The organism is Paenarthrobacter nitroguajacolicus, assembly GCF_051027655.1.
Classification (GTDB): Bacteria; Actinomycetota; Actinomycetes; order Actinomycetales; family Micrococcaceae; genus Arthrobacter; species Arthrobacter nitroguajacolicus.
This window is the reverse complement of sequence record NZ_CP073234.1, coordinates 2908721-2965076: the sequence shown is the minus strand read 5'-3', so window position 1 is coordinate 2965076 and position 56356 is coordinate 2908721. Positions and strand designations below refer to the sequence as shown.

The 56356-nt window shown below is 61.9% G+C and carries 58 protein-coding genes and 1 pseudogene (2 of these 59 cut by a window edge); 43 read left to right on the top strand and 16 right to left on the bottom strand.

The genetic code is table 11. The annotated features are described in order from the left end of the window. The 13 genes from KCX59_RS14085 to KCX59_RS14025 all read left to right on the top strand — a co-directional run. Positions 1-270: the 3' portion of a hypothetical protein gene (locus tag KCX59_RS14085; RefSeq protein WP_178996816.1), read on the top strand. Its footprint begins 222 nt before the window's first position; only the last 270 of its 492 coding nucleotides appear in the window; its start codon lies beyond the left edge, outside the window; the stop codon is at positions 268-270. Next, complete coding sequence (locus tag KCX59_RS14080; RefSeq protein ID WP_178996815.1) at positions 257-595, top strand: hypothetical protein; 339 nt, start codon at positions 257-259, stop codon at positions 593-595. The genes KCX59_RS14085 and KCX59_RS14080 overlap by 14 nt, the downstream gene beginning before the upstream one ends. 81 nt (positions 596-676) lie before the next feature. Further along, positions 677-1477 (top strand): F0F1 ATP synthase subunit A, encoded by an 801-nt coding sequence (gene atpB / locus KCX59_RS14075; RefSeq protein ID WP_017199729.1) that lies wholly within the window; start codon positions 677-679, stop codon positions 1475-1477. Positions 1478-1554: 77 nt separating this feature from the next. Further along, positions 1555-1758: an ATP synthase F0 subunit C gene (gene atpE / locus KCX59_RS14070; RefSeq protein ID WP_009356484.1), complete on the top strand. Its 204-nt coding sequence runs from the start codon at positions 1555-1557 to the stop codon at positions 1756-1758. A 55-nt stretch (positions 1759-1813) separates the two neighbouring features. Then, complete coding sequence (locus tag KCX59_RS14065; protein WP_017199730.1) at positions 1814-2371, top strand: F0F1 ATP synthase subunit B; 558 nt, start codon at positions 1814-1816, stop codon at positions 2369-2371. Continuing rightward, positions 2371-3198, top strand: a complete 828-nt coding sequence (locus tag KCX59_RS14060) for a F0F1 ATP synthase subunit delta (protein WP_091468397.1) — start codon at positions 2371-2373, stop codon at positions 3196-3198. Before KCX59_RS14065 ends, KCX59_RS14060 begins: the two co-directional genes overlap by 1 nt. An 85-nt stretch (positions 3199-3283) precedes the next feature. Next, positions 3284-4921: a F0F1 ATP synthase subunit alpha gene (gene atpA / locus KCX59_RS14055; protein WP_011775259.1), complete on the top strand. Its 1638-nt coding sequence runs from the start codon at positions 3284-3286 to the stop codon at positions 4919-4921. A gap of 76 nt (positions 4922-4997) precedes the next feature. Then, entirely contained in the window at positions 4998-5888 is an 891-nt protein-coding gene (locus KCX59_RS14050) for a F0F1 ATP synthase subunit gamma (RefSeq protein ID WP_011775258.1), read from the top strand. 84 nt (positions 5889-5972) lie between these two features. After that, entirely contained in the window at positions 5973-7424 is a 1452-nt protein-coding gene (gene atpD, locus KCX59_RS14045; protein ID WP_091468394.1) for a F0F1 ATP synthase subunit beta, read from the top strand. A 1-nt stretch (position 7425) separates the two neighbouring features. Next, entirely contained in the window at positions 7426-7710 is a 285-nt protein-coding gene (locus KCX59_RS14040) for a F0F1 ATP synthase subunit epsilon (protein WP_014922172.1), read from the top strand. Between the two features lie 10 nt (positions 7711-7720). Next, complete coding sequence (locus KCX59_RS14035) at positions 7721-8152, top strand: DUF2550 domain-containing protein (RefSeq protein WP_091468392.1); 432 nt, start codon at positions 7721-7723, stop codon at positions 8150-8152. A gap of 5 nt (positions 8153-8157) precedes the next feature. Continuing rightward, entirely contained in the window at positions 8158-9456 is a 1299-nt protein-coding gene (locus tag KCX59_RS14030) for an alpha/beta hydrolase (RefSeq protein WP_179017179.1), read from the top strand. Continuing rightward, positions 9438-11954 carry a bifunctional lysylphosphatidylglycerol flippase/synthetase MprF gene (locus tag KCX59_RS14025; protein WP_179017180.1) on the top strand — a complete coding sequence of 839 codons (2517 nt, stop codon included), beginning with the start codon at positions 9438-9440 and terminating at the stop codon, positions 11952-11954. Before KCX59_RS14030 ends, KCX59_RS14025 begins: the two co-directional genes overlap by 19 nt. Positions 11955-12132: 178 nt before the next feature. Here the strand turns inward: KCX59_RS14025 and KCX59_RS14020 are convergent, their stop codons facing one another. From KCX59_RS14020 to nucS, 3 genes are all read right to left on the bottom strand, one after another. Then, entirely contained in the window at positions 12133-12336 is a 204-nt protein-coding gene (locus KCX59_RS14020) for a cold-shock protein (RefSeq protein ID WP_017199737.1), read from the bottom strand. 297 nt (positions 12337-12633) lie between these two features. Continuing rightward, positions 12634-13881, bottom strand: a complete 1248-nt coding sequence (locus KCX59_RS14015; protein ID WP_091468385.1) for an N-acetylglucosamine-6-phosphate deacetylase — start codon at positions 13879-13881, stop codon at positions 12634-12636. Between the two features lie 47 nt (positions 13882-13928). Next, the gene (nucS, locus tag KCX59_RS14010) at positions 13929-14624 is read right to left on the bottom strand and encodes an endonuclease NucS (protein ID WP_178996812.1); all 696 of its coding nucleotides are present in this window, start codon (positions 14622-14624) and stop codon (positions 13929-13931) included. Positions 14625-14681: 57 nt separating this feature from the next. On the opposite strand from nucS, the gene KCX59_RS14005 reads away from it, so the two are divergent. After that, positions 14682-15029, top strand: a complete 348-nt coding sequence (locus tag KCX59_RS14005; RefSeq protein WP_091468381.1) for an ATP/GTP-binding protein — start codon at positions 14682-14684, stop codon at positions 15027-15029. Positions 15030-15048: 19 nt separating this feature from the next. Next, positions 15049-15843, top strand: coding sequence for an alpha/beta hydrolase (locus KCX59_RS14000; RefSeq protein ID WP_178996810.1), 795 nt, complete (start codon positions 15049-15051; stop codon positions 15841-15843). A gap of 120 nt (positions 15844-15963) precedes the next feature. Here KCX59_RS14000 and KCX59_RS13995 read toward each other — a convergent pair whose 3' ends face one another. Continuing rightward, complete coding sequence (locus KCX59_RS13995) at positions 15964-17271, bottom strand: AI-2E family transporter (RefSeq protein WP_178996809.1); 1308 nt, start codon at positions 17269-17271, stop codon at positions 15964-15966. A 202-nt stretch (positions 17272-17473) separates the two neighbouring features. Here KCX59_RS13995 and KCX59_RS13990 point away from each other — a divergent pair, with 202 nt between their 5' ends. The 8 genes and pseudogenes from KCX59_RS13990 to KCX59_RS13955 all read left to right on the top strand — a co-directional run bounded on the left by KCX59_RS13990 (position 17474) and on the right by KCX59_RS13955 (position 27010). Then, a complete protein-coding gene (locus tag KCX59_RS13990) occupies positions 17474-19282 on the top strand; it encodes a hypothetical protein (RefSeq protein ID WP_178996808.1) in 1809 nt (602 codons plus the stop codon). A gap of 38 nt (positions 19283-19320) precedes the next feature. Then, the gene (locus KCX59_RS13985) at positions 19321-20319 is read left to right on the top strand and encodes a tetratricopeptide repeat protein (RefSeq protein ID WP_178996807.1); all 999 of its coding nucleotides are present in this window, start codon (positions 19321-19323) and stop codon (positions 20317-20319) included. Further along, positions 20319-21418, top strand: a pseudogene (locus KCX59_RS13980) (NADH:flavin oxidoreductase/NADH oxidase). Before KCX59_RS13985 ends, KCX59_RS13980 begins: the two are co-directional and overlap by 1 nt. Before the next feature lie 40 nt (positions 21419-21458). Then, complete coding sequence (locus KCX59_RS13975; protein WP_179017181.1) at positions 21459-22358, top strand: ABC transporter ATP-binding protein; 900 nt, start codon at positions 21459-21461, stop codon at positions 22356-22358. Further along, positions 22340-23911, top strand: coding sequence for a transporter (locus KCX59_RS13970; RefSeq protein ID WP_179017182.1), 1572 nt, complete (start codon positions 22340-22342; stop codon positions 23909-23911). Before KCX59_RS13975 ends, KCX59_RS13970 begins: the two co-directional genes overlap by 19 nt. Before the next feature lie 81 nt (positions 23912-23992). Next, entirely contained in the window at positions 23993-24775 is a 783-nt protein-coding gene (gene nagB / locus KCX59_RS13965) for a glucosamine-6-phosphate deaminase (RefSeq protein WP_091468363.1), read from the top strand. 8 nt (positions 24776-24783) lie between these two features. Further along, positions 24784-25122, top strand: a complete 339-nt coding sequence (locus tag KCX59_RS13960) for a DUF3039 domain-containing protein (protein ID WP_089595519.1) — start codon at positions 24784-24786, stop codon at positions 25120-25122. A gap of 112 nt (positions 25123-25234) precedes the next feature. Beyond that, entirely contained in the window at positions 25235-27010 is a 1776-nt protein-coding gene (locus KCX59_RS13955; RefSeq protein WP_091468360.1) for a DEAD/DEAH box helicase, read from the top strand. 88 nt (positions 27011-27098) lie between these two features. On the opposite strand, the gene KCX59_RS13950 is transcribed toward KCX59_RS13955, so the two are convergent. Both KCX59_RS13950 and KCX59_RS13945 read right to left on the bottom strand, forming a co-directional pair. Next, on the bottom strand, positions 27099-27725 hold the full coding sequence (locus KCX59_RS13950) for an isochorismatase family protein (RefSeq protein ID WP_091468358.1): 627 nt from the start codon (positions 27723-27725) through the stop codon (positions 27099-27101). After that, complete coding sequence (locus KCX59_RS13945) at positions 27725-29014, bottom strand: nicotinate phosphoribosyltransferase (RefSeq protein WP_218649039.1); 1290 nt, start codon at positions 29012-29014, stop codon at positions 27725-27727. The genes KCX59_RS13950 and KCX59_RS13945 overlap by 1 nt, the downstream gene beginning before the upstream one ends. Before the next feature lie 76 nt (positions 29015-29090). Between KCX59_RS13945 and clpS the strand changes: the two genes are divergently transcribed. The 6 genes from clpS (at position 29091) to rdgB (ending at position 33462) form a co-directional block, all read left to right on the top strand. Further along, a complete protein-coding gene (gene clpS, locus KCX59_RS13940) occupies positions 29091-29453 on the top strand; it encodes an ATP-dependent Clp protease adapter ClpS (RefSeq protein WP_011775237.1) in 363 nt (120 codons plus the stop codon). Beyond that, on the top strand, positions 29446-30012 hold the full coding sequence (locus tag KCX59_RS13935) for a DUF2017 domain-containing protein (protein WP_178996802.1): 567 nt from the start codon (positions 29446-29448) through the stop codon (positions 30010-30012). Before clpS ends, KCX59_RS13935 begins: the two co-directional genes overlap by 8 nt. Positions 30013-30096: 84 nt before the next feature. Beyond that, positions 30097-31167: a glutamate racemase gene (murI, locus tag KCX59_RS13930; RefSeq protein WP_179017183.1), complete on the top strand. Its 1071-nt coding sequence runs from the start codon at positions 30097-30099 to the stop codon at positions 31165-31167. Then, on the top strand, positions 31164-31961 hold the full coding sequence (locus KCX59_RS13925) for an MBL fold metallo-hydrolase (protein WP_091468347.1): 798 nt from the start codon (positions 31164-31166) through the stop codon (positions 31959-31961). Before murI ends, KCX59_RS13925 begins: the two co-directional genes overlap by 4 nt. Positions 31962-32044: 83 nt before the next feature. Beyond that, complete coding sequence (gene rph, locus KCX59_RS13920) at positions 32045-32803, top strand: ribonuclease PH (protein ID WP_011775233.1); 759 nt, start codon at positions 32045-32047, stop codon at positions 32801-32803. After that, positions 32800-33462, top strand: a complete 663-nt coding sequence (gene rdgB, locus KCX59_RS13915) for an RdgB/HAM1 family non-canonical purine NTP pyrophosphatase (RefSeq protein ID WP_091468346.1) — start codon at positions 32800-32802, stop codon at positions 33460-33462. Before rph ends, rdgB begins: the two co-directional genes overlap by 4 nt. Before the next feature lie 73 nt (positions 33463-33535). Here rdgB and KCX59_RS13910 read toward each other — a convergent pair whose 3' ends face one another. After that, entirely contained in the window at positions 33536-34297 is a 762-nt protein-coding gene (locus KCX59_RS13910; protein WP_178997619.1) for a DedA family protein, read from the bottom strand. A 130-nt stretch (positions 34298-34427) separates the two neighbouring features. On the opposite strand from KCX59_RS13910, the gene KCX59_RS13905 reads away from it, so the two are divergent. The 5 genes from KCX59_RS13905 (at position 34428) to KCX59_RS13885 (ending at position 38198) form a co-directional block, all read left to right on the top strand. Further along, the gene (locus KCX59_RS13905) at positions 34428-34829 is read left to right on the top strand and encodes a GntR family transcriptional regulator (RefSeq protein ID WP_208295805.1); all 402 of its coding nucleotides are present in this window, start codon (positions 34428-34430) and stop codon (positions 34827-34829) included. After that, the gene (locus tag KCX59_RS13900) at positions 34826-35761 is read left to right on the top strand and encodes an ABC transporter ATP-binding protein (protein ID WP_179017185.1); all 936 of its coding nucleotides are present in this window, start codon (positions 34826-34828) and stop codon (positions 35759-35761) included. Before KCX59_RS13905 ends, KCX59_RS13900 begins: the two co-directional genes overlap by 4 nt. Next, positions 35758-36444: a hypothetical protein gene (locus tag KCX59_RS13895; protein WP_091468336.1), complete on the top strand. Its 687-nt coding sequence runs from the start codon at positions 35758-35760 to the stop codon at positions 36442-36444. Before KCX59_RS13900 ends, KCX59_RS13895 begins: the two co-directional genes overlap by 4 nt. A gap of 94 nt (positions 36445-36538) precedes the next feature. Further along, positions 36539-37549, top strand: coding sequence for an exonuclease domain-containing protein (locus KCX59_RS13890; RefSeq protein WP_179017186.1), 1011 nt, complete (start codon positions 36539-36541; stop codon positions 37547-37549). Between the two features lie 79 nt (positions 37550-37628). Further along, positions 37629-38198, top strand: a complete 570-nt coding sequence (locus KCX59_RS13885; protein ID WP_179017187.1) for a DUF4395 domain-containing protein — start codon at positions 37629-37631, stop codon at positions 38196-38198. A gap of 7 nt (positions 38199-38205) precedes the next feature. Here the strand turns inward: KCX59_RS13885 and KCX59_RS13880 are convergent, their stop codons facing one another. Further along, positions 38206-39276 carry an ADP-ribosylglycohydrolase family protein gene (locus tag KCX59_RS13880; RefSeq protein WP_179017188.1) on the bottom strand — a complete coding sequence of 357 codons (1071 nt, stop codon included), beginning with the start codon at positions 39274-39276 and terminating at the stop codon, positions 38206-38208. A gap of 81 nt (positions 39277-39357) precedes the next feature. Between KCX59_RS13880 and KCX59_RS13875 the strand changes: the two genes are divergently transcribed. The 6 genes from KCX59_RS13875 to KCX59_RS13850 all read left to right on the top strand — a co-directional run bounded on the left by KCX59_RS13875 (position 39358) and on the right by KCX59_RS13850 (position 46862). After that, on the top strand, positions 39358-39714 hold the full coding sequence (locus tag KCX59_RS13875; RefSeq protein ID WP_175538584.1) for a YidH family protein: 357 nt from the start codon (positions 39358-39360) through the stop codon (positions 39712-39714). 2 nt (positions 39715-39716) lie between these two features. Then, the gene (locus KCX59_RS13870; protein WP_091468324.1) at positions 39717-40061 is read left to right on the top strand and encodes a DUF202 domain-containing protein; all 345 of its coding nucleotides are present in this window, start codon (positions 39717-39719) and stop codon (positions 40059-40061) included. 138 nt (positions 40062-40199) lie between these two features. Then, positions 40200-41132, top strand: coding sequence for an MIP/aquaporin family protein (locus KCX59_RS13865; RefSeq protein WP_179017189.1), 933 nt, complete (start codon positions 40200-40202; stop codon positions 41130-41132). A gap of 68 nt (positions 41133-41200) precedes the next feature. Continuing rightward, the gene (locus KCX59_RS13860; protein WP_179017190.1) at positions 41201-42406 is read left to right on the top strand and encodes an exonuclease SbcCD subunit D; all 1206 of its coding nucleotides are present in this window, start codon (positions 41201-41203) and stop codon (positions 42404-42406) included. Further along, positions 42403-45414 carry an AAA family ATPase gene (locus tag KCX59_RS13855; RefSeq protein ID WP_179017191.1) on the top strand — a complete coding sequence of 1004 codons (3012 nt, stop codon included), beginning with the start codon at positions 42403-42405 and terminating at the stop codon, positions 45412-45414. The genes KCX59_RS13860 and KCX59_RS13855 overlap by 4 nt, the downstream gene beginning before the upstream one ends. Positions 45415-45500: 86 nt before the next feature. Next, positions 45501-46862, top strand: a complete 1362-nt coding sequence (locus KCX59_RS13850) for an MFS transporter (RefSeq protein WP_179017192.1) — start codon at positions 45501-45503, stop codon at positions 46860-46862. Positions 46863-46865: 3 nt separating this feature from the next. On the opposite strand, the gene KCX59_RS13845 is transcribed toward KCX59_RS13850, so the two are convergent. Beyond that, the gene (locus tag KCX59_RS13845; RefSeq protein ID WP_179017193.1) at positions 46866-47840 is read right to left on the bottom strand and encodes a helix-turn-helix domain-containing protein; all 975 of its coding nucleotides are present in this window, start codon (positions 47838-47840) and stop codon (positions 46866-46868) included. Between the two features lie 235 nt (positions 47841-48075). Here KCX59_RS13845 and KCX59_RS13840 point away from each other — a divergent pair, with 235 nt between their 5' ends. Then, the gene (locus KCX59_RS13840) at positions 48076-49551 is read left to right on the top strand and encodes an APC family permease (protein ID WP_179017194.1); all 1476 of its coding nucleotides are present in this window, start codon (positions 48076-48078) and stop codon (positions 49549-49551) included. 76 nt (positions 49552-49627) lie between these two features. Here the strand turns inward: KCX59_RS13840 and KCX59_RS13835 are convergent, their stop codons facing one another. Together KCX59_RS13835 and KCX59_RS13830 are read right to left on the bottom strand one after the other, a co-directional pair. Further along, positions 49628-50440, bottom strand: a complete 813-nt coding sequence (locus KCX59_RS13835; protein ID WP_179017195.1) for a MoaF C-terminal domain-containing protein — start codon at positions 50438-50440, stop codon at positions 49628-49630. A 136-nt stretch (positions 50441-50576) separates the two neighbouring features. Beyond that, entirely contained in the window at positions 50577-51323 is a 747-nt protein-coding gene (locus tag KCX59_RS13830; protein ID WP_370628992.1) for an IclR family transcriptional regulator, read from the bottom strand. A 129-nt stretch (positions 51324-51452) separates the two neighbouring features. Here KCX59_RS13830 and KCX59_RS13825 point away from each other — a divergent pair, with 129 nt between their 5' ends. Further along, positions 51453-52787, top strand: coding sequence for an MFS transporter (locus KCX59_RS13825; protein ID WP_179017196.1), 1335 nt, complete (start codon positions 51453-51455; stop codon positions 52785-52787). Positions 52788-52882: 95 nt separating this feature from the next. Here KCX59_RS13825 and KCX59_RS13820 read toward each other — a convergent pair whose 3' ends face one another. Further along, positions 52883-53551 carry a phosphoribosyltransferase gene (locus KCX59_RS13820; RefSeq protein ID WP_218649052.1) on the bottom strand — a complete coding sequence of 223 codons (669 nt, stop codon included), beginning with the start codon at positions 53549-53551 and terminating at the stop codon, positions 52883-52885. Positions 53552-53637: 86 nt separating this feature from the next. Between KCX59_RS13820 and KCX59_RS13815 the strand changes: the two genes are divergently transcribed. After that, positions 53638-54051, top strand: coding sequence for a MarR family transcriptional regulator (locus tag KCX59_RS13815; RefSeq protein WP_179017198.1), 414 nt, complete (start codon positions 53638-53640; stop codon positions 54049-54051). A 3-nt stretch (positions 54052-54054) separates the two neighbouring features. On the opposite strand, the gene KCX59_RS13810 is transcribed toward KCX59_RS13815, so the two are convergent. The 4 genes in view from KCX59_RS13810 to KCX59_RS13795 are tightly spaced (at most 1 nt apart) and all read right to left on the bottom strand, a layout consistent with a single transcriptional unit that may run on beyond the window. Further along, positions 54055-54885 (bottom strand): alpha/beta fold hydrolase, encoded by an 831-nt coding sequence (locus tag KCX59_RS13810; RefSeq protein WP_178996779.1) that lies wholly within the window; start codon positions 54883-54885, stop codon positions 54055-54057. 1 nt (position 54886) lies between these two features. Next, complete coding sequence (locus KCX59_RS13805; protein ID WP_017200407.1) at positions 54887-55216, bottom strand: biotin/lipoyl-containing protein; 330 nt, start codon at positions 55214-55216, stop codon at positions 54887-54889. Beyond that, positions 55209-56294 carry an alpha-ketoacid dehydrogenase subunit beta gene (locus tag KCX59_RS13800; protein WP_178996778.1) on the bottom strand — a complete coding sequence of 362 codons (1086 nt, stop codon included), beginning with the start codon at positions 56292-56294 and terminating at the stop codon, positions 55209-55211. Before KCX59_RS13800 ends, KCX59_RS13805 begins: the two co-directional genes overlap by 8 nt. Continuing rightward, positions 56287-56356, bottom strand: partial view of a thiamine pyrophosphate-dependent enzyme gene (locus KCX59_RS13795; RefSeq protein WP_178996777.1) — the 3' end only. Its footprint extends 983 nt past the window's final position; only the last 70 of its 1053 coding nucleotides appear in the window; its start codon lies off the right edge, out of view; it ends in the stop codon at positions 56287-56289. Before KCX59_RS13795 ends, KCX59_RS13800 begins: the two co-directional genes overlap by 8 nt.

Sequence of the window (56356 nt, the reverse complement as noted above, 5' to 3'; positions counted from 1 at the left end):
CTCCTGATTGGCCACTTCGTTGGCCGGAACAATCCTTCCGGCGCAATCGGACTCTTTGTTGCGACTTACTTCATCAAAGTCATCGGATTCGCCGTAGTGCTTTTTGTGCTTGGTAAGCCGGACTGGCTCCAGGGCCGGTGGTTCCTCATTGGGGCGGTTGTTTCAGTCGTCTTCTGGCAGGCCGCAGAGATCTACGCTTTCAGCAAGGCCCGTCTCCAGATCTACAACGATCCCGCAGAACCGAAGGGTGGCCCGGATGTCTCCGCGTAAGCGTTATTCACGCCCGGCTGCCACTGCTCAGCAACCTGCCAACCACAATGAATCCGCCGAAGCAGGAAACGACGGCGGATACAACGCCGGCATCGCTGTCTTCAGCTACATCATTGGCGGGATCATTGTCTGGAGTTTGATAGGCTGGGGTCTGGATAATCTGTGGGGGACCCGCTGGATTGTGCTCCTTGGCGCTCTGCTGGGAGCCGCAGGAGGGTTCTATCTTTCCCATATGCACGGCCTCACCAGGCAAAGCTCCAATCCTTCTGGCGAGAGCAACGCAGACAGCGGTCCGTCCACGGACGGGGACAGTAATGCCAAATAATTTCACATGGATTGTGAATGCGTCCAACGCGTTCGGATTCCAACCAATGCCCAATGATGGACACAGCAGAGAGGAAACGCGTTGATCGCGCTTGCGCTCCCCGCCCAGGATTCGGGGTCATTCACCCCACCCGGAATCGACGAAATGCACCTGCCGGCAATCCTGCCTTGGGGTGCACACGACGGATTCTCCAAGCAGATGCTGCTGGTGATCCTTTCGGTCGTCATTATCGCTACATTCTTCATCCTCGCTGCACGTAAGCAGCAGCTGGTTCCCGGCAAGCTGCAGTTCGCAGGCGAGATGGCCTACGGCTTCGTCCGCAACAGCATCGCCAAGGACATCATCGGCGGCAAGGACTTCATCAAGTACGTCCCGCTGTTGTTCAGCCTGTTCTTCTTTATCTTGGTGAACAACATTTACGGCGCCATCCCGGTGATCCAGCTCCCGAGCTTCTCGCACGTTGGCGGCGCCTACGTGCTGGCCGGCATCGTGTACTTCACGTGGATCATCATCGGTATCAAGAAGAACGGCCTGAAGTACTTCAAGCTCGCCACCGTTCCGTCCGGTGTTCCTTGGTACATCCTCCCGATCGTCGTACCGATCGAGATCATCTCCAACTTCCTGGTCCGCCCTGTCACGCACAGCCTCCGTCTGTTCGCAACAATGCTGGCCGGTCACCTGATCGTCATGCTTGCCGGTTCCGGTATCGAGTATCTCGTCATGCAGGAGAACGTCCTCTTGAAGGGCACCTCGGTCCTGGTCCTGGTTGGGGCAATCGCCATGTACATGCTCGAAGCATTGATCATGGCCCTGCAGGCTTACGTGTTCACTCTGTTGACCGCGATTTACATCGAAGGCGCACTGCACGCCGACAGCCACTAGGCTCCCAAACTTCCCCTTGTGGGGATTGAAGTAAACCAAACAACCTGCCACATGGGTGGCATCTTGAAAGGAAAAAAATGGAAGGCAATCTCAACCTCGTAGGTTACGGTCTGTCCGCAATCGGCGGTGGTATCGGTGTGGGTCTCGTGTTCGCGGCTTACATCAACGGTGTTGCTCGTCAGCCGGAAGCTCAGCGTGTGCTGCAGCCGATCGCGTTCCTTGGTCTGGCACTGACCGAAGCTCTCGCCATCCTCGGTCTCGTCTTCGCGTTCGTTCTCTAGTCTTCGGATTCAGAACAAGCGAATTCCGCAACCGAGTAGATAGGACGGGTGAAATATGAATCAGCTGATCATCTCAGCCGCCACTGAAGGCGAAGAGGCCGCTAACCCTCTCGTTCCCAATGTTTGGGAAATGGGCGTCGTCCTCGTCGGCTTTGCGGTCCTCCTGTACATCGTGATCAAGTTCATTGTTCCGATGTTCGAGAAGACCTTCGCAGAGCGCGCCGAAGCAATTGAAGGTGGCATTGCAAAGGCCGAAGCGGCACAGGCAGAAGCTTCTGCTGCTCTCGAAGAGTACAAGCAGCAGCTCACTGATGCCCGTGCCGAAGCCAACCGAATCCGTGAAGAAGCACGCGCCGAAGGCGCCCAGATCCTCGCGGACCTGAAGGCAAAGGCTGCAGCAGAGTCTGCACGCATCACCGAGCAGGCACACGCTGCCATCGAGTCGGAGCGCCAGGCAGCTGTTGTCTCGCTTCGTTCCGAGGTTGGCACTTTGGCCACCACACTGGCCGGCCGCATCGTTGGGGAAGCACTCACCGACGACCAGCGCGCCGCACGTGTTGTGGACCGCTTCCTTGCAGATCTGGAGACCCAGAGCGCAGGTGCAGCTAAGTAATGGCAGGTATATCGAGCGAATCGCTGACCACAGCGCTGGCGCAGCTGGAAGCCAAGCTTCCCTTCGCCTCGCTGCAGTTGGCTAAGGACCTCTTCGGAATCCTGGGAACGGTGGACAGCTCGGCTGGCTTGCGCCGCGCCCTGACTGACCCGTCCCGTTCCGGTGACGAGAAGTCGGCGCTGGTCAAGCAGCTGGTTGGCGGAAAAGTCTCCGCTGATGCTGCTGAAATTGCAGGCGGATTGGCCAGCTCGCGCTGGGCATCGGCCCGCGATATCGGCGATGCACTCGAGACGCTTGCCGCCACGGTTGTCATTGCCGTAGCTGAAAACAAGTCGGCCGTTTCTGCCTCCGGTATCACGGGGCTGGAAGAGCTGGAAAACGATCTGTTTGCCTTCAACCAGGCCGTCGCCTCCAGCCACGAAGTACAACGTGCTCTGTCTGAACCGCAGGCATCTCCTGCGGCGAAGATTGCACTGGCCGAGAAACTTGTTCCTGGCAGCAGCGAGGAATCAAAGGTTCTCATCCGCCAGGCAGTTACGCAGCCACGCGGTGTCAAGCCGAGCAAGCTCGTCGAGTCATTCGCCAAGCTTGCAGCCAAGCGCCAGCAGCGCTGGATTGCAACTGTCAGCGTTACCCGTCCGTTGACGGAAACGCAGGCCAGCCGTCTGCAGGCCGGGCTTGATGCCCTGTACGGCCGCGAACTGAAGGTCAACGTCAATGTTGACCCCGCACTGATCGGTGGAATTCGCGTTCAGGTGGGTGACGAAGTGCTCGACGCTTCGGTCATCGCCCGCCTGTCCGAACTCCGCCGCCAGCTCGTTGGCTAGCGAAGACAAAGCACAACTTAACTGATATAAAACCCGGTCATCGTGAGCAACGATGATCACGAAAACAGGAGAGCAGGGACTGCAGATGGCCGAATTGACCATCAACGCCGACGACGTCCGTAATGCGTTGAACGAGTTCGCGGCGTCCTACGAACCCGGTAACGCAGAGCGCGTAGAGGTTGGTCGTGTGACCACCGCAAGTGACGGCATCGCCCGTGTTGAGGGTCTTCCCTCGGTCATGGCGAACGAGCTGCTTCGCTTCGAAGATGGCACGCTGGGCCTTGCCCAGAACCTTGACGTCCGCGAGATCGGTGTCATTATCCTCGGTGACTTCACCGGTATTGAAGAAGGCCAGGAAGTTCACCGTACCGGTGAGATCCTGTCCGTTCCGGTTGGCGACGCCTTCCTGGGTCGCGTAGTCGACCCCCTGGGCCAGCCCATCGATGACCTCGGCGAGATCAAAGCCGAAGCCACCCGTGCACTGGAACTTCAGGCTCCGGGCGTTACCGAACGCAAGTCGGTTCACGAACCGATGCAGACCGGTCTCAAGGCTATCGACGCCATGATCCCGATCGGCCGCGGCCAGCGCCAGCTGATCATTGGTGACCGCCAGACCGGCAAGACCGCCATCGCTGTGGACACCATCATCAACCAGAAGGCCAACTGGGCTTCGGGAGATGTCACCAAGCAGGTTCGCTGCGTCTACGTTGGTGTCGGCCAGAAGGCTTCCACCATTGCAGCCGTTCGCCAGACCCTTGAGGACCACGGCGCGCTGGAGTACACCACCATCGTGGCGTCCCCGGCGTCTGACCCTGCCGGCTTCAAGTACTTGGCACCGTATGCAGGTTCGGCCATCGGCCAGCACTGGATGTACGGCGGCAAGCACGTTCTGGTGATCTTCGATGACCTGTCCAAGCAGGCCGAAGCCTACCGCGCCGTATCCCTGCTGCTTCGCCGTCCGCCGGGACGCGAAGCATACCCGGGTGACGTTTTCTACTTGCACTCCCGCCTGCTGGAGCGTTGTGCCAAGCTCTCCGACGAGCTCGGTGCCGGCTCGATGACCGGTCTTCCGATCGTCGAGACCAAGGCAAACGACGTCTCCGCTTACATCCCGACCAACGTGATCTCCATTACCGATGGTCAGATCTTCCTCCAGTCGGATCTCTTCAACGCCAACCAGCGTCCCGCTGTTGACGTTGGTGTGTCCGTCTCCCGCGTTGGTGGCGCTGCACAGGTCAAGTCCATGAAGAAGGTCTCCGGTACCTTGAAGCTGGACCTGGCCCAGTACCGCGACATGCAGGCATTCGCCATGTTCGCCTCTGACCTGGATGCTGCATCACGTCAGCAGCTGACCCGTGGTGCACGCCTGATGGAACTGCTGAAGCAGGGCCAGTACTCACCGTTCCCCGTTGAGAACCAGGTTGTTTCCATCTGGGCCGGCACCAACGGTTACCTGGACGACGTTCCGGTTGAGGACATCAGCCGCTTCGAGTCCGAGTTCCTGGAGCACCTCACGCACAAGTCCTCCATCCTGACCACGCTGGCTCAGACCAACGTCCTGGATGACGACACCGCTGCAGCTCTGAAGGAAGCCATTGTTTCCTTCAAGAAGGGCTTCTTCGGCGAGGGCGACAACCACTTGGTTGGCGCTGGCCACGAGGAGCACGCAGCGATCTCCGGCGGCGACGTCGACCAGGAAAAGATCGTCAAGCAGAAGCGCTAGTTCCGATCACCTGCCCTGCCGGGGTCCGCAAGGGCCCCGGCAGGGCAGCACATCGGAAACTTAGGAAAGGATAAGTATGGGAGCCCAGATTCGGGTCTACCGTCAGAAGATCAGCTCGACGACGTCGATGCGCAAGATCTTCAAGGCGATGGAACTGATCGCTACCTCGCGCATCGGTAAGGCCCGCGCCCGCGTAGCAGCTTCACTGCCTTACGCGAACGCGATTACCCGCGCCGTTTCTGCTGTCGCAACTCAGAGCGAAATCGACCACCCGCTGACCACCGAGCCGGAGCAGATCCGCCGCGCCGCAGTCCTGATCATTACATCGGACCGTGGCCTTGCAGGATCGTACTCCGCGAGCGTGCTCAAGCAGGCTGAAGGTCTCACCGAGCTTCTTCACGCAGAAGGCAAGGAAGTCAAGGCATACCTGGTTGGCCGTAAGGCGCAGGCGTACTTCGATTTCCGCAACCGGTCCTACGCCCGCGTATGGACTGGTGGCACCGACGCACCGGAATTCGAAACCGCGCAGGAAGTCGGAGCTGCACTTCTTGAAGACTTCTCCACTGACTTTGAAGAGGGCGGCGTGGACGAGATCCACGTTGTATACACCCGCTTCAAGTCCATGGTGACGCAGGAGCCGACGGTCATCCGTTTGCTCCCGTTGGAGGTCGTCGAAGAGGAAGCAGCCTCGGAATCCGAGCTGTTGCCGTTGTACGAGTTTGAGCCGGAAACAGAGCAGGTGCTTGACGCACTGCTGCCGCGTTACATCGAGTCCCGCATCTTCGCAGCCATGCTGCAGGCCGCAGCTTCCGAGCTCGCAGCCCGCCAGCGTGCTATGAAGTCGGCCGGTGACAACGCTACCGACTTGATCAAGAAGTACACGCGCCTTCGCAACACGGCCCGCCAGGCCGAGATTACGCAGGAGCTTTCCGAAATCGTGGCCGGCGCAGACGCCCTCGCGTCTTAGCCTCCAACGAATTCGGCTCGAAGCCGCACCTGCACCAAACAGATAAACTTAAACCCACGCCATCTACTGAGTGAAGTGAGAGAGATGACTGCCACTGCTACCGAACACGTAGCTACGGCCGGTGCTACCGGCCGCATTGCCCGTGTTATTGGTCCGGTTGTCGACGTCGAATTCCCGGCTGACGCAATCCCCTCGATTTACAACGCTCTGACCACTGAGATCACTCTCAACGGCCAGACGAAAACCATCACGTTCGAGACTTCCCAGCACCTGGGTGACAACCTCGTTCGCGCCATCTCCCTGCAGGCAACCGACGGCCTCGTCCGCGGCACCACTGTGCGGGACTCCGGTTCTCCCATCTCCGTGCCCGTCGGCGACGGCGTCAAGGGCCACATCTTCAACGTTCTCGGCAAGCCGCTGGACGTCGAAGAGTCCGAGATCAAGGCAGACGCCTACTGGCCGATCCACCGCAAGGCTCCGTCCTTCGCTTCCCTCGAGGGCTCCACGGAGATGCTCGAGACCGGCATCAAGGTCATCGACCTTCTCACCCCGTACATCAAGGGTGGAAAGATCGGCCTGTTCGGCGGCGCCGGCGTTGGCAAGACCGTTCTGATCCAGGAAATGATCACCCGTGTTGCCCGCAACTTCGGTGGTACTTCCGTATTCGCCGGTGTTGGCGAGCGTACCCGTGAAGGTAACGACCTCTGGGTTGAAATGGAAGAGGCAGGCGTTCTTAAGGACACCGCCCTTGTATTCGGCCAGATGGATGAGCCGCCGGGAACGCGTCTTCGCGTGGCCCTGTCCGCCCTGACCATGGCGGAGTACTTCCGCGATGTTCAGAACCAGGACGTGTTGCTCTTCATCGACAACATCTTCCGCTTCACGCAGGCAGGCTCGGAAGTTTCCACACTGCTCGGCCGCATGCCGTCCGCTGTGGGCTACCAGCCCAACCTTGCTGACGAGATGGGTCTGCTCCAGGAGCGCATCACCTCCACCAAGGGCCACTCCATCACGTCGATGCAGGCCATCTACGTGCCGGCTGATGACTACACCGACCCGGCTCCGGCAACGACCTTCGCACACCTCGACGCGACCACGGAACTTTCCCGTGAAATCGCCTCCCGTGGTTTGTACCCGGCCGTTGACCCGCTGACGTCCACGTCCCGTATTCTGGATCCCCAGTACATCGGCAAGGATCACTACAACACGGCTGTTCGTGTTAAGCAGATCCTGCAGAAGAACAAGGAACTCCAGGACATCATCGCCATCCTCGGTGTTGACGAACTGTCTGAAGAGGACAAGATCGTCGTGTCGCGTGCACGTCGTATCCAGCAGTTCCTCTCCCAGAACACCTACACCGCCAAGCAGTTCACCGGCGTCGAGGGCTCCACCGTGTCCATCAAGGACACTGTTGAAGGCTTCACGGCCATCTGTGACGGCGAGCTGGACCACATCGCAGAGCAGGCGTTCTTCAACGTCGGCGGCCTGGATGACGTCGAGCGTCAGTGGGCCAAGATCCAGGAACAGACCAAGTAGTATGGCTGAGCTCGAGGTTGAGATTGTCGCAGCGGACCACTTCGTGTGGTCCGGTGCGGCCAAGATGGTGAAGGCCCGCACCAGTGATGGTGAAATCGGAATCCTGCCGGGCCACTCGCCCCTTCTGGCCATCATGGCCGCGGGCGAGCTGGCAATCCAGCCGGTTTCCGGTGATCGCATCGCAGTAGTTGTTGACGGCGGATTCTTCTCCGTCGACAACGATCGCGTGGTCATTGTTGCTGACAACGCCAAATTGGGCGAAGCGGCTACAGCGGGGATCCGATAGCACGACCTTGATGGACGATTCCCTTATTCCGTTCATCGCCTTGGCAACAGCGTTTACGTTGCTGATCATTTCACTGTGCCTTTTCGGGGTGCGCCGCTTCAATCTGCGGCGCGCCCTGGGCACGGTCGACGCCTCCATTTGCATGGCTGGAAACAGCTGGCAAATGGGGGTTTGTCGTTATCAGGACAATGAGCTCGAGTGGTTCCGCTTGATGTCCCTGAGCGTCATCCCCAAGCACAAGTTCACGCGCAGTTCACTTGAATTGCTTGGCCGCCGCCAGCCCACGGAAGAAGAGCTCGTCAGGATACAACCTGGCGTGGTCGTGGTTGAACTGCAGTACGAAGGCAAGAAGTTCATGCTCGCCATGAATTTCGATGCCTATGCGGGTTTGTCGTCCTGGCTTGAAGCTGGGCCGGTCATTGGCGTCGGAACCTGGCGTTAGGCGCCATGGACTTTCTTTCGGACGTCAGTCTGGTTGATGGGCCGTTCCTCTGGTTCAGCATCGCCTGTGGCGCAGCAGGCGGGGCCTACCTCCTATGGCGTCGACGACGTTCCTGGCCTCTGTTCGTCGCAAGCAGCCTACTGCTCGCTGTAGGTGTCGTGGCGCTGATTCACTGGATCCTGGTGGATCTTATGGCCACGTTCTCGGAGAACCTTCCCTTTCAGGCTGTGGGCTGGGCGGTCCCCGCCGTCGCAGCCCTTCTCCTGTGCGCTGCGCGCTTCCCCCGAAACTCCTGGCGCGGCCGCTCGTTCAGTGTGGTGGCGATGCTCGGCGTCGTGCTCTTATGCGTGGTCCAGATTAATCTCTATTTCGGATTGAATAACACGATCTCGGACCTGATGGGTACTGCGGTGGCGCGCATACAGCCACTGGAATCGAGCCTCAAACGCGCTGTAGACGCGAAGCCCGGTCAGGCCCCCTCCGCATGGAAAGCCCCGGACTCCATGCCCCGAAACGGCGTCCTGCGCAGAGCTGACATTCCTGGTACGGTATCCGGCTTTAACGCACGGGAAGCATATGTTTACTTGCCACCCGCCTATCAGACCGCATCCCGTCCCAGCCTGCCTGTGTTGGTGCTCTTCGCCGGGCAGCCGGGTGGTCCGGCGGATTGGCTGACTGGTGGCCAGCTCCGTTCCGTACTCGACCAGTTCGCTGAAAATCATCACGGGATTGCCCCTGTCACAGTGGTGGTCGACCCCAACGGATCAGCCAACGCCAACACCATGTGCATGGACAGCAACATCGCCTCGGTGGACACCTATCTTTCGAAGGATGTCCCGGCCTGGATCACTCAGACTTTGGATGTGGCGACTGATCACAAGCAGTGGGCCGTTGGCGGTTTCTCTTTTGGCGGCACATGCGCCATGCAAATGGGAACTTTGCACCCGGATCTGTTCGCATCCATTCTGCCTTTCGCCGCAGAAAGGGAACCTGCCCTGGCCAAAGATCGAAGCAAGACCATTGCGGACTCGTTCGACGGCGACGTTGAAGCCTTCGAATCCCGGACACCTCTGGTGTTGATGCAGCAGCGCAACTTTGCCGGCAGCGGGGTGTATCTGGTTTCGGGCGAAGCTGACCACGAGTTCACTGACTACATGCATGAGCTTGCTGACGCGGCACGAAACGCTGGTTTTGAAACCGAAGATCATTCAATTCCTCAGGCCGGACACTCCTGGGATGCAGTGATTCGTGGAATGCCCGGCGGACTCGACTTCCTTGCCACCCGGTGGGGGTTGCCGCGGTGAGCCTTACCCTCAGAGGTGTGGCGGAGCCTGCGCTGAGGCAGACGGGCCGGCATTTGCGGTCAACGCCGTTCACCCTGCTCGTGCTTGCCGTTTTTGTGGGCCTGTCGTTGGCCTCCGGGAGCTTCCTGACTGGACCACCCCGGCCGTGGCTTGCGGTGGCCAGTGTGTCCCTGGATGGGTTGCGCTCGGGGGAATGGTGGTCCATCTGGACGTCGCTATTCTTCACCACCAATCCGTTGGCCTATGCCACTGCCGTCCTCATGATTTTGCTCCTGCTCGGACTTGCAGAGCGGCAGTTGGGCTCCCCTAAAACGGCTGGAGTGTTCTTCGGGAGCCAGTTCGGCTGTATATCGGCCTTCCTCTTGGTGACCCAGGTGGCGCAATACGTCGATGACGGGTGGCTTTCCGAGATGGCTGATACCCGCCTGATCGGACCCTACGGTGCAATTCTTGCTACGGCTTTGGCCGCGAGTGCGCTCCTGCCCACATTGTGGCAGCGTCGCCTGCGCACAGTGGTGCTTTCCATTTCCCTGTTGCTGGTGCTCTACGTAGGTCATGCGGAGACAGTTGTTGGTTTTCTGGGCGCCCTGATTGGCTTGCTCGCCGGCTGGTGGATGCAAAGCAGCCAAGGCCATCTCCACCTGCATAGGTCCACCAGCCGTGAAATCCGGAACCTCCTGTCACTGACCATGGCAATTTTCGCTGTGGGTCCCATCGTGACCGCGGCAGCCAAGAGTCCATCGGGGCCGTTGGCCTTGTTGCGTGACGTCATCCTTAACCCGCTTCCAACCCTGAGCCAACTGGAAAGCAACTGCGGGGGCACCATCGACGTCGCTTGCCTCGAGATTGCACGCCAAGGTTACACAGGGCCGTTCGGTTTGGCCTTGGCAGTGGTGCCGGTTGTCCTGCTTTTGATCTGTGCCGACGGCATGAGGCGCGGACGCCGGCTCGCGTTGGGAATTGCCATCGGCGTGCAGTTGGTGGTGGTTGTCTTGTCCACGATCTATCTTGGCCTTTTTGCCGGTATGCCGAGGCCGGCAGGACGCGCCCATGCGGGGATGCTCAACTCGGCCGTGGTTCACATCATTCCGCTTGTGCTGGTCCCCTTGGCTTTGGCACTTCTCCTGTTCGCCTATCGGGGCCACTTCCGGGTGGTGACCTCCGACCACCTGCGCCGGAAGGTGTTCTGGGTGGTCGGCTTGACTGGGGGAGGGCTGGGCTTGGCCTACGCAGCGGTGTGGCTGGCTTCCGGTGGCCTGGTTCGCGACGGCGGTGTGCTGGGTCTGGTGGCTGAGCTCGCCAGGCAGTATCTCCCCGTTCCGCTTCCGGGTGTTTACCGCAAGGTTTTTGCTGACCGCGACGTGCTGGAAGTTTTCCTCTTTTCCTATTCCGGTACGGTGTTTTGGCTCGTTGCCTTGATTGGCGTATGGGTGCTGCTGATCCGCGGACACCATACGGGTGGACTTGACCGTCAGGCGCGTCAGGGTGCGCGTGCCCTGGTGAAGCGGGGCGGAGATTCGTTGTCATGGATGGCTCTTTGGGAGCCAAACAAATACTGGTTTACTCCCGAAGGGACCGGGGGAGTGGCCTACCAGCAGCACAGCCACGTGGCGTTGACGCTGGCCGGTCCTTTCGGAGCAAGGCAGCATCACGCGGCAACCGCCAAAGGCTTCCTGGAGTATTGCTCACAGCATGCGTTGACGCCATGCCTCTACTCCTGCACGGACGAACTCTGGCCCATGCTGCAATCGCGCGGATTCCGCAGGGTGCCGGTTGCCCAAGAGACTCGATTGCGGATCAGGGGCCTGGAGTTCAAGGGCAAGGAGTGGCAGAACGTCAGAACATCCCTCAACCGTGCCGCGAAGATGGGGATCACGGCCAGCTGGGGCCGATACTCCGAGCTCCCGCATGGAGTGCGTGCCCAAGTGAGTGAGGTTTCCGAGGAATGGGCTGCCCAGAAAAAAATCCCGGAAATGGGCTTCACCATGGGAGGCCTGGATGAGTTGGATGACGACGACGTCCTGTGCTGCGTCGCTTTGGACGACAAGGGTTTTGTCTATGGCGTCACCAGTTGGCTCCCCGTCTATGAGGATGGTCTGATTGTCAGTTGGACACTGGACTTCATGCGGCGACGGGGCGATGCTTTCCCGGGGGTCATGGAGTTCCTGATAGCTTCGGCTGTTTTGCACCTGCGGGATTCGGTGGAGCTGATTTCTTTGTCCGGTTCGCCTTTAGCCCGGGAAAAGGGTGAAATCGAGCAGCGGGCCAAAGGCCTGGCAGGACTACTGGAGGTGGTGGGACACGCCTTGGAACCTGTTTACGGATTCAGGTCGCTGGCGTCCTTTAAGTCGAGGTTCCAGCCCGAGTACAGAACCTTGTACATGTATTACCAAGACCCGCTGCATCTTCCTGCAATTGGGCGTGCGCTCAGCAGGGCCTATCTTCCGGGATTGTCAGTCCGGCATTCCGCGCGGCTGCTTCGAAGCTTGGTTGGTTGAATTGTCAACACTTATCGGAAGGACCCTTTTGGTATTTCTTCATGGTTAGTAACAAGTCTTGTTGACAAGCCGCGTATTGTGGCGGGCATTCTTTAGGTTAAGACGCGTTGACCCCGGCTCGGAAGCCAGGGTCAACGTGTTTGTTGTATCTGCAACAAGCAGAGATCAACGGGTAAGACTAGACGACCGTAACGCCGGTTGCCTGGGGGCCCTTGGCTCCCTGACCGATCTCGAACTGAACGCGCTGGTTCTCATCGAGGGTCTTGAAGCCACCGGTCTGGATCTCGGAGTAGTGAACGAAAACGTCCCCATCCGCGTCATCCGGGGTGATGAAGCCGAAGCCCTTTTCAGCGTTGAACCACTTGACGGTTCCCAGTGCCATGTATTTCTCCTCATTGTGGAACATCAGTCCGATACACCTCGTACCGGGTTTGTTACTCCGCGAGAAGACCTGAATACCGCACAAGCCGGGGCTTGGTTGATTCGCAGGAGCTTCACGCTCGCAACTGGTCTTGCGAGCATGAAAACCACCTACACAAAGACTGCTACAACACTTTCATGAGCTCTGCCGGAGGTCAACGGTGTTTTGGGCAATTCAGGAAAATTTTCGGTAAAAAGAAGGTAACGTCGGCTTCTGCAATTACCAAAGTCCTTTTCCTGCAACCAGGGCAGTCGCTCACTAAGACAACCACTGGCCATTGCGCATTACGCCTGTCAGTTCCAGATCCTCGTTTGTTACAACGACATCGGCCCGCAGTCCCCGGCGGAGCCCGCCTATTTCGTCGGAAAGTCCCAAGACAGCGGCCGGGACCGCCGTTGCCGAGCAAATGGCGTCGGGAAGCGCGACGCCGGCTGCCACCGTTTTGCTGACGACTTCCAGGAGCGTGGAGGTGCCTCCGGCGATGGAGCCGGTGGCATCCAGCGTGGCCACGCCGTCGCTGACAGTGACCGGCGACGGGCCAAGCATGTAGTTGCCATCGGACAGTCCTGCCGCCGCCATGGAATCCGTTACCAGCACGATGTTGCCCGCTCCCACCAACTGGAAGACGGTGGCCACGGTGCTGGGGTCCAAATGCGTTCCGTCAGCAATGAGTTCAACAACCGCCTTCCCTTCCTGGGCCATGCGCAGGCATGCCGCAACGGGACCTGGGGCGCGGTGATGCAGGGGAGGCATTCCGTTGAAAAGGTGCGTGACCGTGGGAAGCGAGCTGACGCCGTCGAATCCTGCTGACTCGAGTCCCTCGCGGGCCGCAGCCAGGGACGCCGCGGCTGTGGCGTCGTCGCAGTCCGTGTGCCCCAAGGAGGGAGTGACTCCATGGGAAGTCATCAAGTCCACCAAGGCAGCTGCCCCCGGAAGCTCCGGTGCGTAAGTCATGGTGGCGAGCTTACCGGCCGCGGCTCCCACCAGTTCGTCCATGAGCTCCAGGTCGGGCTCCAGCAGGTATTCCGGATTCTGGGCCCCGCAACGGGCATGGGAAAGGAAGGGGCCTTCCAAGTGAATGCCGGCCACGAGGCCTTCATCCACTAGCTTCACGTATAGCTCGATGCCTCGAAGGAGATCTGCCCGGGGAGCGGTGACCATGCTTGCCAGGAAAGTGGTGGTGCCTGAGCGATGAAGGAACTCCACTGCCCTGCGCGCCGAGCCTTCTTCGCCGCCAGGGAAATCGCCGCCGTTGCCACCATGGCAGTGAACGTCCACGAGTCCTGGGAAGAGGTAGCTGCCGCTGGGAATCCCCAAGCGGATCGCGCTTTGGAAACCCTCAAAATCTTCGGGATCGAAGCCTTTGGCCGGCCCCGCGTAGGCAATTCTGTCCCCGTCGACGGCAACCAGGCCGTCTTCCACTACCTCCCCGTCGCTGACAAGCGTTCCTCGGATGATCTGGTGGCTCGGAGCGGAGGAAGAGGGAAAACCGGATGCGACAGTCATAATTCTGATTCTAGTGGCCTGCGGCACAGTCTCCCGAAGGGGAAAACTCAGAAGAGCCGTGACTCGCTGTCATCCACACCGCGCATGGCGTCATAATCCAGCGTGACGCAATCGATTCCGCGGTCGTTGGCCAGTACCTTCGCTTGGGGCTTGATTTGTTGGGCGGCGAAAATCCCCCTTACGGGAGCCAGCAGGGGGTCGCGGTTGAGCAGTTCGAGATACCGCGTGAGTTGTTCGACGCCGTCGATGTCTCCGCGCCGTTTCAGCTCAATGGCAACGGTGGCGCCGTCAGCGTCCCTGGCCAGGATGTCCACAGGGCCGATAGCGGTGAAGTACTCGCGGCGTATAAGGGAGTAGCCGGACCCCAGAAGCTCGATTTGTTCGGCCAGCAGCCTTTGGAGGTCTGCTTCGACTCCGTCCTTGATCAGGCCGGGATCAGTGCCGAGCTCGTGCGAGGTGTCATGCAATTGCTCGTAGATGTTGATGATGAGGCGGTCATCCGTCTTAGCGGACTGGACAGTCCACTGTTCCACCACGCCTTCTTCCACTTCGGTTTCCTCAGGCGTGGTCACACGAAGGGTTGCAGGGGGGCTCATCCAGTTCAGCGGCTTGTAGGAACCGCCGTCGGAATGCACCAACACCGAACCATCCGCTTTGACCAGCAGGAGCCGGGTAGCGAGGGGAAGATGGGCCTTGAGGCGGCCAACGTAATCAACAGAACAACGGGCTATGACGAGTCGCACCCGCCCCACATTACCGTCTCACCATCTACAACAGGGTGGCTGGGGCAGAATGGAAGCATGCCCCGCTCCAACCGTCCTCGTCGCAACGCGTCCAGCACACGCTCCGGCAGCGCCGGCGGCAGCAAATGGACGGAACCGACGCCGGAGCTCGACCTTGAGCGGGCGCGCGGTGGCATTGCCCGGCGCGAAAGTGCGCCGGACGGGGACTGGATGGTGCGGACCATGACGGCCAAGAAGGCGGAAAAGCAATACATCTGCCCTGGTTGCTCCACCGCCATCGTCCCCGGCATCGCGCATCTGGTGGTGTGGTCCGACAGTCACCTGTTTGGACAAGCCGCAGGGCTGGCCGAACGCAGGCACTGGCACACCAACTGCTGGACGGGCAGGACGTACCGCTACCGCTGATTCCCTTAGGCTTGGTTGCATGACTTTCGACCCCGCCTCGTTCGTGTTTACCCCGCAGGACGCGCCATCGGAGATCCGCGCCTCCACGGTCCTTCCCGCCCGGCGCGAGAACGTGGAGTTCACCACCGAGGACGGCAAGGTATTGCTGGGCGAACTGGCGTTGCCGGAATCAGGGGAGGTCACCGCGACGTTGATAACCCTCCACCCGCTGCCCACGCACGGCGGGTTCATGGATTCCCACGTCTACCGGAAGGCCTCCTACCGGCTGCCCGCGCTGGCGGGAGTTGCAGTCCTGCGCTTCAACACGCGGGGCACGGCATCACCGCGTGGCACCAGCGATGGCCAGTTCGAGGAGGGCATTGGGGAGCGCTACGACGTTGAGGCTGCCGTCCGTTTCGCCGTGGAACGCGGCCTCCCGAACCGCTGGCTCGTCGGGTGGTCCTTCGGTACCGAGCTTGCCCTCATGTACGGGGCGGTGGAGCCGGTGGCCCCGGAAATCGAAGGTGCAGTGCTGCTGTCCCCGCCCTTGCACCGCGCCACTGATGTGCACCTCAAGGAGTGGGCCGCCTCCGGCATGCCGCTCACGGTCCTGGTGCCGGAGCATGACGACTACCTGCAGCCTGCCGAAGCAGCCCAGCGGTTCAGCCTGGTGCCGCAGGCCCGGCTTGTCGGCGTCGACGGTGCAAAACACCTTTGGGTGGGCGAGAAGTACGCGGCCCGCGTCTTGGATGAAATCGTCGACGACGTCACTACGGCGGGTGCCGGAGCGGACGGCCTGCCACGCGAGTGGGCGGGGCCGGTCGCGAGTGCCTAGTACGGTCGCGAGTGCCTAGTACGGTCGCGAACCGCTGAGCCTGTGTGCAGATAATGCCCCTAAGAACACATCGTGTTCAGGGGCATTATCTGTATGAAGAACCTGTGGAGGGCGGGGTACTCAGTGCCGATCTTGGCGGACGATGAATACTTCCTTGATCAGCAGCATGATGGCCGCCGCTGTCGGAATGGCGATCAGTGCGCCAAGGACGCCGAGCAGGCTGCCGCCGGCAATCACCGAGATCACCGCCACCGCCCCCGGTACAGCTACTGCACGCTGCATGATGCGCGGTGAGATGAAGTACGCCTCGAACTGCAGGTAGGCGAAGTAGGCGATCGCATAGATCACGGCTGTCTGCCAGCCGGCGGTGAGTGCTACCAGGATGACCACGACTGCGGCGATCATGCCGCCTACCAGGGGAATGAACGCCAGCAGGGCAACAACGAAGGCAAGCAGGACGCTGAAGGGGATGCCCAGGATGGTCATCAGGATGAAGGCAAAAATGGCGTTCAGCAGGGCAACGCAAACCTGGCCTATGACGTAGTTGCCCACGGAGTCGGTAATCGCTTCGGAAAGCGCCTCAACACGTGGACGGCGGGACCGGGGAGCGAGGCGATAGGCCCACTTCTTCATGGATGGCAGGGCTGCCAGGAAGTAGAGGCTGAGGACCAGTACGATCAGGGAACCGAACAGGCCGTTGGCAACCGTGGACCCGAAACCGACCACACCGCCGAAGATTCCGCCCATCGCTTCGGGATCCTTGACGAACTTGTCCAGTTCGGTGGTGATGCGGTCACGTACGCCAAATTGGCTGTCTGCGTTGCGGAAGAAGTCCGAGTCCAGGAAGCTGCGGATCCAGTCCGGGGCTTGGCGGACGATTTCCGATACCTGTTCGACGATGGTGGGAATCAGGGTTGCAAAGAATCCGGCCACCGCGAGCACAAGGGCTGAGACGGATATGAGGATGCCGGCGGGCCGGGGCACTTTGCGGCCTTCCAGCCAGCGGACCACGGGATCAAGTCCGAGGGCGATGAAGAGTGCCGCCACGATCCACAAGATGAGCTGGGTGGTGTTGCTGGCGATGTAGAACACGGCCAAGGCAATGCCGACACCTGCAGTACCCATGAATCCGACATATACAGGATGCTGGGAAGACATCCGCGGGCCAGGGGCTCCGAAGCCGTGGTCGTCCTCGGGGCGGAAGCCTTCGCGGCCTTCATCCGATTCAGCTTCCGGGGGCATCTCGAAACGTACGCGGTTCCGGGCGCCGGGGATGGGTTGCCTCAGCCTGCGGCTGATTGCAGCCAGGCGTCCGGTGCGGACTGGAACCGTCGCGGCCGGAACCGTCGCGGCAGTGCCCTCGGAGGGGGCATCCACCGCACTTGACCCGGGCTCATCGACGGGACGGGGCTCCATGTGGTCTTTCACGCGGTTTGGCTGCCTTTTCAGTGGTGGTACAGGGTGGACTTAGGCGCTGGAAGGCCCGTATATCATGATCATCGCCACACTATCAGGAGCGCGGATTGGCGCTGCAGCGGCGCGGTGGCGGGCTTTTCGGGATGTCGGGGAGATCACCTCGATCTGACTCTCTGATAACAAAACGGTTACCCTTGAAGTTCAACGACCGCTGATGATAGGTGATCCTGTGCGTTTGAAGACTGCAGCCTTGCTGGTGCTGCTGGGCCTGCTGACGATGCTGGCCGGTATTGGCCAGCTGACTTTTTGGGCCCCCTCCGAGACCGTGACGGCTTCGGTTCCCAGCGATACCAAAGCTGCCCCGCTGACCGTGATCGACCAAAAGTTGATCGCCCTCCATGACGGGCCGGTGAAGATCAAGATCCAGGGTGAAGGCAACTTCATCGTCGCTACGGGACGCCCGGACGACGTCGAAGCCTGGGTCGGCGAGACTGCCCACAACACGTTGACCGGAGTCTCTGCGGACCAGAAGTCGCTGGAGGTGTCCTCTGCTGACGGCGAGGCGACGGCGCCTTCCCCGGCTGGATCCGATTTGTGGGTCAGCACCGAGGACGCCAGCGGCGATTTGGACTACACTTGGAACCCTCCCGCCGATGGTGAGTGGTCCCTGTTGGTTGCCGGCGACGGTACCCAGCCCGCGCCGTCGTCGATTTCCATGACGTTCCCGAACAACGCCACCACCCCCTGGGCAGTGCCGCTGATTGTCTTGGGCATCATCATCATCCTGATCGGAGCGGCGCTGCCGTTCATCGCCAAAGCGCTCAGCAACCGCCGCAAGCACGACGACGACGAGCCGCGCGATGGCGGAGAGACCACCACGCTCCCGGTTCAGTCCTCTACTGCCAAGTCGCCGGGCGTTGAGGCGCCTACTACCCAGTCGCCCACTGTTCAGCCGCCTGCTGGCAACAAAGGTCGTCGTCCTGGTGCCGGCGCTGAAGGTCCAACCCTCCGCATCACGGCCCTCGCCGCTACGATGGCCGCCGTCCTGGTCGGAGGGACGGCAGTCGCCGCCCAAGCCACCACGACCCCCGAGGCCACCACGACCTCGTCAGCTGCGGCTGACGCTGAGGCCTCCACGCCTGTCATGCTGGAATCCCAGCTGCAGCGGATCCTTGAGCAGGTAGCGAGCACTGTGGATGCGGCGGACGCAGCCAAGGACGCGGCTAAACTGGCCCCGCGAGTAGACAAGATGGAACTCCAGATCCGGACCCAGAACTACAAGATCCGGTCCGCAGTGTCTGCCTACGAGCCGCGTATGCCGGTGCGGGCCACCAAGCTTCAGAGCAGCGTTATCAGCACCAAGCGGGACTGGCCCCGAACGGTCTTCGCCCTCACCCAGGGTGAAGGAAACGTGGTGCCGCAGGTCCTGACCCTTGTCCAGCTTTCGCCTCGTGAAAACTACAAGCTGTGGGGCAGTGCGCCGCTACAGCCTGGCACTAACTTCCCGTCCTTCCCCATTCCGCGCAACGGAACTGAGCCTGTACCGGCGAGCGACAGCACTGGCCTGGCCTACAGCGGTAATGAGGCCTTGGAAATCCTGAGTGAAATGCTGACGAATCCGGAGTCGCCCAACCGAAGCAAGTTGGCCGATGGGCAGTCATCCCCTTACATTGCAGGGGCACTGGCCTACCAGGCGGACACTGTGAAGAACGGAACCAGCGCAAACTTCAAGTTCACGCACACGCCGGTCACCAACCAGACTGTGGTGCTGCGGACAGCTGACGGCGGCGCCGTGGTTGTGGGGCGTTTGGATTTCGCTTTCGAAGGCACGCCCAAGGCTGCAGGCGACAAGCTTGTGCTTGAAGACGATTCCGCAGTATTCGCCGGTGGTAAGGAAACCACCACGGGCATGGTTCTGAACTTTGCCGAATCCGTGGCCGTGTACATTCCGCCGGCAGGTTCTGCCGACCCCATGAAGCTCGTGGCGGCTACCCGCGGGCTGGTCGGCGCCAGCTTCAAGTAAGGCGTACCCATGGCAGGGCAGCGGCTAGAGTGGACGGTATGAGTTCGCCCGGATACCGACCCACTCCAGCCGCTGCCAGCCAGCTCAATCTTCGCGGTGCCGTTGACTTGTCGTCGCTGCGCCGCCCGGCCGCCCCGCCAGTGCCGGCCCCCTCTGCTTCGGCAGAGGGCGGATCGCCGGCGGATGGCACGCCCCAAGGGGGCGAAACCGGCAAAGCACCACTTCGAGTGGATGCAACCGAATCAAATTTCCAGGATCTGGTGCAATTGTCCGCACAGATCCCCGTGCTTTTCCTTCTTTGGTCGCGCTATGCGCCCGAGTCACCCGCCGTCCTCGATGCCGCCGAACGTGTTGTTGAGACTTACGGTGGTCGCTTGGTGCTTGCAGCCGCCGATGTGGACACCTTCCCGCAACTGGCACAGGCCTTCCAAGTTCAGGCTGTTCCCACAGCAGTTGCCGTGGTCAAGGGGCAGCCCGTCCCGCTCTTCCAAGGACCAGCGGATGACGAACAGATCCGAAACCTGGTTGAGGAACTTCTCAAGGTTGCTGCAGCGAACGGGGTCACCGGCAGCATAGGTGATGCCGCACCGGGGGAGGACGCGGAACCCGCACCACTGCCACCACTCCATCAGGCAGCCATTGACGCGATCGAGGTCGGCGATTACGCCGGTGCAGCCGCAGCCTACAAGCAGGCGCTCCTCGAACAGCCGGCAGACACCGACGCCAAGGCGGGTTTGGCTCAGGTTGAGCTGATGGCCAGATTAGACCAGCTCTCGGCCCCCGAGGCCGAAAGCCTCCGCGAGCTCGCCGCCGAAGAACCGGACAACGTGCAGGCCCAGTTGACCGTGGCCGACCTTGACGTCTCCGGTGGCCACATCGATGATGCCTTCAACCGCATCATCACGTTTATTGGCAGGAATTTCGGTCCCGAGCGTGAGACCGCCCGCGTGCGCCTCCTTGAGCTCTTCGAGGTTGTGGGAACCCAGGACGAACGGGTGGCAAAAGCGCGCCAAGGGCTTGCGAGGGTTCTCTTCTAGTGCCGTCCGCGCTCTTCACTCCGCTTCAGCTGCGCTCGCTTACCGTTCCCCACCGTGGTTGGGTATCGCCCATGTGCCAGTACAGCTGCCACCCGGAGACCGGCGAAGGAGTCCCCAACGACTGGCATTTGATGCACTTGGGTTCTTTGCAGCCGGCGGCGCCGCGCTCATCCTGAGTGAGGCGGCGGCGGTGAACGCTGCAGGCAGAATCAGCCCCCTGGACGCTGGCTTGTACTCCGATGAGCAGGCGGCCGGATGGGAGCGCATAGTGGCATTCGTCCACCGGCATGGCGCCGTCGACTCCAAAATAGGGGCGCAACTTGCCCACGCCGGGCGCAAGGCATCAACGTATTGGCCATTTTCCGATCGCTCCGGCTCTGTTCCGGAGTCCGACGGCGGATGGGTCACCTCCGGGCCGAGCAGCGATCCGTTTGACGGCTACGCCGCACCGGAAGCCATGAGCGACGCGGACATCCATGGCGTGGTGGCCGACTTTGCCGCCGCTGCCAGCCGGGCAGTTGCGGCGGGTTTCGACACTGTGGAAATCCACGGAGCCCACGGGTACCTCCTGCACCAGTTCCAAAGCCCGCTCATCAACACCCGGACCGATGGCTGGGGTGGAAATGAGGAGGGGCGCAATCGGCTCATGCTCGCCGTGGTGGATGCGGTCAGGGAAGCCATTCCGGACTCCATGCCGCTGCTGCTCCGCATTTCCGCGTCGGACTGGGCTGACGGTGGGGTTGACGTCGAGGCTTCTGTTCGCCTGGCCCGCGCCGCTGCCGAACGTGGCGTTGACCTTGTGGACGTCTCCAGCGGCGGCGCAGTAGCGCATCAGCAGATCAGGGCTGTGCCCGGATACCAGGCTGGATTTGCACAGCAGGTAAAGAATGACGCCGGTGTCCCCACCGGCGCGGTGGGCTTGCTCACGAGTGCCACGCAAGCGGAGGATATTGTGGCGAATGGCAGGGCGGATGCGGTTTTCATGGCACGTGCTGCATTGCGGGATCCGCACTGGTGGCTCAGGGCTGCATACGAACTGGGCCACGATATTCCGTGGGTTCCGCAGTACCAGCGGGCCGTTCCCCGCCACGGCTTCTAGGACCTCCTCAGGTTCGTGTTGGCAAGGCTAGGCTGGGTCCATGACGGAACCACGCCATGAACCCACGCCCACTTCCGCGCCGCCACAAGCGTCCACGCCGCCACAAGCTTCGGCCACGCAGCCGGTCAACCAATTACCGGACGGCACCCTCCCGCTGGCCGCCAGTGGCCCGGCTGAGGGCGCGCCGTTGGCCGCATTGTCCATCCGCGGCCTGGCCAAGCGTTTCGGTGAGAAGATCGCCGTCGATGGCGTGAGCCTGGAGGTCCCCGCGGGTTCCTTCTACGGGATGGTTGGCCCCAACGGTGCCGGCAAGACCACAACACTGTCCATGGCTACCGGCCTGTTGCGGCCCGACTTTGGCACGGCTCTGGTCCACGGCGTTGATGTTTGGGCCCGGCCCTTGGAAGCCAAGAAGCTTATGGGCGTCCTGCCGGATGGCGTGCGCCTTTTTGACAGGCTGACGGGCGAACAGCTGGTCACCTATTCCGGACTGCTCCGCGGCATGGATCGTGATGTTGGGGGTTCCCGGGTTTCTGAATTGCTGGCCGCCCTCGATCTCCAGGCAGACGCCGGCACTTTGGTTGTTGATTACTCGGCCGGTATGACCAAGAAGATCGCCTTGGCCTCTGCGCTGATTCATGCGCCCCGCCTCCTTGTCCTGGATGAGCCCTTTGAATCGGTGGACCCCGTCTCGGCCTCCAACATCCGTGGCATATTGGAGAGTTACGTCGCTTCCGGCGGCACTGTCATCGTTTCCAGTCATGTCATGGACCTAGTGCAGCGTATGTGCAGCCACGTCGCCGTGGTTGCCGGCGGTAGGGTGCTGGCGGCTGGATCTGTGGATGAGGTTCGGAACGGCTCCACCCTGGAAGAACGGTTTGTTCAATTGGTGGGCGGCGGACACCGGACGGAGGGGCTCGAATGGTTGCGCACCTTCTGAGCCTGAAGTGGCGCCTGCTTCTTAACGGATTCAAACGCAGCCCGTGGCAGTTGGTGGGGATGGCACTCGGGTTGCTCTATGCCTTGGGCGTCCTTTCCCTTCTGATTGGCGGACTCATTGCTTTGCGTTGGGCTGATGCTGAGATTGCCCACACGGTAGTAGTGCTGGGCGGTGCGGCCACGGTGCTGGGATGGGCCATTATTCCGCTCCTCGCTTCCGCTGCGGATATGACGTTGGACCCCGCCCGCTTCACCACGTTCGCGATTCCCCCGAGGCAACTACTGGCCGGACTCGCCCTGGCGGGGTTCATCGGTATTCCGGGTTTGGCTACCTTGCTAGCCGCCTTGGGCACGGTGGGAACCTGGTGGCGTAGCGTTCCGGCTGCTGCCGGCGCCTTTTTGGGTGCCATTCTGGGTGCCCTTACATGCATCGTTCTGTCCAAGGTGGTAACGACGGCGACGGCCGGCCTTGCCTCCTCGCGACGCTTCAAGGACGTGAGCAGCATTATTGTCTTCATCCCGCTGATGCTGTTGGGGCCCATCATGGTGGGAATTGTGGACGGCGTTCGCGGCAGTGCTGATTACCTGCCCCTGTTGGCCCGCACTGTGTCCTGGACGCCGCTGGGTGCGGCCTGGTCCTTGGGCGGAGACCTGGAGTCCGGCAACACCGGCGCCGCAGCGCTGAAATTTCTGATCTCTGCAGCAACCATTGCCGGCCTCCTCCTGGGCTGGCATCTTCTGCTGCAGCGTGCTTTGGTGACGCCCCCGTACTCCGGAGGCTCCGCCAGGAAGGGTGGAAAGCTCGGATTGTTTGCCCTTCTTCCTGGGACTCCTGCAGGCGCAGTTGCTGCCAGGGCTTTGATCTATTGGATGAAGGATCCAAGGTATGTGGCCTCTTTGGTGATTGTTCCCTTGTTTCCCGTCATCTTTTTCTTCAGCGGATCGCAGAGTGGCAGCTACGGCCTGCTCATGATTCTGGGACCGTTGACAGCGTTCATGATGGCTTGGTCCATCTGCGCCGATGTCTCGTATGACAACACAGCTTTTGCGCTCCACCTCGCGGCGGGGGTCAAGGGCATTGACGATCGCTTGGGCCGTGCCCTGGCCTGCTTGGCCATCTCACTTCCAGTGGTGCTCGTGTTTACTATTGGGCCACTTTTCGTCACCGGGGACTGGCAATGGCTCCCCAACCTTCTGGGGTTGTCGCTGGGAACTCTCTTTACCGGGCTGGGGCTCTCATCGGTGATTTCGGCCCGCTATAACATCGCAGTACCTTTGCCGGGAGACAGTCCGTTCAAGAAACCGCCGGGAAATGTCGCCCAGACGCTGGCAGTGCAAGCCGTTGGTATGGGCGTTTTGGCCCTCCTGCTCGTTCCGGAGCTTGCGTTGGTGGCTGTCCAGGCCTTCAGCGGAGGTACTGAGGCGGGTTGGATCAACCTGGCTGTTGGACCTTTACTCGGCGTCATCCTCTTCGTGGTTGGCGTTCGGCTCGGGGGAAAATGGTTGGATGCGCGCGGTCCGGAAATGTTCGCCCAACTCAGCGTGAACCGCTAGCCTGCGTAACAACCGTGCCCGTAGGTGGGACATGGGATAACGTCTTTGTCAGATAGCTCATAACTAAGAAAGGCCGTGACGATGGAAGTTGTCATTCTCCCTGGCACTAAGCAGATCGGTGCGCTTGCAGCCGATGCCATCGAAGCGCTGGTACGCCGCAAGCCCAATGCAGTCCTGGGCTTGGCGACGGGGTCGTCACCGCTGCCCATCTACGACGAATTGGCCAGGCGGTACGAGGCAGGGGGATTGGACTTCAGCGAGGCGCATGGGTTCGCTTTGGATGAGTATGTAGGGCTCCAGGCAGGACATCCCGAGTCCTACCGCGAGGTCATCCGGCGTGAGTTCACGAACCGGGTAAATATCAAGCCCGAGAACGTCCATGGGCCGGATGGCGCGGCTGAGGATCTTGAGGCTGCATGCCAGGGCTACGAAGACGCCATTAAGGCGGTAGGTGGAGTCGATCTCCAGATTTTGGGCGTAGGAACAGACGGGCATATCGGCTTCAATGAGCCTGGCTCATCTTTGGCATCCCGGACGCGCATCAAGACGCTGATCGAGCAGACCCGGAAGGACAACGCCCGTTTCTTCAACAGCATCGATGACGTTCCCCACCATGTAGTCACGCAGGGCCTCGGAACCATCATGGATGCCCGGCATGTGGTCTTGGTCGCAACGGGGGCCCAGAAAGCCCAGGCTGTCCGGGATTTCGTGGAGGGCCCAGTGGCTGCCATTTGTGCGGCCTCCATCCTTCAGATGCACCCGCACGCCACGATTTTGGTGGATGAGGCGGCCGCGTCATCGCTGAAACTAGCCGATTATTATCGGCACACCTATGACAACAAGCCGGAGTGGCAGGGCCTGTAGACGGTAAGATGTTTGGCATGACTACGCTTCCTCCGGATCCATTCGAAAACGACCCCATGCGCGAGCTTTCCGGAGCCGGAACGTCCACTGCCACCATTGAGCGCGAAGAAACGCGCCAGGAAGTGGAGCCCGGCGACCGCGAGCGGTTTTCGCACTATGTCCGCAAGGAAAAGATCATGGAGTCGGCCCTGACCGGCGAGCCCGTCATTGCCCTGTGCGGCAAAGTCTGGACGCCGGGGCGCGATCCCCAGAAGTTCCCGGTCTGCCCGGAGTGCAAGGAGATTTACGAAGGCCTCCGCCCCGGCAATGACGGTGGAAAAAACGGCGGCCCGGGCAACTCCAAGTAGTGGGTGGGAAGAGAACTCCGGCCCTTTCTGAACTTCACCGGCCTACGGTCCGCTTTGGCGTGCCCGGAAAGCCGGAGAACACCGTCTCTGCCATGAGGCCGGGGGAGTCAGCATGACAGAAACACTTTTTGGTGGACCATCCCTGCCTCCGGCGTATCCGGAGCGCGCCGCCTGGGGTACTGCGCCCAAGCTCCGTGCGTGGCAGCAAGAGGCGCTTGACCTCTACATGACCCGCAATCCGAAGGACTTCCTCGCTGTGGCAACGCCCGGCGCTGGTAAGACCACCTTTGCGCTGCGCATCGCCACCACCCTGCTGGACAGCGGTGTGGTCAACCGCATCACCATCGTGGCGCCCACTGACCACCTGAAGCGGCAGTGGGCAGACGCCGCAGCAAAAGTGGGAGTCGCCATTGATCCCAACTTTAAGAACTCCGATGGCCAACACGGCCGGGGATTCGTGGGTGTTGCCGTCACGTACGCGCAAGTAGCGAGCAAGCCCATGTTGCATCGCGCGAAGACCGAAGCGGCCCGCACCTTGGTGATCCTGGATGAAATCCACCACGGCGGCGAGGCGCTTTCGTGGGGAGACGGCCTCCGGGAGGCCTTTGATCCTGCTGCACGGCGCCTGTCCCTGACGGGTACCCCTTTCCGTTCGGACACCTCGCCAATTCCCTTCGTCGAATACGCTGAGGACCGGGACGGCATTCGCCGTTCGAAGGCTGATTACACCTACGGCTACGGAAACGCACTGCGGGACCACGTGGTGCGTCCTGTCCTGTTTATGGCCTATTCAGGCCAGATGCGCTGGCGCACCAGTGCCGGCGACGAGATGGCGGCGTCCCTAGGGGAAGCGGCTGTAACCAAGGACATCACCTCGCAGGCCTGGCGGACTGCCCTGAACCCCACGGGTGAGTGGATTCCTGCCGTCCTGGCGGCCGCAGACAAAAGGCTCGGCGAGGTTCGGAGGACCGTGCCGGACGCCGGCGGGCTGGTGATTGCCACGGACCACGATGATGCACGCGCCTACGCCGGTCAGCTGAAGAAAATAACGGGCCAATCGCCCACGGTCATTCTCTCTGATGATTCCAAGGCTTCCAGCAAGATCGAGGAGTTCTCCGCGGGGGATCAGCGATGGATGGTGGCTGTCCGCATGGTGTCCGAAGGCGTGGACGTTCCACGTCTATCGGTGGGCGTCTATGCCACTTCAACCTCAACGCCGCTCTTCTTCGCTCAGGCCGTGGGCCGCTTTGTGCGTGCCCGCAAGAGGGGCGAGACGGCGTCGGTATTCCTTCCGTCCGTACCTCCGCTGATGGTGCTGGCCAACACCATGGAGGCCGAGCGCGATCACGCATTGGACCGCCCTGAAAAGGACGACGACGGCCTCTTCAACCCGGAAGAAAACCTCATGGCGGAGGCCAACCGCGAGGACAAGGCCTCCGACGAGCTCACCAAGGGCAAGTTTGAAGCCTTGGACTCCCAGGCGTCCTTTGACCGTGTCCTTTTCGACGGCGGCGAGTTTGGCACGGGTGCCGATATCGGTTCGGATGAAGAGCTGGACTTCCTGGGAATCCCGGGGCTACTCGACGCCGAACAGGTAGGCACGTTGTTGCGTCAGCGCCAGCATGAACAGCAATCGCGCAAGAAGCGCCAGTCGCCCTTGGCAGCTGCTGCTGCGCCTGCGGTTCCTGACCACCGCATGCTGATGGACTTGCGCAACGAGCTGGCTAAGAACGTGGCCGCCTGGTCCGCCCGCACCGGCACTCCCCATGGGGTGGTTCATACCAAACTTCGTGAAGTGTGTGGGGGTCCCGCTGTGGCCCAGGCGAACGAGGAACAGCTGCAGGCGCGCCTGCGAAAGCTCCAGGACTGGTTCATCGGCAGGAAGTAGCTGGCTCCAAAGTCAGCAAAAAGCAAAAACCAGGGAGGGCGCCGCGGTTGCGGCGCCCTCCCTGGTTTTGAGCTTGAGAAGGGCGGTTTCAGTCCCGTTCGACTTCGACGCCGGCGGCTTCCATTTCGTCGTAGGCGCCCGAAAGGTCCTCGGCGATTCCGGCTGTGAGTTCAGCGATGACCGTCGTGGTGTAACCGGCCTGGACGGCATCCAGTGCCGTGGCCTTGACGCAGTAGTCCGTAGCCAGCCCTACCACAACCACTTCTTCGACGTCGTGGCTCTGCAGCCAGTCATCGAGCCCTATCGCGTCTTCATCGAGGACCTCCGCTACGGCGGTGCCTGCCTTCAGGTCGCCGGTGGGGACATCGTCTTCAGGAGCCAGGACTCCCTCGAAGCCTGAGTAAGCCGCAGTGAACTGTCCTTTTCGGAAGTACGCCTGGATGTACTCGGGGTCAAGGTCTTCGTGGAGTTCGGCACCTTTGCTCCTTGCCCTGCAGTGCGGAGGCCAGGAGTCAACCATGTCGGGGTCGTCTGAAAAGTGGTCGCCGGGCTCGATGTGCCAATCCTGGGTGGCCACGATGTGGTCAAAGTGTTGCTGGTTGGCGTCCACGTACTCGGTGATGGCACCTGCTACGGCGGCGCCACCTTCGACTGCGAGCGTTCCACCCTCGCAGAAGTCATTTTGTACATCGACGATGATCAGGGCCCTGGACATCAGTTCTCCTCGTAGATGGTGGGGATGGCAGCCTCGCCGCGCTGCAGGCGGTTTACGACGGCGGGCAGCTCGGCCATGGTGGCCGCGTGCCGTTCACGGGCACGGATGACGCCTTCAGGTCCGGTCCATCCCGGCAGCACTTCGCCGTTCTTGACGAACTGGTGGAGCAGGACGCGGTCGTTGCCGTCGTCTTCGGGGCGGTGGCCGATCCCAACGATTTCCTGGGTGGCCCGGCCTCGTTCGTTGAGCTTGCGGAGGGCGTATTTGCGTCCACCCACGCTGGCCTTGTTTTTTGCGGCCTTGGCAACCGAAATGAATTCGCCGGCGTCGTTCGTGCGGCTGACCAGCTTGTACACCATGCTGGCCGTTGGTGCCCCGGAACCGGTGACCAGGGAAGTGCCAACGCCGTAGGAGTCCACCGGCGCGGACTGGAGGGCGGCAATGGCGAATTCGTCGAGGTCCGAGGTGACCACGATGCGGGTGTTGACGTTGCCCAGGTCATCCAGCATTTGGCGTACCCACTGCGCCTGGGCAATGAGGTCGCCGGAGTCCAGCCGGACTGCGCCGAGTTTGTCACCGGCCAGCTCGACGGCGGTGCGCACAGCCGTCTCGACGTCATAGGTATCCACCAGCAGGGAAGTGCCCGGACCGAATGCGGCGATCTGTGCCTCGAAGGCCTCGCGCTCGGTGTCATGAAGGAGCGTGAAGGAGTGCGCTGCCGTGCCGACGGTCTTGATGCCGTAGCGCCGTCCGGCTTCCAGGTTGGAGGTGCTGGCGAAGCCGGCAATCACGGCGGCGCGGGCTGCCGCCGTCGCTGATTCCTCCTGGGTGCGCCGGGAACCCATCTCGATGCAGGGGCGTGTGCCGGCCGCCGAGGTCATCCTTGAAGCCGCGGAAGCAATGGCGCTGTCGTGGTTGAGGACCGAGAGGACGAAGGTTTCCAGGATGCAGGCCTCGGCGAACGTCGATTCGACGATGAGGATGGGGGAGTTGGGGAAGTAGGCGTCACCTTCTGCGTAGCCCCAGATGTCGCCGCTGAATTTGTAGTCGGCGAGGTAGTCCAGCGTTTCCTGGTTGACCACTTTGTTCTGCTCGAGGAAGGCAAGTTCGTCGTCGCCGAACCGGAAGTCGGCAATGCCTTCCAACAGGCGGCCCGTGCCGCCCACCACGCCATAGCGGCGGCCGTCCGGCAGCCGCCGGGCGAATGCTTCGAACACTGATCGGCGGTGCGCGGCGCCCGAGTGTAAGGCTGCCTGAAGCATGGTCAGTTCGTAGTGGTCTGTGTACAAGGAAGTTGCGGGGTGGTCCCACGACGAGGCTCTACTCACGGATTCACTCTAGTGCGAGCCGCCATAGAATGGACAGATGAGCCCTAGCGTTGCGTATGGCACGGACATCGATGAGCGGACGAAAGCTGCAGAGCAATCGTCCACCGATGTCCTGACAGCCCCTGATATCCCGTGGAACCTTGTGATCTGGAATGATCCCGTGAATCTGATGAGCTACGTGAGCTATGTGTTCCAGAGTTACTTCGGCTACTCCGAGTCCAAAGCCCACAAGCTGATGATGGAGGTCCATAAGAAGGGCCGGTCCATTGTGGCCCACGGCAGTAAGGAACAAGTGGAACAGCACGCGGTGGCCATGCACGGGTTTGGTCTCTGGGCCACTGTGGAAAAGGCCGCGAGCGGCAACGAAACACCTGGAAAGGGCGGCCGCCAGCGTGGCTAAGGCATTCAAGTACGGCCTCAAGGGCATCAGCGGATACCTGGAGCCGGCGGAGCGTGACCTCCTGCGCGGATTGCTTGACGACGTCATTTCCATGCTGGAATCGGATGTCCGGGAAAACGAAGACCCGCTGGCAGCGCTGATCGGCTTGGATATGGACGTCAAGCAGCCCAGCGACCGCGCCCTGTTGCGTCTCCTGCCGAACGTCATGAAGGACGACGACGGCGGCTCGCTGGAGTTCCGCCAGCTCACCGAACGCTCTGTGCGGGAAAACAAGATCGGCGCCTTGAGGGCTGCAGCTTTAGGCCTGGACAAGAACGAGCTCGTTCTGACGCCGGAGGACGCTACCCGCTGGTCGATGGCGTTGAACGACGTCCGGCTTGTACTGGCCGAACGCCTGGACATTCGTGATGAAGCGGATGCCGAGCACATCCACAGCATGCAGGATTGGAGCCAGGCGGAGGACGTGGAGAGTTACCTGGCCCTTGTCTACAACTTCACTACGTGGCTCCAGGAGTCTTTGGTGCAGGCGATGATGGCCGCAAGGCAGGCGAAATCCTAAGCCGGATGGCGGGTTGCTGCTTCTGCCCTGAAACAAATGCGACTGCCCTGTGACAAATCAGACACGAGGCGGAGAGCACAGGTAATGGCCGCACACCACGGGAAGCCTTATTCTCGAATAATTATGACTTCATCATCGGGTTCCACAAGCGGCGCGTTGGGCAATGACGCCCCCATCGGCAACGTTGAACTCATAGGGGCACGGCCAATCGGCATTTTTGACTCAGGTGTGGGTGGATTGACGGTGGCGCGTTCCATCATCGACCAACTCCCGAACGAATCAATCCTCTATGTGGGCGACACCGCAAACGGCCCTTATGGTCCACTTCCCATTGCCGAGGTCCGGGCGAATGCGCTTGGCGTTATGGACGAGCTGGTGGATTCAGGGGTGAAGTTGCTGACCATCGCCTGCAACTCGGCCTCTGCCGCGGTGCTCCGTGATGCCAGGGAACGCTATACAGCCCGGTATGGCATACCTGTCATCGAGGTCATCCAACCGGCAGTCCGGCGGGCGGTCTCTGCTACCCGTTCCGGCAGGATCGGTGTCATCGGAACCTCGGCCACTGTAGGGTCCAGGGCTTATGAAGACACGTTCGCTGCCGCTCCGGACCTGACGATTACATCCGTGGCCTGCCCGGCGTTCGTGAACTTCGTGGAAGCCGGAATCACCACCGGTCCGGATCTCCTGGCCGCCGCCAATGAATACCTGGAGCCACTTAAGGACGCCGGAGTAGACACTGTGGTCCTGGGTTGCACCCACTACCCACTGCTGACCGGCGTCATCTCATTCGTCATGGGCGAGGACGTCACGCTTGTCTCCAGCGCCGAAGAGACCGCCAAGGACGTCTACCGCGCCTTGGCCAACCACGGCATCCAGCGGACAGAGTCCCAAGCACCCAGCCACGAATTCATAGCCACTGGCGATGCCACCCAGTTCGAGGCCCTGGCCCGCCGCTTCCTGGGCCCGGAGGTCCTCTCCGTGAAGCACGTGGACCACGTTGCGGCCCAGTACCCCACAGGCAGCCTTGCCCGCATCACTCCCGAGATGCTGGAAGCGGCACGATCGGGAGCGGGGCTGTCCCGCCGCTCGTACTTCGTCCAGCCCGGGGACGCGCTCGCCGGCGGCACCGGCACAACCATGGGGCGTGGCCTGTGAAGCTGACCATAGTGGGCTGCACAGGCTCGTTCCCCGGTCCGGGTTCGCCGGCGTCGTGCTATCTGGTGACGGCCCACGACGGTGAGCGCGAGTGGAAGATCGTGATGGACCTGGGCAGCGGTGCCTTGGGCGCCATCCAGCGCTACACGGACTTGGAAGACATCGACGCGATCTTCCTCACCCACCTGCACCCCGATCACTGCATGGACCTCTGCGGCCTGCACGTCGCGGTCCGGTGGAAGCCCGGTGGATGGGGCCGGGATCGCCTGCCGGTTTGGGGTCCTGCAGCTACTGCAGACAGAATGGCCACCGCCTATGGGCTGGACTTGGATCCCGGCATGCACGAGGAATTCGACTTCACCAACTGGACCGAGCTCAAGCCGGTCACAGTGGGGCCGTTCACAGTGACCCCCTTCGCCGTTAATCACCCCGTTGAAGAGGCATATGCCTTGCGGGTCACGGCCACGGAACCGGGCAAGGACGGCGTATCCGTGACCAAGATCCTGACGTATTCGGGGGACACCGATTCCTGCCAGGGACTCGAAGATGCCGCGAGGGACTCAGACCTGTTCCTTTGTGAGGCGGCCTTCGAGGAAGGCCGCGACGACGGCATCAAGGACGTCCACCTCACCGGTAAGCGTGCGGGCGAGGCCGCCATGAATGCAGGTGCCAAGCGCCTCCTCCTGACGCACATCCCGGTATGGACTTCACAGACCAAAGTGCTGTCCGAGGCCAAACCGGTCTTCACCGGTGACGTGGCTGTTGCCGTAGCCGGGGTCCACTACACAATTTAGCTGTCCGCTTGACCCAGCTGTTCGCTTCGATCCAACTTTGCAGGGCGTCGGGTTGGGGCCCTCAGCTTGGCTAAGCTTGAACCATGACTTCTGAAGCTACAGCCACTCCCGTCATCCGCGCCGATGGCCGGACCCCTGACCAACTGCGACCCATCAGCATTACCCGCGGCTGGTCCAAGCAGGCAGAGGGCTCGGCGCTGATCGAGTTCGGGAACACCCGGGTTCTGTGCACAGCTTCGCTGACCGAGGGTGTGCCCCGCTGGCTCAAGGGCGAAGGCCGCGGCTGGGTAACTGCTGAGTACGCCATGCTTCCCCGGGCCACGAACACCCGGTCCGACCGCGAGTCGGTCAAGGGCAAGATTGGTGGCCGCACCCACGAGATCTCGCGCCTCATTGGCCGCTCGCTGCGCTCCATCATCGACACCAAGGCGCTGGGTGAAAACACGATCGTTTTGGACTGCGACGTCCTCCAGGCCGACGGCGGTACACGCACTGCCGCGATCACCGGTGCCTATGTGGCGCTGGCGGAAGCCATCCGTTTTGCCCGTGAGAACAAGCTGATCGCCCGCAACGCGGAGCCCTTGGTGGACACCATCGCGGCAGTTTCCGTGGGCATCATCGATGGCGTTCCGATGCTGGACCTGCCGTACGTGGAAGACGTCCGCGCGGAGACCGATATGAATGTGGTGGTCACAGGTTCGGGCAAATTTGTGGAAGTTCAGGGAACTGCAGAAGGGGCCCCGTTCGATCGCGACGAACTCAATGCGCTGCTTGATCTCGCCCTCCTCGGCACCACCCAGCTGTCCGCAATCCAGCGCGAGACGCTGGCGGAAGCTCCGTGAGCGGCACGCCGATTCCCGGGGCTCCACGCCTCGTCCTGGCAACACACAATAAGGGCAAGCTGAAGGAGCTCCGCGAACTTCTCCGGGGCCAGGTTCCAGGGCTCGACGTCGACACCCAGGTGGTGGACGCCGCTGCGGCAGGTGCCCCGGATGTTGCCGAAACCGGTGTTACCTTTGCCGAGAACTCCCTCCTCAAGGCCAGGGCCGTGGCGGAAGCGACGGGCCTGCCGGCCATCGCTGACGACTCCGGATTGGCCGTTGATGTGCTGGGCGGGGCTCCCGGTATTTTTTCGGCACGCTGGTCCGGCAGGCACGGCGATGACGTCGCCAACCTGAACCTGTTGCTGGCACAGCTCTCTGACGTTCCGGACTCGTTCCGCGGCGCTGCGTTCGTCTGTGCGGCTGCGCTGGCGGTCCCGGGTCCCGACGGCATTGCCCGCGAGACTGTTGAGTATGGCCAGTTGGAAGGGGCGCTCCTGCGCGAGCCGCGCGGGGAGGGCGGCTTCGGCTACGACCCCGTGCTGCAACCTGCCGGGATGGATCGGAGCTGTGCCGAGCTTAGCTCTGAGGAGAAGAACGCCATCAGCCACCGGGGGCAGGCGTTCCGCGCATTGCTTCCCGCCATCGTGTCGGCGTTGTCCGAGGCTGGTTCGAACTAGTTCCTTCGTGGACGCAAAAGGCACCCCGCTGTGCGGGGTGCCTTTTTGCTGCGCTTTGGCGGTTGCCTGAGCCTTAGTGCTCGCTGTGCTTGCCGCCCTCGTGCTCCTCGATGAACTCTTCCACGGGGTCGGTGCCTTCGGCCGCGGCCCTGCGCTTGGCCATGAATCCCCGGCCGATCTCAATGAAGATCGGGATGACGGAGATCAGGACGATGACGATGAAGATGATGTCGATGTTGTTGCCAACCCACTCAAACTGGCCAAGCCATGCGCCGAGCAAGGTAACGCCGCCGCCCCAGAGGACTGCGCCAATGACGTTGAAGAGGAAGAATTTGCGCTTGTCCATCTGCGCAACACCCACGATCACCGGCACGAAAGTGCGGATGATGGGAACGAACCGAGCCAGGATCAAAGCCTTGCCGCCGTGCTTTTCGAAGAACGCGTGGGCGCTCTCCACGTTTTCCTTCTTGAACAGCCGTGAATCCGGCTTATTGAAGATTGCCGGGCCGGCCTTGGACCCGATGAGGTAGCCGGTTTGGTTGCCGATGATGGCAGCCACGATGATCATGGCGCACATGGCCCACAGATTGAACTCGATGGCGCCGGTGGAGACCAGGAGTCCTGCCGTAAACAGCATGGAGTCACCGGGCAGGAAGAACCCCACCAAGAGGCCTGTTTCCGCGAACACAATGGCGCAGACCAGGAGGACCACCCACGGTCCCAAAGGTGAATCGCGGAGGAAGACGTCGGGGTTCAGCCAGTCCGGCAGGAACGAAGCCATAGGCGGCGAAACCGGTCCCGCGCCTCCGAAGGTGGATACGGCAAGGTCGCTTATCGCAGAAAAGATCACCCATTAAGCCTACTTGACGGCCGTCGTCGAATTTTTCCCGGTTATTCCTTGACTGCTGGTTTGCTGGTTGTATGGTTAGTTACATGAGTAATGAACCAGTAAGGCGGTGGTGCTCATGATCGATGACAGCAAGCCGATCTTCATGCAAATCGCCGAACTCATCGAAAACGGAATCGTGGACGGCACCATGGCTGAAGAGTCGCAGGTTCCTTCCACCAATGAGTTCGCCGCTTTCCACCGCATCAACCCGGCGACTGCCGCGAAGGGCGTCAATCTGCTGGTGGATTCAGGAATTCTCTATAAACGCAGGGGGATAGGGATGTTCGTCGCCACAGGAGCGCGCGCCCAGTTGGTAGCACGCCGCACCGAGGAATTCTTCGAGCAGTACGTCAAGCCGCTCGCAATGGAGGCCCGAAAGCTGGGTATCTCACCAGAGCAGCTGAACACGATGATCGAACGCAGCTCCGGGCTTGCACCGGAAACCGGGACAGACAAGGAAAGGAGCGCGGCCCTGTGAACGACACCATCGTCGAGGCCCGTAACCTGATCAAGCATTACAAAGACCTCAACGCTCTGGACAACGTTAACCTCAGCCTCTCGGCGAACCGCATTTACGGCTTGCTGGGACGCAACGGTGCGGGCAAGACCACGTTGATGTCAATCCTCACCGCCCAAGCCTTCGCCACTTCCGGCGAAGCCCTGGTTTTTGGCGCCAGCGCCTACGAGAACGATGCCGTATTGTCCCGGATCTGCTTCATCCGTGAATCGCAGAAATACCCGGACGACTTCCAGCCGCAGCACGCCTTCCGCTCCGCGGCGCTCTTCTACAAGAACTGGGACCAAGGATTCGCTGACCGCCTCGCCGAAGACTTCCAGCTTCCCGTCAAGCGCCGGATCAAGAAGCTCTCACGTGGTCAGCTGTCCGCCGTCGGAGTCATCATTGGCCTCGCCTCGCGCGCAGAACTGACGTTCTTCGATGAGCCGTACCTGGGTCTCGACGCCGTCGCACGGCAACTGTTCTACGACCGCCTGGTGGAGGACTACGCCGAACACCCCCGCACCATCATCCTTTCCTCACACTTGATCGACGAGGTAGCGAACCTCCTTGAACACGTCATCGTGATTGACCGGGGACGGATCATCATGGACGCCGATGCCGACGAGATCCGGGGTTCGGCTGTCACTGTGTCAGGTTCCGCAGACAAGGTGGACGCCTACCTCGCCGGCCGCAGGATCCTGCACCGCGAAACGCTGGGGTCCTTGGCCTCCGTGACGGTGGACGAGGTTCTCAGCGGCCGTGAACGCACCGAAGCCCAGGAGTTGGGCCTTGAACTATCGCCGGTGTCCTTGCAGCAGCTGGTGGTGCGGAAGACCATGGCCGGTACCGAAGCCGGCCTCTCATCAAATACCGGAGACTTCGCCGATGACACGATGGAGGCAAAGCGATGAGCAGGACGCTGGCAGTTGCCCGGATGCAGCTGATCAACAAGTGGACGTACATCGGATGGCCGTTGACCATCCTGGCGGCATCCTTCCTGATGTCGCTTGCTATCTTCGCGCTCATTCCCGTCACTGAGGGGAAAAATGGTGGCGGCAGCCAAGCGCCCCTGTGGTATTTCCTGGTCCTTGGAATCCAGAGCATGACCTTGGTCTTCCCCTTCTCCCAGGGCCTCAGTATCAGCCGGCGTGCGTTCTACCTGGGAACCCTGGGTCTCTTCTCACTGATCGCGGTCGGGATGACAGTGCTCTATATGCTGGGTGGCGTCATCGAACGGGCAACCAACGGCTGGGGTGTCGATGGCTACTTCTTCAATATCCCTTGGGTCACGGATGGTCCTTGGTACTCGACAGCAGCATTCTTCTTCGTGCTGATGATGTTCATGTTCATCATCGGGTTCTGGTTCGCCACCATCTTCAAGCGTTGGGGCACCACTGGAACGCTGGTCTCAACCTTGGGCACAACCGTCGCCCTGATCGGTGCCGCTGCCCTCACGACGTTCTTGCAGGGGTGGGGACACGTTGGCGGTTGGTTTGCCCAGCAGACGCCGCTTAGCATCAGCGGATGGGCTGCGCTGCTGTGCGTCATCCTGGCGGCCGGTTCCTACACAACCCTTCGCAGGGCCACCCCATAGGCTCAAATGTAGCGTTGGCCACAATGCCGGACGGAAGGGCCGCCCCGCCGCGGAAATCGGCAAGGGCGGCCTTTTCCACCTGTAATCTTGTCCAGTGGCATTGGACTTTACGGCGATCGACTTTGAAACAGCCAACGGCTTCCGGGGGTCGCCGTGTTCGGTAGGCCTCAGTAAAGTCCGTGGCGGAGTAGTAGTGGAGGAAGCCTCCTGGCTCATGCGCCCGCCCGAAAACCACGATCACTTCGAGTTCCACAACACGCGCATCCACGGCATCCGCGCCGAAGACGTCGCTGATCGCCCGCGGTTCGGGGAGCTCTTCCCGGAAATTGGCGCCTTCATCGGTGACGACGTACTCGCTGCCCACAACGCAGCCTTCGACCTCGGCGTTATCCGGTCAGGCCTGGAAGTCTCCGGTCTTGCCGGGCCAGCATACGACTATGTGTGTACTGTGATGCTGTCCCGCCGCTGCTACTCATTGGTGTCCAACTCTTTGCCCTATGCCGCCGAGGAGGCAGGCGTTCCCCTGGTCAACCACCACGACGCCGCGGAAGACGCCCGTGCCTGCGCCGGAATCCTTGTGGACATCGCCCGACGGAACAGCGCCAACAGCATTGCCGAACTCTACCTTTCCCTTGGCCTCAACCTGCCGAAGCAACCTGCCTTCGATCCATCCCAAGGTCTGTCCAAAGCGACCATGTCCGCCCTCGCTGCCAGAACCGGAAGCTTCGCAGAACGAACATTGGAGCGAGCACTTGGCGTCCCCAGCGGTTTTCAGAGCTGGCCGGAGGAGGGCCCAAACCCCTTGCCGAACCCGGCTGCGGAACCCGGACATCCGCTCTTCGGCCAGACAGTTGTCTTCACAGGCGACCTCGCCATCACCAGGCCGGAGGCGAAATCCCGCGCCGCGGACATGGGGGCACGTCCGGAAAGCCGGGTCACCGCGCGCACCACTGTTCTGATCGTCGGTGATGGCTTCGTGGCAGGCGACCTTCGCGCCGGCCGACTCACTGGCAAAGCCAAACGGGTCCTGGAACTGCATGCCAGGGGCCAGCAAATCGAGGTTGTTTCTGAGGGCGAGTTCCTGCAGATGGTGGGCGGCGCGTAACCTTCCGGCCGCCGGGTCATCTGGTCACACTGCGCAATAATCCTTCCCGCCGGAAGAGTGGCACTCCTAGCCTTGGGGGATGACCAAGTCAGCCCTTCCCCAAGCTCCCGAGCGCCGTCCTGCCAGCGGTCCCGCTCCTTCTGGCGCTGCAACAAACGGTGGGTCTGGTTGGCGGGCTTTTTTCGCTTTCCCCAATCCCGTCAATGAATATGCTGCCCGGATCACGGCCGGACTGGTTGTGGTGATGGCCGTCGCCACCTTGCTGACCGGCTGGGGTTGGGGCTTGGTGGTACTTGCCGTCGGATTCTGGCTTCGCGTGCTGTTTGGACCACGGATCTCCCCGCTCGCTCTTCTGTCAGTCAAGGTGTTGGCACCAAGGATCGGGCACGCCAAGCTTGTGGCCGGTCCTCCCAAGCGGTTCGCCCAAGGGATCGGCGCCGCACTGACGAGTGCCGCCGTCGTGCTGTTTTTCACCGGCTTCCAGCCAGCCGCCTGGATTCTGCTGGCGCTGCTGATCGTGGCGGCTTCGCTGGAAGCGTTTGTGGGTTTCTGCCTCGGCTGCGCGATCTTTGGGTTCCTTCAGCGCAGGGGCCTCATCCCCGTGGACGTGTGCGAGGCCTGCAACAACGTGACGCTCCGCCGGATATAGCTATTGTTTAGCCGGTGGTGACGGCAAGCAATCTGTCCGCCATGCCGCGAATGACTTCCGGCGCTTCCAGGGACTCGAGCCAGTCGGACGGCAGGCCGTCTTCGCCGTAGTAGGCCCCCAGGATGTTTCCCGCAATGGAGCCTGTGGAGTCGCTGTCGCCGCTGTGGTTGATGGCCAAGGATATTGCATTGCGGAAGTGTTCTGCCGACGTTCCGCCGCTGGTGGCCAGCACAGCGTAAAGCCCGACGGCGAGTGCTTCCTCTGCGACCCAGCCCTCACCGAGCGCTGTGGTCAGTCCTTCCGGGTCCAGTGGGGCAGGCTGCAACGACAACTGCAGGGCGGCTTCCAGCCGCTCCGCCAGCTCGGGTGCTTTGGTGGGGACACCGTTGACATAGCTGAGGGCCTCGATAGCGGAGGTGCGGATGTCGCTTCCGGCCACGATGTTGTGGATCAGCAGGCTGAATGCTGCTGCGCTGAGTCGCGCCGAAGGGTGTCCGTGCGTCAAGGAGGCGGCGTCCGAGCTGAGTTTGTAGACGGCTTCCCTTGAAATGTGGGGGATGAGTCCGAATGGGGCAGAACGCATCACAGTGCCGCAACCTTTGGAGTCGGCGTTGACCGGCCGTGCAACTGTTCCCATTTCCCCCGTTGCCAAACCACTGAGGCAGGCATTTCCGGGTGCCCGGCGGTGACGCAGGACCTCCTGGGCGTCGATCCAGCGCGGTTGCGGCACAGGAGCGGAGGAGGCAACAGCAACATCCTGGGTAGCGAGCCAGCGGAGGTAGGCCAGCCAAAGGCAGGCGATTTCGTCCGCCGCTAAGCCGTCGTTGGCCCATTCGAGCGCTTCCACAAGACCGTCAACGGTGTACAAGGTCATTTGCGTGTCGTCCGAGAAGTGGCTGCGGCCGTCGAGTTGCGCGAAAGACGTCAGGCCGCCGGAACCATAGCGGGCACGGATCGCGGCAATGGAGTCGAACTCCACGGCATAACCAAGGGAATCACCCAGGGCTCCTCCCAGAAGTGACCCGTGCACTCGGGATTCGAAGGAAGGAACAGCGGGGGATTTAGGCTCAACACTCATGCCAGTAACTTACCGTGCCCGTGAACCGCCGCTGATATGGTGGGGAAGCTGCACGGCACTGACAAAACTTGGAGTGACATTTTGCGTGAACCTGCTTGGCGACGGACAGGCAAGACGCCCGACTACAGGTTTTCCCTTGCCAACGAACGCACCTTCCTCGCGTGGATCCGCACGTCCCTGGCATTGCTCGCCGGCGCGGTTGCCGTTGACCAGCTGGCCCCGAACATCGCGCCCACACCCGTCCGGCTGGTCCTTTGTGTCTTGCTGGCACTGGTCGGGGCCGGGCTGGCGGCGCTTTCCTACCGCCGTTGGGGGCAGATGGAAGCGGCGATGCGCAACGATCAGGCGCTTCCGTTCTCCAGGGTCATGCTGTTCATGACCATTGTTGTTGCCGTAGCGGCGTTCGCCTTCGCTGTGCTGATATTGGTGGCGCGGTAAGCATGGAAGTCCGCGACCCCGGGTTGCAGCCCGAGCGCACCACCTTGGCATGGCGCCGGACGCTGATCTCGTTGGTAGTAGTGGACCTGTTCATTTGGCGGAGTTGGCTGACGTCTGAGCCCTCCACGGGCAACCTCGTCGCCGGTCTCCCCGGACTTGATTACCAAGGGATCTGTGCACTCATGGCGGCACTTGCCACCATCGTGCTGGCGTCCGTGGTGTGGGTTCGCTCACGCCAACTCCAGGTCGGAAACGAGGCGGCATCAGCCCGGCTTGTCCTGGTCAGCACGCTGGCTGTGATGGGCCTTGGTGCCACTGCCATCGCTGCCATTGCCTTGGGTGGATAAGCTTGGAGGCGGGATTCAGCAACCGTCCAGACTCTGCTGGCAGGATACTCAGTGGCTTTGGGCTTGCGTTACCCCTGCCAATACCAGCGTGCAGCCGGTCAATCCGGCATCCATACCAACCGTAAGGACCCATTCGACATGACCTCTCCTGTACAAGCGACGCCTGAACACCAACCGGGACTACTTGCCCGGCTGTCGGCTGAAGCTTTGGGTTCGATGTTCGTTGTGGTTGCCGCGGTGGGAGTCGGGATATTTTCGAATCCTGGTGGGGCGCCCTTGCCGGTGGCTCTTGCCACGGGCCTGGCGGTGACAGTGGCAATGCTGGCTTTCGGCTATGTCTCCGGCGGGCATTTCAATCCGGTGATCACCTTAGGCAATTTGATTGCCGGCCGCATCCGGGCCGTGGCGGCCTTGGCCTATGTGGCGGCCCAAATCATTGGCAGCGTCGTTGGTGCTGCCTTAATCTATTTCGTGGTGACCACCGTGCCTGTCCTCACGGACGCCAGGGCGGCGTTCGACGTCGTTGCCCCGGGGTTCGGTGAGCATGCTTCCGCGCAAACGCAGATGGCAGGAGTTCTGCTGGTCGAAGTCCTCGGTTCGGCCCTTATTGTGGCCGTATTCCTTGGCGCGACCGCTGGACGCCGTGCTCTTCCAGCCATGGCCCCCTTCGCGGTAGGCCTTGCAATGGCTGTCCTGCTTCAGCTGGGGCAGGTCCTGGGAAACCTTCCCTTCAACCCCGCTCGGGCAACGGCCCAGGCATTCTTCAGTTCGCCTTGGGCGATTGAGGGCCTGTGGCTCTTCTGGGTGGCCCCGCTGATGGGTGCCGCGCTTGCGGGTCTCGCTTTCCGTGGCTTCCAAGGCCTGTCACAGGCCACCGTCGCCGTGACCGACGACGTCCATGGCGGCAGCGATGGGGTGAACGACTCCTTCGATGCCAATGACGAGCCGGTTGAGGACGTTCATGTCAACGAAGCTCCTGGGAAATCTGACGAGGACGCTTCCCGACGTGTTCCGGCTGCGCCGGTCAGTGATGACGCGCGCGACTTCTTCGACGGGAAAAAGGGCAAATAACCGCACGGGGTCGACGGCGGACGGCTCGCCTGCGCTTTATTGTCGGTGCCCCCGGTTAACTTGAGAATATGCGGTTACTTCATACTTCCGATTGGCACCTTGGCCGGTCATTCCACGGCGTTGGCATGCTTGAAGCCCAACGCAACTTCGTGGACCAGTTGGTATCGCTGGTTGAATCCAAGTCCGTTGACGTGGTGCTCATAGCAGGAGACGTCTACGATCGTGCCTTGCCCGGGCTGGATGTGGTCAAACTGCTGGATGATGCCCTTGTGCGCCTTACTCAGGCAGGGGCCGGGGTTGTCCTGACCAGTGGCAACCACGACTCCGCCATCAGGCTGGGCTTTGCCTCCCGCCTGTTGGAACGCGGGGGAGTGCTCCTGAGAACGCGCGTGGAAGATCTTGATGTTCCAATCCTCTTGCCCCTCGGAGCCGATGGACGTGGCGCCGATGGGCATGGCAAGGACGGCACCGGAAGCGGCCACGTTGCCATTTACGGCATTCCCTATCTTGAACCCCGGCTTGTGGCTGAGCGTCTGGGCGCTGAAAACGCCAACCACTTTGATGTCACCTTGGCGGCAGTGGATCGGATCCGGCAGGATGTTGAAGCCCGCCGCGCATCCGGACCCGTTTATCCGGTGGTTCTAGCGCATACCTTTGCCAGCGGCGGCATTACTTCGGAAAGCGAACGGGACCTGAGCATCGGCGGCCTGGGAGCAGTTCCATTGGATCTCTTTGAAGACTTCACCTACACCGCACTGGGACACCTCCATGGGCGGCAGGAGCTGGCACCCAATGTCCGGTACTCCGGTTCTCCCTTGGCCTATTCATTCTCGGAAGCCAAGCACCATAAAGGCGCCTGGCTGGTGGACCTTGACGCCCATGGAGTGATCGCTGTTGAGGAAGTTGTGTGGGATGCTCCCAAATCCCTTGCCACCTTGCGTGGAACGCTGGATGATCTGCTCGGTGCCGAAGAGCATGCCTGGGCAGAGAGTGCTTACTGCCAGATCACGTTGACGGATGCGCAACGGCCTGCGCAGGCCATGGAAAAGGTGCGCACCCGCTTCCCTGACACCCTGGTTCTCTCCTTCGATCCCCAAGGTGCAGGGCCACGGACTTCCACCAGTTACAGCAATCGGCTCGCCGCTGCCGAAGACGACCTTGGAGTCTGCTGTGGATTCCTGGAACACGTCAGGGATCGCGGTGCCAGCGATGCAGAGGAAGCGGCGCTGCAGGAAGCACTTGAAGCTGTCCGGTTGCAGGAGGCTGAGCTGTGAGAATTCATCGTTTGGACATCGAAGCCTTCGGTCCGTTTGCGACGCCCCAACACATTGACTTCGACCATGTGAGCGCACAGGGCCTTTTCCTCCTCAACGGCGCTACGGGTGCCGGCAAGACCAGCATTCTGGATGCGATCTGTTTCGCCCTGTACGGGTCCGTTCCGGGTGCCCGCCAGGAAGGGAAACGGCTACGAAGCGACCATGCGGCGCCAGGCGCGGAGCCGCGCGTGGTCTGTGAGTTCTCAGCACGCGGGCGGCGTTTCGAAGTGACGCGATCGCCGGCGTGGGAACGGCCCAGCGCCCGCGGCCGCAACGGATTCACCACCCAGCAGGCCAAGACCCTCCTCCGGGAACGGGTGGCAGGAAGCTGGGAAGAGAAATCTTCCAGGAACGATGAGGTAGGTGCCGAGCTCTCGGACGTCCTTGGGATGGACCGGGAGCAGTTCACCCGGGTGGTGATGCTGCCCCAGGGCGACTTCGCGGCTTTCCTGAGGTCCAAGGCCAACGACCGGTTGGAACTGCTGCAAAAGTTGTTCGGCACGCAACGATTTGAAGCTGTTGAACGCCAACTTGTTCAGCAAGCAGCCGAGGCCACCCGGGCCGTGCAGGAGAACGCGTCAGAACTCAAGTTGCTGCTTGACCGGGTTGCATCGGAGCAGGAACAGCTGGGCCTTGCCGCAGTCGCTCCAACCGCCGGCAAGGAGCCAGGACAGGAACCTCAGGCCTGGCTTGCCGCTGTGGAAGCGGAAGTCAGTGCTGAATGGAAGCGGCGGCAGGACGAGGCCGCTGAGGCAGAATCCCTGGCTACCCGCCTGATGGAACAATTCCAAGAAGCTCAGGAGAAGTCGCTACGGCATGGGCGGCTCGGCGCTGCGATGCAGCGGCGGGTCCTGCTGGAGCTGGCAGCGCCCCGGGCTCTGGAGAACAAGGAGAAGCTCGGAAAGCACCGACGTGCCGCTGTTCTCGGCGGCCATCTGGAAGCGGTCGATACTGCAGCGCGCAAACTCGAAGCTGCGGCTGCGCGGACGGAAGGCCTGCGAGGGAAGCTTGCCGCGGTCGGCTTGGAGGCAACAAACACTGCCGCTGCCTTGGAAGGCGTCAAGGCAAGCAGCGCAGTTCTTGAGGCACGGCTGCCCGATGAGCAGCGATTGGAAGAGATCACGGCGCGCCTTGCAGCCAAGCGTAGTCAAACGGCGGAACATCAAGCCGCTGCCGAGGCTTCGGCGTCCGTGCTGGAACAGCTGCGCGAAGACGTGTCCACTGTGGAATCGCAAATTCGGCCCCTCGAGCCTTTGGCCGGCCAACTGACAGAACTGGAACGGAATGCTGAGGCTGCGGCTGAGCTGGTTCGAATCGTAGCCCGCCATGTAACGGCTGCCAGCGAGTTGGCCGAGGTTACCGAAAAGCAGCTCCAGGCCCGGTCGGCGTCACAGGACCTCCGGCAACAGTGGCTCGACGTCCGCGAGCTGCGTTTGGCCAACGCAGCAGGGGAGTTGGCCGCGGCACTGGAAAGCGGTAAGCCGTGCGCTGTTTGCGGCAGCCAAGAGCACCCCAATCCTGCCGAAGCAGTGCGATCAGCACTCTCCCTGGCCCAGGAAGAGGAAGAAGCCAAGGAACAGTTCGAGGCCAGTGAAAAAGCCCTGGGGCTCCTCACCGAACAAGTTTCCTCCGCAGCCCAGGTGCTTGCCGGACTGGTTGCCCAAGGGGGTGCAACCGATGCTGCTGAAGCAGAGGCCAAACAGATATCCGCCCAAGACGCTGCCTCGGCGGCACGAAAGGCGGCAGGCTTGCTGGAGAAGCTTCGTGGCCGGCAGGAAGCCCTCACCAAGCGGATCTCTCTGGTGCAGGAAGAACACGACGCTTCCGTGAGCAAGGCGGCACAGGCGTCGTCAGCTGTTCACCTGTTTCAGGAGCAATGTGTTGCCCTTGAAACGGATCTGGCTGGCTTAAGGGGGGACTTTCCGAGCCTGCGTGAACGGCTGGATGCACTCATGGCTGAGCGCGGGCTCTTGCAAGCCGTCGCGGACGCAGATGTGGAACTGGAACGGGCGGAGCAAGCCCGGGAAGACGCCGCCGCGTCGCTTGAAAAGGCCTTGCCGGAATCCGGTTTCACCTCCGCTGACGACGCTCGCCGGGAGATACTCTCACCGGCCGATGTTGTGGGTCTTGAGAAAGACCTGGCTGATTTCGACGCTGAATCATCCCGCTTGGATGAGTTGTTTGCCAGCGAGGACCTGGTCCTTGCCGCCAAGGAAGCGAACATAGGCGAGCTTCCCTTGGGAGAAGCTGAACTTGCTGAATCGAAGCTGATTGCTTCCAATGCCGCAGATACAGCGCGGGCCGAGGCTTTGTCTGCGGGTATGGCCGGAAAATCGGCGGCCGCTGTTGCCCGGTTGCGGAGGGAGTATCAAACCCTGGCACAAGCGGGAAGCGAACCGCGGAACAGGGCGCACATGCTTGCTGAGCTGGCCGACACCTTGAGGGGATCGGGCGACAACAGCTACCGGATGAGCTTGAACACCTACGTCCTCGCTGCACGGCTGGAACAGGTGGCAACTGCCGCCTCCGAGCGGCTCGTGGCCATGAGCGACGGCAGATATACGTTGCAACATACGGACGCCAAGGCCGCCAGGGGAGCGAAGTCCGGCCTCGGGCTTGAAGTCGTAGACGAATGGACTGGCCAGCGCCGGGACACTTCCACCCTCTCTGGCGGCGAATCCTTCATGGCGTCGTTGTCATTGGCACTTGGCCTTGCCGATGCCGTCCAGCAGGAGGCCGGCGGCGTGGACATCGAGACACTGTTTGTTGATGAAGGCTTCGGCAGTCTCGATGAACAAGCCCTGGAACAAGTGATGGATGCCTTGGAGGGACTGCGCGACGGCGGCCGGGTAGTTGGGCTGGTCAGTCACGTCGGGGAGATGAAGCAACGCATCACCAGCCAGCTACAAGTGGTCAAGGGCAGGCACGGTTCCAGCGTGCGGATTGCCGACGCCGTGCCCGTCTGACAGCTATCCGATAGACTTAACCCGTTACACCGGGTCGCGCGCATCGGGAGGAGGGACGATGCGCACACTTTAGCGAACCCGGATTAATGGAAAAGTCTTCTCTAGCTTCACAGCCTTTATCATCGGCTCCCGCACGCCCTTCACGCCTTCCGGGCCGCTTCGCGCGGCTTCCCGAATTGGCCGGACCCGGTTTCCTTCCGCTGGGCCTTTTCGCCAGGCTTCCCCTGGCCATGCTGACAGTCGGCACCCTGACGCTGGTCACCGCCGTCAGCCATTCCTACGCGATCGGCGGCATGGCGGCCGGAGCGGTTGGCATCGGCTCGGCCCTGGGTGCTCCCGTCCTCGGCTCCCTGGCTGACAGGGCAGGACAACGGATCGTACTCCTCGTGGCAGCGGTCATCAACACACTCGCCGTCGCGGGGCTCCTTGCTGCGGCTTACCTCACTCCCGCGTACGGCTCGGTGGCCGACGCAGTTGGCGTCCTCATTGCAGCTTTCCTCGCGGGAGCCAGCTGCCCCCAGGTGGGTCCCATGGCCCGTGTCCGATGGATGGCACTGACAACCCGCAATGTATCCCAGTCCTCAGCCAACGGAGGCCGAAGCGTCGCGGCCAACCGGGCTGACCTGGACACCGCGCTGTCCTATGAAGGGACAGCGGACGAGATCACCTTCGTCCTAGGCCCTGCCCTGGTGGGGGTCCTCGCCAGCATGGTGGCACCCTGGTTGCCGCTCGCCCTGGCAGCCGTCATGACCATCACGTTGGTTCCTGCTTTTGCGATCCATCCCAGCCAGCTGGCGGTTGTACCGGCACCTCGGAAGCCGAGTGCCGGCGCCGTGCCTCCAGGAGAGCAAGCGGCCCCGGTAAGTCCTGCGAGCCGCAACCGTTGGGCAGGCGCGGTGGTGGCCGTGCCGGTCTTCGCGATGGTGTGCATGGGTACCTTTTTTGGGGCAACCCAAAACGCCCTGAGTGCCTTTTCCGCACAGTACGCCACTGCCGAAATCGCTGGACTTCTATACGCAGCAATGGGCCTCAGCTCAGCTGTAGCAGCGCTATCCGTCGCATTCTGGCCGCAACGGTTCAGCCTGGCTTCCCGCTGGATAGCGGCAGCGCTGGCGATGTCCGTTTTGTCGCTTTTGCTGCTTCTTCCGGCGGGTATCTGGCCCATGATCTTTGTCCTGCTGATACTGGGCATCCCCGTAGGGCCGGTGATGGTCACTGTCTTCAGCATCGGCGGAGTGGTGGCGCCGGCCGGCCGCATGGCAACGGTGATGACGGCACTGGCCAGCGGAATCGTGGCTGGAACTGCTTTGGGCTCTTATCTGGCCGGGCAATTGGCTGAAACGCAAGGCCCGGGTGCGGCGTTCGTGGTCTCCATGGCGGCGGCCGCCGGCCTTTTGCTGCTGGGCGTAGTCACGTCCTTAGTCTTGAAGCGGCAGCCCCAGGCGTAGCTGCTACGAGGCGTTGCGGTAACCGGTGGGGGAGTTCCCGAATGCTGCCCGGAAGATCCTGCTGAAATGGGCGGCGTCGGTGAACCCCCACCGGGCTGCGATGGCAGTGACCGGTCGATCGGCAAGGACCGGATCCCTGAGGTCGCGCCGGCAACGTTCGAGTCGTCGTTGCCGGATGGACGAGGCCACCGTAGTCCCGATTTCCTGGAAGAGATCGTGCAGGTGCCGCGTCGATATGTAGTGGGCAGCGGCGATGGTTCCGGGGGAGAGCTCCGGGTCACCGAGGTTGGCTTCAATGTAATCGTGGATGCGGCCCAGCAGGAGGAGGTGCGGATCCCGTCCCGTCTCGATCAGCTGATCGAGTTCACCGTTGAAGAGTGTGGTCACCAAATCCAGTGCATTGTGGACCAGCCGTAGCCCGTTGGAGCCCGAGAGGGCTTCAAGGTTGTCGGCCAGTTTTACCAGAAAGGGGCTGATTAATTCACCAAGGCCCTCGTCGCCCGGAATGCGCAAGGCAGTGACATGGCCCATGGCTTCGGCTGGCAGGTCCAGCAGAACATGCGGGAACATGAGCACCAGAGTGCGGAAGTCGTCGTCGAACGTTAATTGATAGGGCCGGGAGGTGTCATAGATGGAGAGATCACCGGGACGCAACACGGCTTCGCGTTCGTCCTGAACCAGGCGGCCCGAACCAGCGAGTTGGATGCTGAGTTTGAAGAATCGCCCTGTGGACTTGGCAATCAGCTCCGGTGTGCGGAGGACGGTATGGGGTCCGGCAGTAATCTCCACTACGGAGATCTGCCCCAGCACCCGGGCACGCATGGTTCCGTGGAAGGCTGCCCCCTGGAGGGAAGAACTGCGCGGCCCCGTTGCCAACAGAGGCACGAAGGAGGTGGATATTGCTTTGCTCCACTCCTGGAACGACTCCGCCACGATGGTTTGCACGGTTGCGGGGCCCGTATCAGCCGCGACGGTCATCAAACTCCCTTTCAATGGCCCGCGGGCGACGCCGCCTCCGGGGCCGGTATGCCGATAACGCGGACGTGAGCTTGCCCACGATTCTACACCGGGGCCCACGTGCCGCCGTGCTTGCGTGCAGCGACAAATACCCTGCCGTGTGAGACAAGTCACGCACGCTTCCTGCGGTGGAAGATTGCGGAATGACAGACACCGTGCCGTGCAATCTCCCGCGGCACCGAGGCAGGAGCACACTATGAGCGTGGATAACCCCGTCAAGGGCAGGACCGCCGGAACAGTCGGTACCAAACGGCGGCTCGGCGTACCGGCAGTGACCTTCATGATTATCGCGGCCTCCGCACCGCTGACTGTGCTGGCAGGAGGTGTGACCACCACCTTCGCGGTCACCGGCGTGACCGGGGTGCCGCTGTCATTCCTGATTCTGGGCGGAATCCTGGCGCTGTTCGCCGTGGGCTACGCGGCAATGAGCCGCTACGTCACCAACGCCGGCGCCTTCTACGCCTACATAGCGCAGGGCATCTCCAGGCCCGCCGGCGTGGGGGCATCGCTGATTGCACTCATGGCCTACAACCTGATGCAGGTGGGCATCTATGGGTTGTTCGGCTTCACGGTCTCCTCGCTCCTATCTGCGCGGCTTGGCATCAGCGTTCCCTGGTGGATCCCGGTGCTCGCCTGCATTGCCGTCGTCGGATGGTTGGGTGTGAACAGGGTGGACCTGTCCGCAAAGGTGCTTGGTGTCCTGGTGGCCCTCGAATTCCTGGTGGTGATCGTGTACGACATCGTCAGCCTGGCTGTGGCTCCGGAAGGCATCAGTGCAGTGACTTTGAGCCCCGAAAGCCTCTTTGTTCCCGGGATCGGCGCAGTCCTCTCCTTTGGAATAGCCGCCTTCATGGGCTTCGAATCCGCTGCAATCTATGGTGAGGAATCCAAGGACCCCAAACGAACGGTCGCAAGGGCAACGTTTGCAGCTGTGGGAATCATTGCCGTGTTCTATGCCGTCTCCGCCTGGGCAATGACCGTAGGGGCAGGGCCGTCCGCCGTTGTCGAGGCGGCAACTACTGACGGACCAGATATGATGTTCGCTTTCCTTGGCGCCCACGGGGGCCTGTTGCTCAGCGACATCGCCCAGGTTCTCTTTGTCACCAGCCTTTTCGCCGCACTCGTTAGTTTCCACAATGCCGTAGCGCGCTATTTCTTCTCCCTCGGCCGCGAGCGCGTCCTGCCGTCGGCGCTCGCCAAGGTGCGGGCGGAAAGTGGGGCACCGTTCGCCGGTTCGCTGGCGCAAACGGTGATCGCCGTCGTCGTAACGCTTGGCTTTGCGATTGCCGGTGCAAGTTCCGAACTCGGTGAACTGTATCCCGTGCTGACTATGTTTACTTGGCTGACCAACAGCGGTGCCATGGGGCTGGTGCTGCTGATGACCGTGGTGTCGGTAGCTGTGATCGGTTTCTTCCGGCGGCAGCAGCACGGGGCAAACCTGTGGGTAAGGGTGATCGCTCCAGGCCTGGGTTTCGTGCTTCTTGCCGTTGTCTTTGTGCTCATCATGGCGAACTTCAACGTCCTGCTGGGACAGACCGAGTCAACGGCCGCTACGTTCGTCTTGCCGTTGCTGGTGCTGCTGCCCGGGGTTGCGGGCGTCATCTGGGGCTTGCGCCTCCGGCGCTCGCAGCCTGCCTTGTACGCTCGGATCGGCCACGGCTCGGAGGCCTGATAACCCGCGCACCATAGATGAAGCCCCGGCGGGCGTTGCGCTCGCCGGGGCTTCATTGTTGTCCTCTTTGCTTGGGCTAATCCCGCATGGCCGGGTCCAGGGCGGGGTTCAATTCCGGGCTGTGCTGGGTGATGCTGATCAGGCGGCCGTGTGCACCGAAAGTGAAGTGCACGGGTTCCCTTCCTGCCTCGTCCCAGCCGAAGAGGCTGCCATGGGACCTGATGGCGTTGGGATCACGGTGGTCGGCGACGGTGACCGAGCCGCAGGGTATGACCTTCTCGCGCCAAGTGAAGACGAAAATCCCGGGGCGGACCTGAAATACGGTGTTGGAGTCCGTGTCTGCCAATCCGCGCTCAGGACCTGCCAGGCACTGCCACGTGTACCAGGTTGGGCTGAGGTAGATGTGTTCGTAGGCATGCGTTTCGCTGTAGACCCATTCGACGCGGCGGCCGATGAGTGCACGGCTTTCGGAGATTTCCGTGCCCGTGGCGCGGTATCCATCGAGCGTCCCTGGGCGGAAATCGTGATGGACGGCCACGCTGGAGGGGGTTGCCCTGCCGAGCGTGGCGCCAATGTAGAGTGCCCGGCCGTGTAAGAGGTCCAACACCAGGGAAACGGCGAGTTCCGGGTCCTGGGGGTTCTGCCATTGGGCGTAGTACAACTCCTCGGCCACCAGGAAGGCCTCATAGGTGGATGTCCCGGCGTGACTGGCGGCAGCCCATTGGACTTCTTCGTCGTCGAAGCTGAAAGTCATGGGTCCACCGTCGCCGCTGACGGAAAACTGTTGTCCTGCCAGGTCTTGCACGGTAGGGGCCTTGTTGGCGTCGAAGCCGGGGGCCAGGCCGTCCAGTGGCAGCCAGTTGGAGGTATCAAGGAGATTCAGGCTCATGGGTTCCTTCTCGTGCTCGAAAGAAGGACCGGACGGTGTGTCCGGTCCTTGTTCGAGTATTCGCTTTCCCCGGGCTGCCGTCTTGTGCTGTGGGGCACGTCACTTGACCTGAAAGGAATGGTTCAGGGAGGAGGTTTCAGGCCAGCTGGCTTTCGATCCGCGCGGCGCTGGCGGCCAGCGCCTTGCCCACGGCGTCAGCGTCCTGGTCCAAGCGGATATAGACGACGGCGATCGCCGCCGGCCGGCCGCCAGGCACCCGGATGGGGGCAGCGATGGAGGACAGGCCGGCGATGACTTCATCGTGGCTGGTTGCGTATCCCAGGCGGCGGGCCTCGTGCGCTTCGGCGCGGTAGGGGTTTCCTGCTCCTACCTGCTGCCAGCGGTCCTCCGTCATGGTTGATTGGATGGCGATCCCGGGAGCGCCGGTGGCGATGGGGTGGCGGTTGCCCGGGTGCTGCGCGAGGGCGGCACCTGAGTGTCGCGGCTCAACAGTGACCAGATTGATGCATTCCTGGTGGTCCCACACCGCCACGAATGCAGTCATGTGCAGTGTGTTCGCCAACTGGGTGAGCTCGGGTAGTGCTGCCGATTGCAGGTTCCGTGAGACTCCGCGGGCCAGGACGGACAGCCCGGGGCCAGGTTGCACGCGGCCGGAGTCGTCACGCACCAGCAGCGAGTGGTCCTCCAGCGTCCGCAGAATTCGGTAGGCCACGGACCGATGGACGCCGAGGGCCTCCGTGAGTTCGGCGATGCTGAGGGGGCGTTCGGCTGCCGCCAGAATTTCCAGCGCACGGATTCCGCGGGAGAGCGTTTGCGACGGCGGAACCTGCGTTGCCGTTTCCGGCGGACCTTTGACGTCGCTGCGGGGATTCATGCGAACCATTCTATGGTGGCCGACACGACAGGGGTCTGTGCTTTGAGTCACAGGTTGTAGTATTCTTTCCTAACTGACCGTTCTGTCGGTTAATGCATGTCCCGCGCCGACCAGTCACTCTCACCCCATGGAGTTCCAATGACCGAAACTTCCACTGTCGATTCACCGTCAGGGCCCAGCACCAAGCGCGAAGAGCGCCGGGTTCTGGCCGGGACGCTGGTGGGCACCACCATTGAGTGGTACGACTTCTTCATCTTTGCCCAGCTGACGGCCACGCTGTTGGCCCCGTTGTTCCTTTCTCCTTTGGAGAAGTCCAACCCGGGCGTCGCTCAGCTCCTGTCGTTCGCCACGATCGGCATCAGCTTTTTGTTCAGGCCTCTGGGTGCCTTCGTAGCCGGGCACCTCGGTGACCGCCTCGGCCGCAAGGCCGTGCTGGTTATGACGTTGGTCATGATGGGTGCTGCCACCGCGTTGATCGGGATGCTGCCCACCTATGCCACCATCGGCGTCTGGGCTCCCATCCTGCTGATCACCCTGCGCGTTGTCCAAGGATTCTCGGCCGGCGGCGAATGGGGTGGTGCTGCACTGATGGCTGTGGAGCACGCGCCCCTCAAAAAGCGCGGACTTTTCGGCGCCTACCCGCAGATCGGTGTTCCGATCGGTATGATCCTGGCCACCGGGCTGTTGTTCCTGCTGCAGTCGGGCATGTCCAAGGAAGATTTCGCGTCTTGGGGATGGCGCGTTCCGTTCCTGCTGTCCGTGGTCCTCATCGTGGTGGGCTACCTGATTCGACGCGCAGTTGGCGAGAGCCCTGTCTTCAAGGAGATCGCCCAGCGAAAGGCTGAAAGCAAGGCACCGCTGGGCGAATTGTTCCGGAAGAACAAGAAGGAAGTAGTCCTGGCCGCGCTGATCTTCATCGCCAACAACGCCGCTGGCTACTTGTTGATTGCCTTCTTCATCTCCTACGCCACGCGTACGTTGAAGATGCCCACGCCCCAGGTTTTGCTGGCCACCACCATCGCGTCCTTCGGCTGGCTCATCTTCACTATGGTGGGCGGTTGGTTGTCGGACAAGATAGGCCGCGTCAAGACTTTCATCATCGGCTACGGCCTGGTCTTCGCCTGGATGATTCCGATGTTCGTGCTGATCGATTCCAAGGACATCGTGCTCTACGGAACCGCGTTGTTCGTCCTCACCATTGGGTTGGGTCTGTCCTACGGTCCGATGTCTGCCATGTATGCCGAGATGTTCCCGGCGCAGGTCCGCTATTCGGGAATTTCCATCGGGTACGCGTTGGGTGCAATTCTGGGCGGCGCCTTCGCTCCGCTCATTGCCCAAGCACTCCTGGACACCACCAAGTGGTCCGGCTCAGTGGGCATCTACATCATGGTGCTGTGCGTCATCTCTGCCATAGGCGTGATCCTGGCCAAGGAAACCCGCGGCCGGCCGTTGGGCTACAGCGTCCATCACTAGGCGCTCCAACAGAGTCCAAAAGACGGGCGCGGTCCAGGGGACCGCGCCCGTCTCTGCGTCCATGCTGGACTCTTCGCGTTTATGGACGACGGCGACTACTTGCGGCCGCTGGCCTCTGCAGCTTCAAGTTGACCTACGACGTCGTCGTCCGACAACTGCTCGAAGCGTTCGTAGAAGGCGCCAACAGCATGGAATTTTCCGGGCGTGTGCAATGCCATCACAAAGTCGCAAACCCGACCCAGCGACGTCGAGGCTTCCAGCGAGGCAACCGGTACCGCGGCGACGATGGTGCTGGCACCACCGGCCCGGACCGCCTCCACGGCTGCCCGCATGGTGGCTCCTGTAGCCAGTCCGTCGTCGGTCAGCACCACGGTCTTCCCCCGGAGATCGTGGCCGATACCCGGGTAGCGGGTGGCGCGTCGGATAAGTTCGGCACGCTCATGCGCTTCCACTGCATCCAAAGCGGCCTGGGAAATGCCGTGGGCGAGGACGAGCTCCTTCAGGGGCCTGTTGACGATCCGCAGGACGTCCCCCCGGGACCAAGCCAATGCCCCGAAAGCGGTCTCGTCACGCCCCGGAATGCCCAGCTTGCGGACCAGTACAGCGCCAAACGGCAAGTACAGTTCTGCAGCTGCGGCTGCGGCTACCGGGACCCCGCCACGGGCCAGGCCAAGGACGATGGTATCCGGCCGTTCCCTCAGCTGGGGCAGTCCTTCAGCCAGGCGTCGACCGGCTTCCGCGCGGTCCTTGAAACGCATGCCCATCTGCTCCACTTCCACGTAATTCGTTGCACTCCCAAGCCTACCGTCCAGACCTTGCCCGGTGGCGCCCCCGCTGAAAGCATGGCCTTGTGAACAAGCCCATCGGATATTGGATCAAACGGCTGGACGCCGCATTGGAAGTCCAGCTGGACGCCACCTTGGCCAGGATCAAGCTCACTAAGCGCCAATGGCACGCCTTGGGCACCCTTTCAGAGGGTGCCCTGCTGCCTGATCAGCTGGAGGACATCCTCCAGCCGCTGTGGGGCGGCGACGTCCGGCTGCGCGAGCGGGAACTTGCAGCCCTGGTGGGGCGGGGAATGATCACCATGATCGATGACAGGCTGGCACTGAGCGAACGCGGTCGGGAAAAATACCACGAGGCCCAGCGGATGGTGGAAGATGCGCGTCAGGACTTGTCCATGGGCATCGGCATCGACGAGTACGCAATGGCCCTCAGCGTGCTGGAACGCATGAGCCTTAATGCTGAGCGGCTGGCCCGCTGACTTCTATACGCCGAGGAATTCGACGGCGGCTTCCTTGAACGCCCGGCTGGTTATCACATTGGTATGGGTGCGCCCCGGAATCACCAGGGTCTCCACCATGCCTCCACGCTTGCCGGCGATCGAGGCCAACTCGGGCATGGTGGCCGCCCGTTCGTCTTTCTCGCCGGCTACGAGCAAGAGGGGCATGTGCGGGGCGGCCTCCGCGGGATCAAAGGGCTCGCCCTTGATGGCCTCGATCAGTGACAACATGGCGAACAGGTTGTTGCTTGGAAGCATCTGGGCCATCTTCAGGAGCCCGGCGGTGGAGGCGTCTTCAATGGGTGTGCCGTCTGCCAGGTGCCGCTGCGCAGCAACGAGGTCGAAAGCTGCCAACGGATCTGCTGAACTCGGCCCACCCAGGACAATACGGTGAACCAGGTCCGGCTGGGTGGCGCCAAACTCCCAAGCCAGCCGCGATCCCAGCGAGTAGCCGATGACGTCCAGTCCCGTGGACGGGTCGCCGTCGCGCAAGGGCCGCGCGCCGGCGTCGGTCACTATTTGGAGAAGGTCAGCGCGGATGCGGCTGGGCGTGTACGAATCCAGGTCCTCGGGGGAGTGGCTCCGGCCGTGACCCGGAAGGTCCACAGTGATGACCCGGCGGCCGGCATCCTGAAGGGTGGTGATCCACCCGCTGTCCACCCAGTTCAGTTTCGTGGAAGACGAGAAGCCGTGAATCAGCAGGACGGGGCGCAGGCCGGCGTCGGTGGCCGGCTCGTGAACTTCCACGAACAACCCGGGGTCCGTTCCCTCTACCGTGTGCCTGTGCTGTTCCATGGTGTGCCTGCCGGTCATCATGTCAGTCCTCATCGAGTACGGCGCTCAGGCGGACCCGGCGCTTGGGTGCTTCGTCCTTCGGAACAGTGCCCACGATCCCGGCGGTGTCGTCCGGAACCTCGAACACAATCAGCGGTTCGCCAACGTTGATGGTGTCACCGGGCGCCCCGTGAATACGCACCACTTTACCCGCCTGCGGGCTCGGCAATTCGAGGGCCGATTTTGTGGTTTCGAGCTCCACGATCGGTTGGTTGCGTTCCACCTGCTGGCCGGGCTCCACGAGCCAGTCCAGCACGGTCGCCTCAATGAGGCCCTCGCCGAGGTCGGGGAGCGGGAAGGAAATTTCAGCCACGGCGGTACTCCAGGACGCGTTGGATCCCAAAGAGGATGCGGTCGATGTTGGGGATGTATTCGTCCTCCAGGTCTCCGGAGGGGTAGGGCACGTCGAAGCCGGTCACGCGTTCAACCGGCGCCTTGAGTGTGGCGAAGCAGCTCTGCGTGATGAGCTGGGCCACCTCCGCACCCAAACCTGAGGTCAGCGGCGCTTCATGGACGACGACGGCGCGGCGCGTCTTCCCGACAGACCTCGCCAGGGCTTCTGCGTCAATCGGTTTAAGCCAGCGCAGGTCCAGGACCTCGACGTCGATGCCGTCCTCGGCCGCCAACTCAGCAACCTGCAGGCAGCGCGAGACCATGGCACCCCAGGCAACGAGGGTGAGGTGACGGCCTTCCCTGGCCACCCGGGCGCCGGTCAGGCTGCCGCCGTAGGGCGTGTCGCCGTCGTGGGTTGCCTCGCCGGGCACCGCGGTGGTGACGTCCACCGGTCCCTTTTGCCAGTAGCGCGATTTGGGCTCCATGAAGATCACCGGGTCCGGCCGGGTGGCAGCGTACTTCAGCAGGTGGTAGGCGTCGTGCGGGTTGGAGGGGGAGACCACCTTGAGCCCGGGAACGTGGGCGAAGAGCGCCTCCAGGCTCTCGCCGTGGTGTTCCGGTGCGCGAATGCCGCCGAAGCTGGGTACGCGCAAGGTGATGGGCATGGGCAGGGTGCCGCGGCTGCGGTAGTTCATCCTCGCGATTTGGCAGACGATCTGGTTGATGGCCGGGTAGGCGAAACCGTCGAACTGGACTTCCGGGATGGGGTGGAAGCCTGCCATTGCAAGGCCCACGGACATGCCGAGGATGCCGGACTCGGCAAGCGGGGTGTCGAAGACGCGTGCCTCGCCATGTTTCGCCTGGAGGCCGTCGGTGATGCGGAAGACGCCGCCCAGCTGTCCGCAGTCCTCGCCAAAGATGACGGCCTTGGGGTTCTCAGCCAGGATTTCGTCGAGTGCACGGTTGAGTGCTTGCTGCATGGACAGCTGTTGAACGCCGTCTGTAGCGGTTTCCGTGCTGTTGTCTTTTATTCGCAGATCGGTGATGGTCTCAGGCATGTTCTGACTCCTCGCGCCACGCGGTGGCCTGGGATTGAAGGGCTGGCGTTGGTTCCTGGAAG

Coding starts and splice junctions, on each gene's coding strand:
- atpA (WP_011775259.1), top strand. CDS start 3,284: ATGGCCGAATTGACCATCAACGCCGACGACGTCCGTAATGCGTTGAAC.
- KCX59_RS13895 (WP_091468336.1), top strand. CDS start 35,758: ATGAGCAGGACGCTGGCAGTTGCCCGGATGCAGCTGATCAACAAGTGG.
- murI (WP_179017183.1), top strand. CDS start 30,097: ATGGCCGCACACCACGGGAAGCCTTATTCTCGAATAATTATGACTTCA.
- KCX59_RS13825 (WP_179017196.1), top strand. CDS start 51,453: ATGACCGAAACTTCCACTGTCGATTCACCGTCAGGGCCCAGCACCAAG.
- KCX59_RS14060 (WP_091468397.1), top strand. CDS start 2,371: ATGGCAGGTATATCGAGCGAATCGCTGACCACAGCGCTGGCGCAGCTG.
- KCX59_RS13865 (WP_179017189.1), top strand. CDS start 40,200: ATGACCTCTCCTGTACAAGCGACGCCTGAACACCAACCGGGACTACTT.
- KCX59_RS13970 (WP_179017182.1), top strand. CDS start 22,340: ATGGTTGCGCACCTTCTGAGCCTGAAGTGGCGCCTGCTTCTTAACGGA.
- KCX59_RS14020 (WP_017199737.1), bottom strand. CDS start 12,336: ATGGCACTGGGAACCGTCAAGTGGTTCAACGCTGAAAAGGGCTTCGGC.
- nagB (WP_091468363.1), top strand. CDS start 23,993: ATGGAAGTTGTCATTCTCCCTGGCACTAAGCAGATCGGTGCGCTTGCA.
- KCX59_RS13810 (WP_178996779.1), bottom strand. CDS start 54,885: ATGATGACCGGCAGGCACACCATGGAACAGCACAGGCACACGGTAGAG.
- KCX59_RS14015 (WP_091468385.1), bottom strand. CDS start 13,881: ATGACTGTCGCATCCGGTTTTCCCTCTTCCTCCGCTCCGAGCCACCAG.
- KCX59_RS14050 (WP_011775258.1), top strand. CDS start 4,998: ATGGGAGCCCAGATTCGGGTCTACCGTCAGAAGATCAGCTCGACGACG.
- clpS (WP_011775237.1), top strand. CDS start 29,091: ATGAGCCCTAGCGTTGCGTATGGCACGGACATCGATGAGCGGACGAAA.
- KCX59_RS14030 (WP_179017179.1), top strand. CDS start 8,158: ATGGACTTTCTTTCGGACGTCAGTCTGGTTGATGGGCCGTTCCTCTGG.
- KCX59_RS13975 (WP_179017181.1), top strand. CDS start 21,459: ATGACGGAACCACGCCATGAACCCACGCCCACTTCCGCGCCGCCACAA.
- KCX59_RS13880 (WP_179017188.1), bottom strand. CDS start 39,276: ATGAGTGTTGAGCCTAAATCCCCCGCTGTTCCTTCCTTCGAATCCCGA.
- KCX59_RS14005 (WP_091468381.1), top strand. CDS start 14,682: ATGCCCCGCTCCAACCGTCCTCGTCGCAACGCGTCCAGCACACGCTCC.
- KCX59_RS13845 (WP_179017193.1), bottom strand. CDS start 47,840: ATGACCGTCGCGGCTGATACGGGCCCCGCAACCGTGCAAACCATCGTG.
- KCX59_RS14000 (WP_178996810.1), top strand. CDS start 15,049: ATGACTTTCGACCCCGCCTCGTTCGTGTTTACCCCGCAGGACGCGCCA.
- KCX59_RS13955 (WP_091468360.1), top strand. CDS start 25,235: ATGACAGAAACACTTTTTGGTGGACCATCCCTGCCTCCGGCGTATCCG.
- KCX59_RS13840 (WP_179017194.1), top strand. CDS start 48,076: ATGAGCGTGGATAACCCCGTCAAGGGCAGGACCGCCGGAACAGTCGGT.
- KCX59_RS13990 (WP_178996808.1), top strand. CDS start 17,474: ATGATAGGTGATCCTGTGCGTTTGAAGACTGCAGCCTTGCTGGTGCTG.
- KCX59_RS13950 (WP_091468358.1), bottom strand. CDS start 27,725: ATGTCCAGGGCCCTGATCATCGTCGATGTACAAAATGACTTCTGCGAG.
- KCX59_RS13960 (WP_089595519.1), top strand. CDS start 24,784: ATGTTTGGCATGACTACGCTTCCTCCGGATCCATTCGAAAACGACCCC.
- atpD (WP_091468394.1), top strand. CDS start 5,973: ATGACTGCCACTGCTACCGAACACGTAGCTACGGCCGGTGCTACCGGC.
- atpE (WP_009356484.1), top strand. CDS start 1,555: ATGGAAGGCAATCTCAACCTCGTAGGTTACGGTCTGTCCGCAATCGGC.
- KCX59_RS13835 (WP_179017195.1), bottom strand. CDS start 50,440: ATGAGCCTGAATCTCCTTGATACCTCCAACTGGCTGCCACTGGACGGC.
- KCX59_RS13800 (WP_178996778.1), bottom strand. CDS start 56,294: ATGCCTGAGACCATCACCGATCTGCGAATAAAAGACAACAGCACGGAA.
- KCX59_RS13985 (WP_178996807.1), top strand. CDS start 19,321: ATGAGTTCGCCCGGATACCGACCCACTCCAGCCGCTGCCAGCCAGCTC.
- KCX59_RS13870 (WP_091468324.1), top strand. CDS start 39,717: ATGGAAGTCCGCGACCCCGGGTTGCAGCCCGAGCGCACCACCTTGGCA.
- KCX59_RS14065 (WP_017199730.1), top strand. CDS start 1,814: ATGAATCAGCTGATCATCTCAGCCGCCACTGAAGGCGAAGAGGCCGCT.
- KCX59_RS13850 (WP_179017192.1), top strand. CDS start 45,501: ATGGAAAAGTCTTCTCTAGCTTCACAGCCTTTATCATCGGCTCCCGCA.
- KCX59_RS13820 (WP_218649052.1), bottom strand. CDS start 53,551: ATGGGCATGCGTTTCAAGGACCGCGCGGAAGCCGGTCGACGCCTGGCT.
- rph (WP_011775233.1), top strand. CDS start 32,045: ATGACTTCTGAAGCTACAGCCACTCCCGTCATCCGCGCCGATGGCCGG.
- KCX59_RS14080 (WP_178996815.1), top strand. CDS start 257: ATGTCTCCGCGTAAGCGTTATTCACGCCCGGCTGCCACTGCTCAGCAA.
- KCX59_RS13830 (WP_370628992.1), bottom strand. CDS start 51,323: ATGGTTCGCATGAATCCCCGCAGCGACGTCAAAGGTCCGCCGGAAACG.
- KCX59_RS13860 (WP_179017190.1), top strand. CDS start 41,201: ATGCGGTTACTTCATACTTCCGATTGGCACCTTGGCCGGTCATTCCAC.
- KCX59_RS14035 (WP_091468392.1), top strand. CDS start 7,721: ATGGACGATTCCCTTATTCCGTTCATCGCCTTGGCAACAGCGTTTACG.
- KCX59_RS13885 (WP_179017187.1), top strand. CDS start 37,629: ATGACCAAGTCAGCCCTTCCCCAAGCTCCCGAGCGCCGTCCTGCCAGC.
- KCX59_RS14040 (WP_014922172.1), top strand. CDS start 7,426: ATGGCTGAGCTCGAGGTTGAGATTGTCGCAGCGGACCACTTCGTGTGG.
- KCX59_RS13905 (WP_208295805.1), top strand. CDS start 34,428: ATGATCGATGACAGCAAGCCGATCTTCATGCAAATCGCCGAACTCATC.